Source organism: Streptomyces sp. NA02950, from assembly GCF_013364155.1.
Classification (GTDB): domain Bacteria; phylum Actinomycetota; class Actinomycetes; order Streptomycetales; family Streptomycetaceae; genus Streptomyces.
In genome coordinates this window covers 8,818,435-8,876,105 of record NZ_CP054916.1, presented here as the reverse complement: position 1 = coordinate 8,876,105, position 57,671 = coordinate 8,818,435, and the positions used below count along the sequence as shown (strand labels likewise).

Below are 57,671 nucleotides of genomic sequence, written 5' to 3'. Positions count from 1 at the left end.
CCGCAGGTGGCCGGGGCGGTCCGGACCGGTCGGCGGGCCGTGCTCATGGGCGCCGGCGGGGCGACGGTGAGGGGTGGGGCGTTCATGGTGAGGGGTGGGGCGTTCATGCCGACTGGTCGGGGCAGACCCGGGGGGCGGGGATGACGCGCCCGTCGGGAAGCAGTTCGCCCGTGTCCGCGAAGATCACCACTCCGTTGCAGAGCAGGCTCCAGCCCTGCTCGGGATGGGAGGCCACGAGACGCGCGGAATCATGATCGGTCGCGTCCGCGGAGGGACAGGGGGGCTGATGGAGGCACATGGCTGGACCTTCGCTCTTCCGCCGACGGTCGGCGGAGCTCTTCCGAGGAACCCAGCATCGGTCGGCGCGACCGGACACGGCGAGGGGAGATATCCCCGCATCGGTACCCGATCCCGCCCCCCGGGCCCCGGGGGGATCACACCCGGCCACCACCGCTCACCGCCCGTGCTGCATTCCCCCACCATGCGCGACAGAGGGATCACCCCACGTCATACGTCGGCTGTTCGACGGGCTGCGACGGCCCCCGCACAGGCATAGCCTTGGGGTATCGGCTCGGTCCGCGCGGGCGGAGTCCGCCCGCCCGGGGCTGGTTCGAGGCAGCGATGGGTGCGGTGGCAACGGACACCTCGGCCGGACGGCAGACCGGCAGGCTGCCGTCGGAGGTGACGAGTTTCGTGGGGCGTCGGCACGAGGCGGCCGAGGTCAAGAGAATGCTGTCCGCATCGCGCCTGGTGACTCTCACCGGGGTCGGCGGTGTCGGCAAGACCCGGCTGGCGCTGCGGGTCGCCGAGGACGCGCGCCGGGCCTTCCCCGACGGCGTCTGGCTCGCGGAACTCGCCGAGCTGGACAACCCCGCACTGCTCGCCCAGAGCGTCACCGAGGCCCTGGAGATCCGGGACCACTCCTCCCGGCCGCCGCTGGACGTCCTGATCGACCATCTGCGGGACCGGCAGACCCTGCTCGTCCTGGACAACTGCGAGCATCTGCTGCACGCCTGCGCACTGCTCACCGACCGGCTGCTGCGCGAGGCCCCCCGGCTGCGGGTGCTGGCCACCAGCCGTCAGGTGCTGGGCATCGGCAGCGAACAGACGCTGGCCGTCCCCACCCTGACGCTGCCCGACGCCACCGGGCCACGGCTGTCCACGGGGGCGTTCGCGCAGTGCGACGCGGTACGGCTGTTCACCGAGCGGGCCCGTGCCGTGCTGCCCGATTTCACCGTCACCGAGGCCAACCGGGATGCCGTGGAGGGGATCTGCCGACGGCTGGACGGCATTCCGCTCGGTATCGAGCTGGCCGTCGTACGGCTGCGCGCCCTGTCGGTCCAGCAGTTGCTGGACCGGCTCGACGACCGCTTCCGCCTGCTGACCACCGGCTCCCGGGCGGTGCTCCCCCGCCACCAGACCCTGCGCGCGCTGATCGACTGGAGCTACGACCTGTGCACCGAACGGGAGCAGCTGCTGTGGGCCCGGGTCTCGGTCTTCGCCGGAAGCCTGGACCTGGAGGCGGCCGAGGCGGTCTGCTCGGGCGACGGCCTGGTCCGCGAGGAGATCCTCGACCTGGTGACCGAGCTGGTGGACAAGTCGGTACTGCTCCGGGAGGAGTACGACGGGGTGGTGCGCTACCGGATGCTGGACACGCTGCGCGCATACGGCCGGGAGCGGCTGGAGGCGTCCGGTGAGGAGATCATCCGGATGCGCTGCCACCGCGACTACTACCAGCGGCTGGCGGCGGACGCGCGGGCCGCGCTGTTCGGACCGGCCCAGGTCCAGTGGTTCACGCGGCTCCAGCTCGAGCACGCCAATCTGCGCACCGCGCTGGAGCTCTGCTACGACGACCCGGCAGAGGCCGTCTGCGGTCTGGGGATCGCGGCCGACCTGCTCTACCACTGGATCACCAGCTACTACCTCAGCGAGGGGCGCGGCTGGCTGGACGAGGGGCTCGCCGCCTGCCCCGAGCCGACCGACGTCCGGGCGCGGGCACTGTGGACGAACAGCTGGCTGGCCATCATCCAGTCCGACACCGACGCCGCCTCGGACATGCTCGAGGAGAGCCGGGCCATCGGGGAGCGGCTGGAGCTGGAGCCCGCGCTCGCCTACGCCGCGCTCTACTCCGGCATGGTCGCGATGTACCGGGGCGACGCCGGGGCCGCGATCACGCTCTACGAGGAGGCCGTCCGCCGCCACCGCGCCACCGGCGACCCGGTGGGGCTGGCCCTGGCGCTCATCCGGCTCTCGCTGGCCCACTCGTTCATCGGTGACTCGCCGCGCGCCATCGCGCTGGGCGAGGAGTCGCTGGCGGTGTGCGACGCCTACGGCGAGGGCTGGCACCGGGCCTACACGATGATGGCGCTGGGGATCGAGGTGTGGCGGCAGGGCGACACCGAGCGCGCGGCCGCCCTGGAGCGCGAGAGCCTCGCCTTCAACCGTTCACTGGACGATCCGCTGGGGGTCGGGGTCAACCTCGAGGTGCTGGCCTGGATCGCGGCCACCGAGCGGGACTTCCCGCGGGCGGCCCGGCTGCTCGGCGTGGTCCGGACGGTCTGGGGGGCGGTGGGCGCCCCGCTGTCCGGCTACGGCCATCTGGTCCACTACCACGAGGAGTGCGAGGCCGCGGTGAGCCGGGCGCTGGGCAAATCGGCCTGCAACGCGGCGGTCAAGGAGGGCTCCCGGCTCTCCTACGACGAGGGGCTGGTCTACGCCCTGGAGAACGAACTCCCCACGGCGGAACCGGCGGTGAGCGAACGGCCGTCTCCCCTGACACGCAGGGAGTCCGAGATCGCGCGACTGGTCGCCCAGGGGCTGAGCAACAGGGAGATCGCCACCTCCCTGGTGATCGCCCAGCGCACCGCCGAGGGCCATATTGAGCACATTCTGAGCAAACTTGGTTTCACTTCGCGTGCACAAGTGGCGGTGTGGGTAGCGGAGCAGGGCCGGACCGCCCCGGCCGATGACAGAAACCGGTCCGATACGGCGCCTTGAGGGGCGGACCACCCCCTTCCCGGTGAAACGTCACGGCAACGTTCTCCGAGGAAGGCTCCGGAAGAGACGCGAGGGCCGGAATTGTATTCGATCCAGGATCAGTTGTCCTCAGGTTCTTCACAGGCGACACGAAAACCGTTACCTGCCCCGGGTTCGAGGGATCATGCGTCAGGCTCGAGGGACGAGCCGCAACGGTCGTGTCCGCACGACCGACGCGACCGAGGAGGTCCCGCCGTGACTGTTGCCGCAGTCGGTCCTACCGGTGATGCCGCGGAGCTCTTCCGTGGCACCGCCCACAGCCCGTCGTACTTCGCGCTCAACCGCGCCGGGGTCACGGGCGGCGGACAGGAGCTCGTGGACTTCTGCATCCCCTGCAACCCGTACTTCCCCACCCCCGCGATGTTCGCCGTGATGGCGGTCAGGCTGCGCGACATCCTCACGTACTACCCCAGCTCCGCGGACACCATCACCGCCGAACTGGCCGACGTGCTCGGGCTTCAGCCGCAGACCATGGCGATGGGCAACGGCTCGACCGAGCTCATCACCTGGATCGACCATCTGCTGGTCAAGGAGAGCCTGGCGGTGCCGATCCCCACCTTCGGCCGGTGGACCGACCAGCCGATGGAGACCGGCAAGCGGGTGGACATGTTCCAGCTCCCGGAGATGAGCGGATTCGCGCTCGACCCGACCGCGTTCGTCTCCTTCGTACGCTCCCGGGGCTCGCGGGTGGCCGTCATCTGCAACCCCAACAACCCCGACGGAGGGCTGCTGTCCCGGCAGGCCGTCATCGGCATGATGGACGCCCTCGCCGATCTCGACCTGATCGTGATCGACGAGTCCTTCCTCGAGTTCGCGGACACCGAGGCGTACCCGAGCGTCGTGGACGAGGCCGTACTGCGCCACAACGTCATCGTGCTGCGCAGCCTCGGCAAGAACTTCGGACTGCACGGCGTCCGGTTCGGCTATCTGGTGGCCAACCCGGCGCTGGCGGTGCAGATCCGCTCCCGGCTGCCCAAGTGGAACCTCAACTCCTTCGCCGAGGTCATCGTCTTCATGCTGAAGCGGTACCGGCAGGAGTACATGGAGAGTCTCCGCTTGATCAGCCTGGACCGGCAGCAGATGACCACCCAGCTGGCCGGGCTGCCCGGGATGACGGTCTACCCCTCCCAGGGCAATTTCGTCTTCGTCAAGCTCCCCGCGGGCCTGGACGGCAGCTGGGTCCGGGACCAACTGCTCTCCCAGCACGGGGTGCTGGTCCGCGAATGCGGCAACAAGCTGGGCAGCAGCAGCCAGTTCATGCGGCTCGTGGTGCGCTCGCAGCCGGATGTGCAGCGGCTGCTGACCGGGCTGAGCACCGTGATGTACGGGACGTCCTTCTACGCGCCCCAGGTCAGCTGGGAGCAGCAGACACCGCTGGCCCCCGCGCCCCAGCAGGAGTTCGACTACCTGTACCAGCAGACACCGCAGCTGTCCGCGGCACCGATGGCGCCGGAGCCGCAGCAGCAGATGTACACCGCGGCCGCCCTGCCCATGGGAGGTGGTATGGCACCCGCCTCCACCCAGGCAGTGTCGTACGGAACGGGTACCGCGGGCTTCGCGGCACCGCAGCAGCCCATGGCGGAGCTGGCCCCCGCCTATGTCGCCACTCCCCCGGTGCAGATGGCCCAGTACCCGGCAGCGGCGGCGCAGGCGCAGATGCCGCCGATGCAGTCGGCACGGGTCCAGCTCACCCAGCTCCAGGCGCAGTTGCAGGCCGAGCAGGCGCAGGCCGGGCAAGCGGCGTTGGCCGCGCAGATGCAGACGGCCCCGGCGCCCCAGCCGCAGAGCGCCCAGCTCCAGAGCGGGCAGATGGTGAGCGCCCAGACCCAGACCGCGGAGATCCCCGCGGTCCAGACCGGGGCACCGGTCGCGTCGTACGGGGCGCAGGACTCCCGGGAGGACACCACCATCGACCAGATCCCGGTCTACGGACAGCAGCGGGACACCGCGCCGGAGCCGTCCGTGGAACGGACCCAGGCCATTTCCTACGACCCCGCGGAACTCCGGGCCACCGCCCGGCCCGTGGTGGACGACGACCCCGACGGCCTCACCCCGGCCCTCCAGCGCTATCCGCGCCCCGCCGCCTACCTCCGGAGCGATGACACCCTGACCTGAGCTACGGCCGCCGGTCCTCACGCGGCCAGGCCGGGGCAACCCCGGCCACCGCGCAGACGGCGATGTGCAGCAGCAGCGGATGGGTGTACGGCTCGCGGTCGTCCGGCGAGTGCACCACACGGGGTTCCTCATCCGCACCCGGCCGTCCCTCGGGCGCGCCGGACACCATGGCGCCGACCGCGTACAGCGCGATCGGCGGCCACTCGACCCCGACATCCGACTGCGGGGGCACGATCCACCACCAGCGGCCGCCGTGGGCGAGCACACATCCCGTCCGGGGCAGCAGATCCATCACCCGGCGCCCGTCGCGCTCGACCAGCCCGACGGCGTCGTAGTCGCGTCCCGTCCGCAGCGCGGGCGGCAGGGCCAGTCGGCGGCGGCCGCCCGGCTCGGGGCGGGATCCCCGCTGCCGGAACCGGCCGCGGGCGAGGCCGGGCAGCGCACCGGCGAAGGCGTGAGTCATCTACGGGCACATCGCAAAGGTCGGGCCGCTTGCGCCTGCGCGGAGTGCGGCGGCGTCACGGCCGCGGCCCGGGGCAGGGCCCGGCCACGGCTGCGCTAACGGGATCATGACGCCACTATGCGCACCGCCCCTCACACTTGGCAAGGGGCACTCTGGAATGTGCAGAGTCGCAAGTGCAGTGTGTCCGCGCCGTACTGAGCATGGCACACTGCGAACATCAGCAAGGGGGAGGTCAGGGGAGGTATCTGGTGAGCGAGCCGCGGTCGGCCCCGACCGTGGGCCACGTCGTTCTCGGCAGGCGGTTGCGGGACCTGCGGGAGAAGGCGGGGCTCAAGCGTGAGCAGGCGGCCAAGGTGCTACGGGTCGCGCCCGCCACGGTGCGCCGGATGGAGACCGCCGAGGTCGCGCTGAAGGTTCCCTACGTACAACTGCTGCTGGAGGCGTACGGGATCGGCGGCGCCGAACTCGAGGCGTTCATCACCCTGACCGAGGAGGCCAATCGGCCCGGCTGGTGGCAGCGTTTCCACGACATCCTCCCGGACTGGTTCAGCGTGCATGTGAGCCTGGAGGGGTCGGCCGAGATGATCCGCGCCTATGAGCCCCATTTCGTCCCCGGACTGCTCCAGACCGAGGAGTACGCCCGCGCCGTGATGCAGACCGGCGCCGTCGGCCGAGCCGCGCCCGGGGACGCCGAGCGCCATGTGGCGCTGCGGATGGAGCGTCAGACGCTGCTGGCCGGCCCAAACGCGCCACGGCTGTGGGTGGTGATGGACGAGACGGTGCTGCGCCGGCCGGTCGGCTCCGCGTCGGTCATGCGCCGCCAGGTCGACCGGTTGCTGGAGTGCACCGAACAGTCGCACATCACGCTCCAGATCACCGAGTTCGCCTCCGGACACCACCCGGGCACCTACGGCCCCTTCGTCCTCTTCCGCTTCGCTGTCCCCGAACTGCCGGACATGGTCTACGTCGAGTACCTGACCGGCGCCGTCTACCTCGATGAACGCATCGAGGTGGCCGCCCATCTGGAGGCCATGGACCGCATGGCCGCACAGGCGGCAACCGCACGACGCACAAAGGAAATCCTGCGGGATTTCCGCAAGGAGCTCTGATCTGGATGGATCGCATTTACAGCGGCATGCGCGCGGCCGACCTCGGCAGCGAAGGCTGGACCAAACCGTGGAGCGGTGGCAACGGCGGAAACTGCCTCGAGGCCATGAGGCTGGACGACGGGCGGGTGGCGCTGCGTCAGTCCACCGACCCGGACGGCCCCGCGCTGATCTACACCCGCGGCGAGATCGTCGCCTTCATCGAGGGCGCCAAGGCCGGCGAGGCCGACTTCCTCGTCTCCTGACCCACGCCCCCGTCAACCCACACATCTCCGCAGATCGCGCCGACCCCCATGGAGCGCATATGCCGGAACTGGAGCCAGGGCCCAGCCGGATCGATACCAGCAGACCACATCCCGCCCGCGTCTACGACTACATCCTGGGCGGCAAGAACAACTACCCCGTGGACGAGGAACTGGCGAAGCGGGTGCTCGCCATCGACCCCACGGTCACCACGTCCGCACGGACCAACCGCGCCTTCATGCGGCACGCCACCGAATGGCTCGCCCGCGCGGGCATCCGTCAGTACCTCGACATCGGCACCGGAATACCGACCGAGCCGAATCTTCATCAGATCGCCCAGGCCATCGCCCCCGACGCCCGTATCGTCTACACGGACAACGACCCCATCGTGCTGTGCCACGCCGAGGCGCTGCTGCGCAGCACACCGCAGGGGCTCACGCACTATCTCGAGGCGGATGTGCGCGACCCGGATCGGATCGTGCAACAGGCCGGGGAGGTACTGGACTTCGGTGAACCCATCGCCCTCTCCCTCATCTCGCTGATGCACTTCATCGACGACGGGGACGGGGCGTACGACCTGGTGCGCCGTCTGGTGGAGGCCCTCGCGCCCGGCAGTCACCTGGTGCTCTCGCATGCCACGGCGGATGGCGACGCGCAGGCGGGCGAGGAGGTGGTGGCGCTGTACCGGCGGTCCGGAGTGACCCTGCGGCCACGTTCCCACGCCGAGGTGGCACGGTTCTTCGAGGGGCTCGAGCCGGTGGGCTCCGGGCTGGTCCGGGTCTCGGACTGGCGTCCGGACATCGCCGAGAGCACGCTGCTGACCGATGGTGAGCAGGTCACCGTGTACGCGGGTCTCGCGCGCAAGCCGTAACCGGGGCGCGGGTGTCCGGTCCGCTCCGGCGGGGGCTTCGGCCGACACCGGTCCGGGCCACCACGGCCGCCGTCGTTCGGTACGGCGGCGGCCACGCCCCGGACCGGACCCCCGCCGGACTACGCGGTCTCCGGGTCCGCCACCGCCAGGGCCCGCAGCAGCCCGACGGTGAGCGCGGTGCGGGCCGGGACGGGGGCCAGCACGGTGTGCTCGTGGCGGGCGTGGGCGCCGGAGCCGAGGGCGCCGAGGCCGTCGAGGACCGGCCGTCCGAGCCCGGCGACGAAGTTGCCGTCGCTGGCCCCGCCGACCGCCGTTTCCTCCAGGACCCAGCCGTGCTCCGCGGCAACGGCGCGGGCCTGCTTGTACAGCCGCCGGGACCCGTCGTCGGGGACCATCGGCGGCCGGTTCCACTCGCCGGTGACGGCCAGCCGCACCTGCGGATCGGAGGGGGTGAGGGCGTGCAGCGCGGCGTCGATCCGCTCCATCTCGGCGGGTTCGGCGATCCGGACGTCGATACCACAGCTCGCCCGCGCGGCGACCACATTGCGGCCCGTACCACCGCTGATCAGTCCCACGTTCACAGTGGTCCCCCGCTCCGCCGAGCCCAGTGCGGCGATATGCGGGATGACCTCGGCGAGGGCGTGGATCGCACTGGCTCCGGCGAACGGGTCGAGCCCCGCGTGCGACTCCACACCGTAGGCGGTCACATCGAACAGCCCGACACCCTTGCGCGAGGTCTTGACCGCCCCGTCGAGCGACGCCTCGAAGACCAGGGTGGCCAGTACGTCCTCGCTCAGCCGCTCGATATGGCGCCGGGAGGCGAGGCTGCCGATCTCCTCGTCGCCGGTGAGCAGCAGCCGCACCGAAGGGTGGGGCAGCCCCAGCTCACGCAGCAGCCGCACACTCCACACCGCCTGGACGATCCCGGTCTTCATGTCGAACACACCCGGTCCGCAGGCCCGGCCGTCCACCACCTCGAAGGGCCACTCGGCGAGCGTTCCGGCGGGCCAGACCGTGTCGTAGTGGCACAGCAGCAGCACGGTCCCCGGCGCGGTGCCGCGATAGGTAAGCGCCAGGACATCGCCGTACTCCCCGCAGTCGTGCCGCTCGGTCCCGTCCGGTTCGCCGAGCCGCTCGTCGATCCAGTCGCTGATGGCGGCGAGCCCGGCGTCCAGCAGTCTCTTGTTGTTGCTCGGCGTCTCCAGCTCCACCAGGGTCCGGAGGTCTTCGATCATCTCGGGGAGCGCCCGCTGAGTGGCGGCGGCGAGCTCGGAGGGCGTCATCGCGGAGATCCTTCCCGGAAGGGGCGGCGGCGGTCGTCCATGAGAGGAATCATGACGGAACCGGACCGGCACCGGGGGCGAGGCCCGGTGCGGGAGGCGGGATGTCGGCATGGGGGGAGGTCGGCACGAGGAAGGGGAACGACCGATGAGTTTGGCGCGGTGCCCGGGTCTGACCCGGTGACGACATCCTTCCGCTCACCGAGGAGATCCCATGAGCACCACCGAGATGACCCTCACCCGGATTCTGGAAGCACCGCGCGGGCTGGTGTGGCGGGTGTGGACCGAGCCCGAGTACTTCGCCCGCTGGTTCGGAGCGGCGCCGGAGTCCGTCGCACTCGACGTGCGGCCGGGCGGCGCCTGGCGGGCCACCATCACCACGCCCGGCGGCGATATGCCCATGCGCGGCGTCTACCGGGAGGTGGTCGACCACGAGCGGCTGGTGTGGACCCTGGACATGCCGGAAGCGCCCCTGGTCATGACCGCCACCTTCACCGACCTCGGCGGCCGTACCGAGATCGTCCTGCGGCAGCCGGTCCCCTCGGAGGAGATGTGCGCACAGGCCGAGGAGGGCGCCGCTCAGCTGCTCGACAACTTCGCGAAGGTGGTGGCGACTGCCTGACCGGTCTCACTCCGCCGGGGGTGGACCGTCCCAACTGCCGACGGCCACCTCGTCCCCCACGGCCATGGTGCCGGTGCGGGTCACGGAGAACTTGGCGCCGAAGAGGGTGCCACCCCCCTCGGGGGCCCTGCGGTAGCGGGCCAGGGTGCGCAGTGGCTCCGGGCCCGCCTTGGCGCCCTTGTCCTGGTCGACCATGGTGACCACACACCGGGCGGCCGTCTTGGCGAAGCCCAGCTCGGTGTCACCGATGGTGAGGTGCCGGGCCCGGTCCTCCGTATGCGGCTCGGTCCATCCGTCGACCACCACATTGGGGCGGAAGCGGGCCATCGGCAGCGGCTCGCCACCGTCGCCGGTGATCCGGCGGTTGAGCTCGTCCAGGCTGGCCCGGGAGATGATGTGCACCGCGTTGCTGTCGGCATAGCCCGAGGTACCCGGGGTGAGGCCGTCCGCCACCCGGTCGTGCTCCGGCGGCACCCGCACCAGCCTGCATGCCACGCCCAGCACGTCCGACAGCCATCCGGCCGCCTCGTCGCCCTGGTCGATGCCCTGGTACGGCGAGCCGAACAGCAGGACCTCGCGTCGGGCGGACACCGTGTCGATGCCGATGCTCAGATCGCCGGCGCCGGGCGCCGACAGGGTGAGCCGCTCACCGTCGGGGCCGACACGGGGGCTGATGAGCGCGAGCCCGGGATCCCGCCGCTGGCTGCGGAAGACCCCGTCCTCGTTGATGACCATGAAGCCGCGGTCGTGCGGCAGACCGGCCTCGGTCAGCGGCGCCTCGGTCAGGGACACTCCGGCGCATCCCTTGATGGGATAGGTGATCAGCTCAACGACTCTTGCCACATGGGCACTTTACCCGCCGCCGCGGCCGGGCCGTCATGGTATGGATCACGCCTGCCCACGCCCTGTGTCATGGGTGCCGTCACGGTCGGACGCACGGCCGCCATCGCGGTCGGATGCCCGCGCGCGGTCGCGCTCGCGGCTGCGGAACACGGCGACGGCGCGCTCCGGGCCGGGGCCGTGAACCGGTGCGTCGGGCGCCACCTCCCAGGCCCGGACCCGGCCCATCAGCCCGGCCACCTCCGCGTGACGGTCCCGCTCCGCGGTGCACCGCGGACAGGCCGCCAGATGGTCCTCCACGGCGCGCGCCTCGACCGGCTCCAGGCCACCGAGGACATGGACCGCCAACTCGACCAGCACCTGTCCGCACTCCACCGTCGTTCCCCCTGCCCTCTGCCGTCCGCCGCCCGTCCGGTCCGACCGGTCCGTCCTCCACGACCACGGACCAACGGCCCGGACGGTTCACCGCCCGGGGTTCGACGGGCGTGTCACGGCATGTTCCGGGGGCCCTGTGCGCCCCCGCGATCGCGTCCACGCGGAAGGCGTAGGCCCGGGTACGACAGTTGGCAGACCACAGAAGATCCTCGGTGACCGGCATGCGGCGTACTCGCGCTGCGCATCCCGCAGGGCCGTGATCCCCCGGCGCACGGTTTCCCGGAGCGGTGGACGGAGCCGTACGGAAATCACGGCACCGGTGTCGCTCGGCTCCCGATCGCGCGGGGTGAGGGGGTGAAATTCTCGGAGCCGCTCCAGCGAGCGATCCCCGGGACGACGTGGAGAAGTGGATGTGAGGCAATGATATGACCGGCGGCGGGGTTCCCGCTATACACGGACCATGTGATTCTCCGCCAGTTCCCCGGGGCCTTGGCGACCGGCTGATTTCCGGAGAACCGCCGCACCTACGCGGGTGGTACGGGAGACGATGCGCAACCGGACATGTGGCAAACGGGACGTCAAGTCACTATCCCCACCTGGGGGTCGCCCACGACCAGGCGCCGGAACGCCTTCTCGCCGGGCCTTGGCCCTCACCCGGCCTTGGCCGGCGCACGGCGGCCGCGCGTCGGTGGCCGGTTCCGGGGTCGACCCCGGCAATCTAGCCCGAGCCGCTGCGGATCGCGCCCCGGATCCGCGCAGGGCGGCTGGCCGTTGCCCGGTACGGGACCCCGGGGGCGCTCGTACCGCCGGCCTCGGTCACCTGCTCGGTCCTGAACGTTTCAAGCGGTCCGCGTGCCCGGCGGCCCCACCGGGGCCGGCCCGCCGTTGCCTTCCCGGAGCTCCGGATACGCCTTCCGTCGCGCTCGACCGTCCCCTTTCCCCGCTCTTCCTCTCTTCTCCGCTCGCCCCTTCTCCCGCCTTCTCCGCCTTCTCCGTCCTCTCCCGGCCTCACCCCCTTTCGGTCGTCCCGGTGCGAAGACCGGGACGCCCGGTTCCGGCACGGCCCCCGCGCGGTTACCGGGCGGCCGATCGGCCGGTCCGTCAAGGGACCGATCTTGGCCCGGCCACACCGCAAAAGCGCTCTCCGGAAGATCACGTCGCGCGGGAAGCCCCGATTCGACGCACCGCATAGGACCGCTCGGCACCGCTCCGCGCCCAACCGCTGCCGCACCGGGGGAAATTCGCCCGGCCGCCGACCGGACATCCGCGGCGGATCACCGGGAAACCAATGCGGCGGAATAACGTCCCCCCGCCGGGCTCGGGCCGAAAATCATTTCCACCGGCCCAGGCCCACCGCGGCCGGGAACCCCGGCCCGCCCCGACAGCCGCCCTCACCCTCGACGGTCGCGCCGTGCGCCCCCGCCCCTCCACGCGCCCGCCCATGCGCAACTGAGGGAGCATCAGCCCCACAGGGGGGTGGAACCCGGCGGCGCACGGCGGTGCATGAGGCCCCCTGCGCCTTGTGACCGCCCGAGCCCGGCTGCGGTACTCGTACAGCCCGCCGGGGCCTCCGGAGGGCGAGTCGAGAGCCGTTGTGGAGAGGAACCAGCCCCATGGCCGTACGAGGAACTCACCGTCGCCCCGCAGCGCCCAGCCGGGTCTCCGCGCTGCGCGCCGCCCTGACCGCGGGCAGCGTCGGCATCGTCCTGCCGATCCTCGGCACCGGCGTCGCCACGGCGGCTCCGGTCGACACCTGGGACCGGGTGGCCAAGTGCGAAAGCGGAGGCAACTGGCGCACCAATACGGGCAACGGCTACTACGGCGGGTTGCAGTTCTCGCAGCACACCTGGGCCGCGTACGGCGGCACCGCCTACGCCCCGCGGGCCGATCTGGCCACCAAGGGCCAGCAGATCACCGTGGCCGAGGCGGTCCTCGCCGCGCAGGGGCCGGGCGCCTGGCCGGTCTGCTCGGTCCGCGGCCGGCTGACGCGGTCCGGCCCGCCCGCCGCGGTGGCGAACCGCGGCGGCTCACGCAGCGCCAAACCCCCGACCGGACACGGCACCAAGCGCCCGGCGGCGCCCCATCACCAACCGTCCGCCACGGCCTCCGGAAAGGGCTCCGCGCCATCGTCCGGGAAGCGCTCCGGCAAGAGTTCCGGAAAACCCCGCGCCGGGCATCGCGCCAAGCGGGCCGTGACGTCCGGGTCGTACACGGTGGTACGCGGCGACACGTTATCCGGCATCGCGCGGCGGTCCTCCGTCCACGGCGGCTGGCGGGCCCTCTACCAGGCCAACCGCCAGACCATCGGCGCGAATCCGCATCTGATCCGCCCGGGGCAGCGGCTGGCCATCCCCTCGGTGTCCGGCCGCACGCACCTGGGGGCCCCGCGGCGCGCCACGTCGGCCGCCTCGCGCCACACGGCCGTACGGAAGTCCGCCGTCCGCAGCCATGCGGCCCCGGTCAGCGGCCCGGTGAGCGCGGCGTACGGCACCCGCGGCGGGCGCTGGGCGAGCGGCCACCACACAGGGGTGGACTTCGCGGTCCCGATCGGCACCCCGGTGCACGCGGCCGCCGGGGGCAAGGTGGTGACCGCCGGATGGGGCGGCGCCTTCGGCTACCAGGTGGTCATCCGGCACACCGGGGGCCTGTACACCCACTACGCGCATCTGTCCGCGGTGAGCGTGCGCGCCGGGCAGACCGTCGAGGCGGGCCGGCGGATCGCCCGCTCGGGGAACACCGGCAACACCACCGGACCGCATCTGCACTTCGAGGTGCGCACCCGTCCGGACTACGGATCCGATGTCGACCCGCTCGCCTATCTGCGCGCACACGGCGTCCACATCTGACCGTCCCCGCGACACCGCGGGGACCCGCGGCCCCAGGGACCACATCCGGGGGTGGGAAAGGGAGGCCGCCCGAGGCACGGCTCGGGCGGCCTCCCGCCGCCGTCGCGGAGCAGCGGCGGGTCCGGCCGGGCGTCAGTACCAGATGGCGACGGGCAGTTCCGCGGCCGTCAGCTCGGGCGGATCGGGCAGGCTGCGGGCGGTGCGCCGCGCAATGCGATGGGCGCTCCAGGCCGCCGCGGCGGCGTCCAGGAGGTCGTCGGGCGGCACCCGTCCGGCCGGGCCGAGGTCGTCGGGCAGGGCAATGCCCTCGCCGACCAGCAGCCCGCGGCGCACCGCTTGGCCGTTCCAGCTCTTCTTGCTCCAGGCCACCGGCACGGAGCCGTTCATGGCGGCGAAGGAGACCTCGGGATGGACCTCGTGCAGCCGGTAGTCACCGCCGTCGCGACAGGCGTTGGCCTCGCGCAGTTTGACCGCGAGACCCCAGGTCTGACGGCTCATACCGCGTCCGGTGAGCCGTCGGCAGCACTGGTTGGCCGCGGCGTAGTCCTCCTCCTGCCACACCTCGCTCGGGGGCACCGGGAACACCCGGGACCGGTGCGGTGCCATCATCGCGACGGCCAGGGTGTCCGCCTGCCGCGGTCCGGTGTCCAGCAGCCCCAGCGGCATGTCGACGGCCACGACGGTGGCGTCCGGCACCCGGGAGAGCAGTTCGGCCAGTCCACTGGCGGTCTCGGCACCCGTGAACGCGCCCGCGCGGAGGGTCACCGCGATCCAGCCGGTGGGACAGGCGTCCACCCCTACGACGGTCGGGGCGGCTCCGCCGCGGGCGGGGGCTGTGTGCGGCACTTCACGTCGGGAACCCATGTCCCGTATCCGACCACGCGGAAGGGGCGAGCGGGCGGCAGGAGGGCATATCGGCCGGTGGGCGTCGAAATTCGCTGGCCAGGCGGTGGCGTACCCGGCCACCCTGGGTGCCCATGGAAGAACAGCACCACCACGGGCGGCAAGAACCGCGGAACGACCGGCCCCGCCATGAGATCCGCGCGCTCCACACCGGCACCACGGTCACCGTGTACCAGGCGTACGGCCCGCACATCGGCCGTCCCGCGGCCCGCGACGGCCGGTTCCCGGCCGCCTGGAAGCGCGACCGGATGACCTGGATCAAACCGTCGTTCCTGTGGATGATGTACCGCTGCGGCTGGGGCCAGAAGGAGGGTCAGGAGACCGTCCTCGCCGTCGAGATCCACCGCGAGGGCTTCGAGTGGGCGCTGCGCAACGCCTGCCTGTCGCACTACGCAATCGGTCTGCACCCCGATCAGGCGTCCTGGAAGCGGCAGTTGCGACAGGCGCCCACCCGTGTCCAGTGGGACCCGGAGCGCGATCTGCGGCTGCGTCCTCTGCCGTACCGCTCCCTTCAGCTGGGGCTCTCGGGCGTGGCGGCCCGCCGGTACGCGGACGAGTGGACGGTGGCCATCAGCGATGTCACCCCGCTGGCCCAGGAGATCCACGCGCTGGTGCGCGACAACGAGCTGGACGCGGCGGCCGCACTGCTGCCCGAGGAGCGCCCCTTCCCGGCGGACGACGGCCTCCTGGCCCATCTGCGCGCCTAAGGCCGTACCTGGGGCCGTCGCCCCTCCCCCGTCAACAGGCTGCCCAGCGCCGTGCGTTGGTGCAGCACGGCACGACCGGCGCGGACGGTGGTGATCAGGCCCGCGCCGCGCAGCGCGGCGGCGTGGGCGGAGACGGTGGCGTTGCTGACGCGCAGCCGCCGGGCCAGGCCGCTGGTGGTGTGCTCCTGCGCGAGCAGGAACAGCATCTCGACACGGGTACGGCCGAGCACCGCGGCCAGGGCGTCGTCGTCCGCCCCGGCCACCGGTGGCGAGAGGGGGACACCCGGCCCGGCCGGGTAGGTCACGGCCACCGGACTGCCGGGCAGATCGGAGACGAGCGGGCCCCCGGTCCAGTGGAAGGTGGGCAGCAGCACCAGGCCACGGCCGCCCAGGGAGATGTCCCGCGCCACGGGCGCCTCGATCTCCCAGCCGCTCTCGCACCAGCGGGTGCCGGGGACGAGCGCGGCCAGGGCGGGGCCGATCCCGTGTTCGGCCACGGCCAGGGCGTGACGGCTGAACTCCGCCCGGTGCAGATCCTGGACCTGCGACCACACCGGGCGCACCAGGGTCTCGAACGCCGCGTGCTGGGCGCGGCGCAGCAGGTCCCAGGCACCGGTCTGGCCGCGGTGCAGATCGTGGAGCCACGCGGGTGCGGGGCGCGGACGGGCGGCGTACACCCGCTCGATCTCGGAGCGGACCAGTTCGCGCGGGGTGGCCCGGAGGGACTCGAGACCCTCGGCCAGATCGTCGCTGAACACATCGAGGAAGCTGGGCGCGACCGCCGCCGGGACCAGGTCGCCCAGCGGCTGGACGGCGGGCGGAAGGGCGCGCAGCGCCCGCCGTCGCCAGCGGCCGAAGAGCAGCTCGCCGTCCCCGCGGCACATCATGCTCAGAGCCACGTTCAGTTCCTGCAACGGGGCGGGCCGGGGCGCGAACCGCACGCGGGCGACATCGGCGCCCGTGGCATGGATCCGGATCACTACTCCCCCTGACGGCGCCGCACCATCCTTGAGGCCAGGGCCTCAACGATGGCCGTCGCTCCCCGCCGCGACCAGGATTCAGCTCATCGCCCGACGGGCGCAAGGACCGGCATCACACCGGCTCAGCCGGACCGACCGGACCGGCCGGACCAGCGAGACGGGACACCAGGGGAGCGAGCATGTCGTTCAGGAATGTCATCGACGTTGAGAGCGGCGGAGTGGGCCGACGGGCCGTCACCACCTCGGCCGTGGTGGCCACCGCCGCGCTCCTCACCGGAGCCGGAGGCGGGGGCGCGGCCCAGGCCCGGCCCGTGAACCCCGGCGGCGGGATGGCGCTGCGGCTGCCCGCGCCCACCGGCCAGCACCGGATCGGGGTCACCACCCTGCATCTGGTCGACCGCACCCGGCGTGACCCGTGGGATGCGGGAATCCCGGTCCGGGAGGTGATGGTGACGGTGTGGTACCCGGCCCGTGGCGGCCACGGCCGTCCGGTGGCGCATCAGATGACCGCGCGCGCCGCCCGTTCGTTCGGGGAGACCGCGCCGCTGATGCGTCCGGGGCTGCCGGCGCAGGGCGTGGACTGGGCCGCCACGCCGACCCACGCGCACAGCGGCGCGCCCGCACAGCGCACACCGCGTCCGGTGCTGCTGTACAGCCCCGGTGGCGGTGACCCCCGCACCCTGGGCACGGGGCTCGCGGAGGACCTGGCGAGCCACGGCTTCGTGGTGGTGGCGATCGACCATCCGGGCGACGCGAGCGAGGTCGTCTTCCCGCGTCCGGCCGCGTACCGCAGGAAGCTGCTGCGCCGGAGTGTCTTCCGGGGAGACCCCCGGATGCACCCCGGCCAGTTCCACACCGCGATCGCCTCCCGGATCGCCGACACCCGGTTCGTCCTGGACCGGCTGGAGGCCCTGGCGGCGGGCCACAACCCCGACGCGGAACACCGCCCCCTGCCGGAGGGTCTGCCCGGTCTGCTGGACCTGGAGCGCGTGGGCGTCTACGGGCATTCGGCCGGTGGCACCACGGCGGCCGAGGCGCTGTACGAGGACCGGCGCCTGGCCGCCGCGGTCAACCTCGAAGGGTTTCTGGACGAGGCGCCGTCCGCGCCGGACCGGCCGGGCGTACTACTGCCCGTCGCCCAACACGGCACGGACCGGCCGCTTCTTCTGCTGCACACCGACGGTTTCACCGAGCGGGCGGCGCTGGAGCGCTCCTGGTCGTCGGTGCTCGCCCGTTCGCACGGATGTGCCACGCGCGCTCGGCTGGACGACGCGGCGCACTGGGTGTTCACCGACTACGCGACCCTCGTGCCCCAGCTCCAGGCGGCCGGGCTGATGACCGCCGAGGCCCGGAACCGGCTGATCGGCACGGTGGATCCGGTCTGTTCGGTACCGGCCGTGCGTGGACGGGTGCGCGCGTTCTTCACCCGGCAGCTGCCACCCCGCTGACCAGCCCCGTCCGTCCCGCCGCCCGGCCCCGGGCATCCCGGGTGACACCCCACCCGGGACGGCCCCTCCGGTCCCGCCCGTCACAATGGACCCATGTCCCGACGCAAGCGACCGCCACGGCCGCCTCGCCGCACCGCCCCCACGGTCTGTCCCTGCGGGCTGCCCGCCCCGTACGACGAGTGCTGCGGGCGGCTGCACCGCGGGGAGGCCCGGGCGGCCACCGCGGAGCAGCTGATGCGCTCGCGCTACAGCGCCTTCGCCGTCGGGGACGAGGCGTATCTGCTGCGCAGTTGGCACCCCAGCACCCGGCCGCCGCGGGTGGCCCTGGACGCCGGGACGCGCTGGACGGGGCTGGAGATCCTGGGCACCACGGACGGCACGGCGTTCCACTCCACCGGCACCGTGGAGTTCCTCGCCCGCTACACCGAAGGCGGCCGAGTGGGTGAGTTGCACGAAAACAGCCGATTCGCCCGGCATGAGGGCGACTGGGTGTATCTCGACGCCCTGACCAGCGGCTGACGCCTTCTACACCGCCCCGGCCCGATGCGGCACGGACAGAAGTTCCCCAGGATGTCGCCGACGCCTTCTGGTGTCCGGTCAACTCCGCCGCGATGCTGGGGCGCTGTGCGTGTGAACCACGCGAGTCCCATGGCCTCAGGGAGTTGCCATGCCTCCTGTCGCGTTCGCCAGACCCCTGGCGGTTCTGGCCGCGGTCTCCGCCCTCGTGGCGGGCGCCGCGGGGCCTGCCGCCGCCGATGACACCCGCGCCCCGGCCCCCGAACCCTTCGCCCGCGACGCGGCCGAGATGCTGCGCCCGATCGCACCGCCCCCGCCCGCCGCCGCGGAGGGCGAGAAGGGCGCAGCGGACACCACGTCCGTGGCCGACGGGGACGGGTTGCAGACCGCCCGCACCTCACGTCCCGTCGCCCCCGGGGTCGAGCTGACCTCGTACGACCGGCTGGAGTCCGACAAGTGGCTGCGGGTCGACTCGCTGTCGGTGGATCTCACCGCCGGGTCCAGGGTCGACTATCTGCACCCGGACAAGGTCACCAAGCGTTTACCCGTCTCCGAGCTGGCCGCAGCGCACGATGCCGGACCCGGCCGCCGCACGGTGGCCGCGATCAACGGTGACTTCTTCGACATCAACCAGACCGGGGCCCCCGAGGGCATCGGCATCGACGACGGCCACGTGGTCAACTCCGCGTCCGCCGCGGGCCCGGGCAAGGCCGTCGGCATCGGCCCGCAGGCGGCGGGCCGGCTCCTCCAGCTCTACTTCGACGGCACCCTCACCCTCCCGGACGGCGACCACCCGTTGGCCGCGCTCAACGCGGCCAACGTCCCGTCCAGTGGCATCGGCGCGTACAACGCCCAGTGGGGCGAGGCCGACCGGGCCCAGACCGTGGACGGCGCACGGCGCACCGCGGAGGTGGCCGTCGTGGACGGAAAGGTCAGCCGGGCCGCCTCGGCCCCCGGCAAGGGCGCCATCCCCGCCGGTACGACTCTGCTGGTGGGCCGGGACGCGGGAGCCGACGAGCTGTCCGCACTGGCCGTCGGCGACAGCGTGACGATGGAGTACCGGCCCCGCGCCGCCGACGGCGACCTCCCCCGCACCGCGGTCAGCGGCCGGGAACTGCTGGTCGTGGACGGGAAACCGATCGGCCACGAGGGCGAGGGCAACAACACCGCGGCCCCGCGCACGGCCGTCGGCTTCTCCCGGGACGGCCGCCGTATGCAGATCATCACCGTCGACGGACGGCAGGCCGACAGCGGCGGGGTCACCCTCACCGAACTGGGCCTGATGATGAAGGAGGCGGGCTCCTACGGCGCGCTCAACCTCGACGGCGGCGGTTCGTCCACCCTGGTGGCCCGCGAACCCGGCAGCGACCGGGCCCAGGTGGAGAACAGCCCCTCCGACGGCAGCGAGCGCACCGTGCCCAACGGGCTCGCCTTCACCGCCCCCGACGGCAGCGGACGGCTCACGGGGTTCCGGGTGGGGACGATGGCCGATGCCCTCGACGCGCCTACCGTGGACCCGGTCCGCGGCGGCCACCCCGAGCGTGTCTTCCCCGGGCTGACCCGCCGTCTCACCGCGGCCGGATACGACGAGACCTACGGTCCCGCGAAGGGCGCGCCGCACTGGCGGACGGCCGACCCGGGCGTCGGCCGGGTCTCCGCGGACGGCACCTTCACCGCCCGCCGCGGCGGCGCGACCACGGTCACCGCCCGGCGCGGGTCGGCCCACGGCGCGCTGAAACTCACCGTGCTGGACCGCCTGGACCGGATCCGGCCCACCACCCGGCTGCTGGGGCTGGCGGACGCCGAGGCCACCGGCCGCTTCGGGATCGTCGGCCTGGACGCGCACGGCGCGAGCGCACCCGTCGAACCGTCCGACGTCCACCTCGACTACGACCACGCGCTGTTCACCATCACGCCGGATCCGGCGACCGGCACCTTCACCGTCACGGCACGCGGCGACGAGGTCGCGGGCCGGGTCACGGTCCGGGCCGGGGACACCAGCACGGTGCTCGCCGTCACCGCCGGTCTCCGTGAGCGGCAGGAGGCGGCCTTCGACGACGCCGGCCAGTGGACGTTCAGCCAGGCCCGCGCCTCCGGTTCGGCCGAGGCCACTCCCGAGGGCCACACCGGCACCGGGCTGAAGCTCAGGTACGACTTCACCCAGTCGACCGCCACCCGCGCCGCCTACGTCACCCCGCCGCGGCCGATCGACGTGGAGGGCCAGCCGCAGTCGTTCGGCCTGTGGATCAAGGGGGACGGCACGGGGGCGTGGCCGACGCTGCACCTCAAGGACGCGGCGGGCTCGGACCAGTTGCTGCGCGGCCCGTATGTGACCTGGACCGGATGGCGACATGTCGACTTCACCGTACCGGCCGGGATCGCCTATCCACTGACGGTCAACCGCTTCTATCTCGCCGAGACCGGCCCGGCCCGCCAGTACACCGGCGGCATCGTTATCGACGACCTCACCGCACAGGTGCCACCTCCCGTCGAACTGCCCGCGGAGAAGGCCCATCCGGATCCGCTGATCAGCACGGCGGCCCGGACCGGGGGGCGGGACTGGCGGTTCGCCGTGATGTCGGACGCGCAGTTCGTGGCCCGTGAACCGAACAGCCCGATCGTCGCCCAGGCCCGGCGCACCCTGCGGGAGATCAAGGCGGCCCGGCCCGACTTCCTGGTCATCAACGGGGATCTGGTGGACGAGGGTTCGCCCGAGGATCTCTCCTTCGCCCGTACGGTGCTGACCCAGGAGCTGGGGGACGCCGTGCCCTGGTACTACGTACCGGGCAACCACGAGGTCATGGGTGGCCGGATCGACAACTTCACGGCCGAGTTCGGGCCCGCCCACCGGACCTTCGACCACCAGGGCACCCGCTTCATCACCCTCGACACCTCCAGCCTCGGGCTGCGCGGCGGTGGCTTCGACCAGATCAAGGAGTTGCGTGCCCAGCTGGAGGCCGCATCGCACGACCGAAGCGTCGGCTCGGTCATGGTGATCGAGCACGTTCCGCCGCGCGATCCCACCCCGCAGCAGGGCAGCCGACTGAGCGACCGCAAGGAGGCCGCGCTGCTGGAGAACTGGCTCGCCGACTTCCGCCGGACCACCGGCAAGGGCGCGGCGTTCATCGGCAGCCATGTCGGCACCTTCCACGCCTCACGGGTGGACGGGGTCCCGTATCTGATCAACGGCAACTCGGGCAAGTACCCGTCCTCCTCGGCCGACCGGGGCGGTTTCACCGGCTGGTCGATGGTCGGGGTCGACCATGTCCCGCCGAAGGAGTGGGCGCAGGCCCGCCGGACACCCTGGAAGGGCGGGCCCGACTGGGTGTCGGTCCAGACCCGGCCGCATGTGGACGGGCTGACCGTGACCGCCCCGGCCGAACTGCGCACCGGGCAGGACGCCGCGGTGACGGCGGACGTCATCCAGGGCGAGGGACCCACCGCCCGACGGGTGCCGGTCCGCTTCCCGGTCAGCGCCGACTGGAGCGGATCGCCCAACGTGTTCATCGGCGATCCGTCCCACGCCGGGCGCCGTCATGTGGCGGCCTACGACCCGGTGAGCGGCACACTCACCGCGCTGCGCCCGGGAGCGGCCACGCTCACGGTGAAGGTCAACGGCGCGACGGCACAGGCGCGTTTCACCGTGGCCGCTCGGGCCGTGGCGGTGGCGTCGGGTTCGGCCGCGTAGTCGGCGGGGCCGCGTAGTCGGCGGTGGGGGCGGGGCCGCGTGGGCGGTCCCGCCCCCCAGGTGTCCGGGGCCGGGGCTCAGGTGTCCCAGGCGCGGCGGACCTGTTCGAAGCGGGTGGGCAGCGGGGGCCGCCGGGCCGCGTAGGTGGCGTTGGTGCGATGGGCGAACCGGCGCCAGGAGAGCACCAGCCCCTGCCGGGTGATGGGCAGCCCGGCCGCCACCGTCACCCCGTGGTCATGGGTGTGGTGCACGGTCAGCAGCAGCGCGTCCGGCACCGAGCCCTCGAGTTCTGCGCAGAGTTCCTGACGGACACCCAGCCAGCGGCGCAGGACCAGGACCGTGCCGCGGTCCAGGCCGTGGCGGCGCGGGACACGGTGTTTGCCGTGTTCGAGCGTCACCCACCCGGCGTCCAGATCGAGCGCCCCGACCCGGCAGCGCAACAGGCCCCCGTAACGGGCGCCACTGGCCCGGGCCAGCCCCACCACCACCGCGAGCCGCACCGTCTCCGGTTTGGCGCCCTCCTCCAGCGCCTGGACCGACAGCAGCCGCCACACCCACTCGGCCTCGGCCGCCGAGACCGGCGGCCGAGGATACCGGCCCCCCGTGGTGTCCGCCATCGTCACCTCCCGTGCATCGATTCGCTTGGCACACTATTTCACCCCGGGTGACGGCGGGAGCGCTGATCCGCACGATACGGTCACCCCGTGCGTCTCCTCCTCATGTCCGACACCCATCTGCCCCGGCGCGCCAAGGCGCTTCCCCGGGAGCTGCTGGAGCAACTCCCGGACGCCGATGTCGTCTTCCACGCGGGTGACTGGGTCGACACCGCCACCCTCGATCTGCTGGAGGCGCGGTCGCGGCGGCTGATCGGGGTGTACGGCAACAACGACGGTCCCGAACTGCGGGCGCGGCTGCCGGAGGTGGCCCGGGTGGAGCTGGCGGGGCTGCGGTTCGGCGTGGTGCACGAGACCGGGGCGGCGCGGGGGCGGGAGCGGCGCTGCGCCGAGCGGTTCCCCGGTCTGGATGTGCTGGTGTTCGGCCACAGCCACATCCCGTGGGACTCCACCACCGACGACGGGCGGCTGCGGCTGCTCAATCCCGGCTCCCCCACGGACCGGCGCAGACAGCCGTACTGTACGTTCATGACAGCGGCGATCGAGGCCGGACGGCTCACCGCCGTGGATCTGCACCGGCTGCCGCTCCGCCACTGACCGAGCGCGGTTTCCCTCACGGGCGTAACCGGCCCCGTTTCACACCGCTTTCTCTTCTCTTGTCAGCTCTTCTCCCTTCAGCCCCGCATTGTGTCCTGTCCCTGGGGGTGCCGAGGAGTGAGTGATGGCGGAAGAAGGCGGTCCTGCCGCGCGACGGCGGTCGCTGGTGGCCGTGTCGTCGGGAGTGTTCTGTGTCCAGTTGGACGCGTTCGCGCTGAATCCGGCCCTGCCCGGGATCGCCCGCGATCTCGGGGTCACCGGTGCCGGGCTGTCCTGGGTGGTCAGCGGATATCTGCTGGCGGCGGGTGCGCTGATGCTGGGCGCGGGGCGGCTGGGCGATCTGCTGGGGCGGCGTGCGCTGCTGACGGCGGGTCTGGTGGTGTTCGCAGTGGCGTCCCTGGGGTGCGCGCTCGCCCCGTCACTGCCGGTGCTGGTGATCGCGCGGGTGGTGCAGGGCGCGGGTGGTGCGCTGACCATGCCGGTGGGGCTGGCGCTGCTGACGAACGCCTATCCGCCCGCGTCGCGCGGCCGGGCGCTGGGGTGGGCGCTGGGTGCCGGAGGCACCGCCACCGCATGCGGTCCGTTCCTCGGCGGTGTGCTGACCGAGGCGCTGTCATGGCGGGCGGTGTTCTGGGTCAATGTGCCGGTGGCGCTGGTGGCCGCGGTGTGGGCGGCGCGGGCGGCGGATTCGCGGGACTCCGCGGCGCCGCCGACCGTGGACGGCAAGGGACTGGTCACGGTCACCGCGGCGGTGGCCGGGCTCGCGCTCCTCGTCGACCGCGGGCCGGTGTGGGGATGGCTCTCGGGCCCTACGGCGGTCACGCTGGCGCTGGTCGTCGTGGTGCTCGTGGTGTTCGTGCGATGCGAGCGGGTGGCGGCGAACCCGCTGGTGGGGCTCGGACTCTTCCGCAACGAGCGGTTTGTGGCACTCACGGCGGCCGGGGCGGTGGCCAATGCCGCCACCGTGGTGTTCCTGTTCATGGTGCCGCTGGCGCTCCAGGGGCCGTGGGGGCTGTCGTCGGCGGTGGCGGGGTCGGTGTTCCTCGCCCCCGCGACGGCGATGGCCCTGGCCGGTCCGGTGGCCGGACGGATTCCCCGGGCGGGCACGGTGCGGGCGATGGCGTGGTGTCTGGGGCTGGGCGCGGCGGGGCTGGGTGCGGTGTCCAGGGTGCCGACGCTGCCTGGCCGTATCTCGGCGGCCACGGTGTGCGGAGCGGCCCTCGGGGTGGCCAACGCGCTGACGCTGATCGCCACGCAGACGGCCGTGGCGCCCGAGCGCGCGGGTGAGGCGTCGGGGGTGACCAAGACGGTGATCACCGTCGCGGCGGGGCTGGGCGTGGCGCTGTGCGGTCCGGTCGCCGGACCGTACGGCGCGCCGGTGTCGGCCCGGGCCCTGGGCGGCGCGCTGACAGACGCCGGGCTCTGCTGTCTGGCCGGTGCTCTGCTCCTCGGGCTCCGGTCTCGACGGCGCCTGCCCGGGCTCCCGTCCCGGCGGCGGCGTACGCGGACCGGCGACTGAGGGCGGGGCGGCGCCGCTCAGAGCCGGTTGCTCAGGGCAACCACATCGCTCGGCGGTACGGGTTCCCGGGGGCCTGGGGAGGCCCGGTCGGATGCCATGTCGGCCGCCCTCCGGTGGGGCGGACGCCGGGGACGGATTGAAGCCACTCGCGTGGTGGAATAAAAAGTACTTAAGGTGCATATCGCACATCCGGCTCGGCGAGCCCGCCGGGCCCGACCAGACGAGGGCGCCATGTCTTCTTCTCACCGCGAGAACGCCGCCTCACCGGAACCGGACGCGGGCCATGCCCACGCCCACGCCTCCCGGTCCACCGCGGCCGTGCTCACCGCCCATGACGTCGGTCTGCTGGTGGTGCGTCTCGGCGTCGGTCTGATCGTCGCCGCGCGCGGCGCCCAGCACCTGTTCGGCTGGTGGGACGGTCTGGGGGTCGACCGGACAGCCGTGGCCTTCGCGCATTTCGGCTATCCCGCGCCGAAGGCGATGGCGGTCATCTGCGGACTGACCGAGACCTTCGGCGGTCTCGCCCTGGCGGTGGGGCTGATCACCCCGCTCGCCGGTGCCGCCGTCGCGGGCACGATGGCGAACGCCGTGGCCGCGTCCTGGGAGCTCGGCCTGTTCGGCGGCTTTGAGTTTCCGCTGCTCATCGGCGTCGGCGCGGCCGGACTCGCGCTGAGCGGCGCGGGCCGGATCTCCATCGACGCGCTGCTTCCCGGGCTGCGCTCGCAGCGGCTGGTCTACGGGGTGGCGGCGCTGGTGCTGGCGGCCATCCTGGCGACGATCACGATCCTGCTCAGTAAGACCTGACGCGTCTTCGGCTCGGATGAACGGGACGAGCCGGTTCCTCGTATGCCTGGGTGGGCGCGTCCTGGCAGCGGGGCGCGCGTCGCGCCGCGCAGGACGATCGAGACCGGAGGACCGCATATGAACGACCGGTTCAACCCGCCCATCCAAGCCCTCCCCGACGGAGAGGCAGAAGTCCGGCTGGAACTCCATCTGCCCTGGGAGGTCGTCGCCGCGCTCGGTCAGGAGGCGGGACGGCTGGCTGCCCAGCTGGGGCGTCCGGTGAGCCTGGACGAGTCGGTGAGCCACCGGCTGCGCAACCAGTTCGGCCCGGGTGCCCACGCCAAGCACCCCCAGGAGCGCAGCCAGCCCGCGGCCGGCGCGGGCCACACACCGGCGCCGCTCGCCGCCCGCTCCCCCGGTGAGCAGGCCCGGCAGGCGATAGAGAAGATCAACGGCTCGACCTCGTCGCCCCACGGCAGCGGGACGGGGTCGGGGTCCGCGGAGACCCCGGCCGGGCCCCAGCCGGTCCCGGTCCGTGAGTCGGCGCCGGCCGACGCCCGGGGCATCCTGGAGCGCCCCACCCGGGCCACCGGAACCGTGAACGGCACCGCGTCCGAGATGCCGAGATAGCGGATTCCGTCCGCTCATGGATACGAGGGCACCGTCCGCGGGGGACGGCGGCCCTCGTATCCATGGTCCGGGGCCGTGCTCTTCCGCGTCGTGAGTGGCGGCCGGGCGGGGTACCCGGGACGCTGTGCGCACGGCGCGTATCCGAGACGACGACAGACACAGGCAGGAGTGGCCAACCATGGCGGAGCAGGCTCACATCGGTGTGACCGGACTGGCGGTGATGGGCAGCAATCTGGCCCGCAACTTCGCCCGGCACGGCCACACGGTGGCCGTGCACAACCGGACGCCCGCGCGGACGAGGGCGCTGGTGAAGGAGTTCGGCGACGAGGGCCACTTCGTGCCCGCCGAGACGGCCGAGCAGTTCGTGGCGTCGCTGGAGCGCCCGCGGCGCCTGGTGATGATGGTCAAGGCGGGGGCGCCGACCGACGCGGTGATCGAGGAGTTCGCGCCGCTGCTGGAGCCGGGCGACATGATCGTCGACGGTGGCAACGCGCACTTCGAGGACACCCGGCGCCGTGAGGCCGCGCTGCGCGAGCGCGGGCTGCACTTCGTCGGCTCCGGCATCTCCGGCGGCGAGGAGGGCGCGCTGCACGGCCCGAGCATCATGCCGGGCGGTTCGAAGGAGTCGTACGAGGCGCTGGGCCCGCTACTGGAGGACATCTCCGCCAAGGTGGACGGCACGCCCTGCTGCACCCACATCGGCCCGGACGGGGCCGGACACTTCGTGAAGATGGTGCACAACGGTATCGAGTACGCCGATATGCAGCTGATCGCGGAGTCCTACGACCTGCTGCGGCGCGCTCTGGGCATGGCACCGGGCGAGATCGCGGAGGTGTTCCGCACCTGGAACGGCGGGCGCCTGGAGTCGTATCTGATCGAGATCACCGCGGAGGTGCTGGCGCACACCGACGCCGTGACCGGCAAGCCCTTCGTGGATGTGGTGCTCGACCAGGCCGAGCAGAAGGGCACCGGCCGCTGGACCGTACAGACCGCGCTGGACCTGGGCGTTCCGGTGAGCGGGATCGCGGAGGCGGTGTTCGCGCGTTCGCTGTCCGGCCACGCGGATCTGCGGGACGCGGCGCAGGGGCTGCCGGGTCCGTCGGGGAAGGGGCTCACGGGCGCGGCGGCGGAGCGGTTCGCCGACGATGTCGAGCAGGCGCTGTACGCGTCGAAGATCGTGGCGTACGCGCAGGGCATCCACCAGATCCAGGCGGGCAGCCAGGAGTACGGCTGGGACATCGACCCGGGCGCGGTGGCGCGGATCTGGCGCGGCGGCTGCATCATCCGGGCGCGGTTCCTGAACCGGATCACCGAGGCGTACGCACAGGAGCGGACGCCGGTGACCCTGTTGACCGCCGAGTACTTCGCCGAGGCGCTGGGCGCGGCGCAGGACGCCTGGCGGCGGGTGGTGTCCACCTCGGCCGAGCTGGCCGTACCGGCTCCCGGGTTCTCGGCGGCGCTGGCGTACTACGACGCGCTGCGCTCCGAGCGGCTGCCGGCGGCTCTGGTCCAGGGGCAGCGGGACTTCTTCGGTGCGCACACCTACCGGCGCACCGACCGCGACGGCTCGTTCCACACGCTCTGGGGCGGGGACCGCGGCGAGCGCCCGGCCTGAGCGGTGCCGGTCGTGCACACCTCCGCCAGATGGGGGTGTGCACGGCCGGGACCGGCTCAGGCGGCGTAGCGCCGGAAGGAGGGCACGGCGGCGGCCAGCCCCAGGGTGCCGACGGCGACGAGCAGCCCGCCCGCGGTGACCGCGGCGCGCGCGCCGATCAGGGAGCCGACGGTGCCGTGCAGCAGGTCGGCGACGCGTGGACCGCCCGCCACCACCACGGTGAACACGCCCTGCATCCGGCCGCGCATGTCGTCGGTGGCCGCGGACTGGAGGATCGCCCCGCGGAACACCATGGACACCATGTCGGCCACACCCGCCAGCGCCAGGAACGCCACCGCCCACCACAGATTGGCGCTGAGCCCGAATCCGGTGATGGCCACGCCCCAGGCCACCACGGCGGCCGTCACCATCAGGCCGTGGCGGCGGGCCCGGGAGAAGGTGCCCGACATCAGTCCGCCGGTCACCGCGCCGAGGGGGATCGCGGCGAAGAGCAGTCCGAGCGCGAACCCCTCGCCCCAGGGGGCGTAGGTGTGTGCGGCGAGTTGCGGGAACAGGGCCCGGGGCATCCCGAAGACCATGGCGATGATGTCCGCGAGGAAGGACAGCAGCAGGATCCGGTGGTTGGCGATGTAGCGGAAGCCGTCGGCCACGTCCCGCCATCCGGCCCGCCGCCTCGCCCCGTCGGTCCCCTCCCCCGAGGGCTCGGTGAGCGGCGGGATCGCGGGCAGCCGCCAGACGGCCCACAGCGCGACGCAGAGCGCGATGGCGTCGGTCAGATAGAGCACCGGCAGCCCGAGCACGGGAATCAGGGCGCCCGCGAGCAGCGGGCCGACGATCATGCCTGTCTGGGCCACGGTGGACTGGAGCGCACCGGCCGCGGGCAGTTCGTCGGCCGGGACGAGACGGGCGATGGACGCCTGCCGGGCCGGGGAGTTCATCCCGAAGAAGCCCTGCTGGGCGGCGAGCAGCACCATGAGCAGCGCGACGGAGTCCAGCCCGGCGAAGGACTGGGCCCAGAAGAGCACCGAGGTGACGGCGATGCCCGCGTTGGTGATCAGCATCAGGGTGCGCCGGTCCATGCGGTCGGCGATGACCCCGCCCCACAGCGCGAAGACCACCAGCGGCAGCAGTCCCGCGAAACTGGCGTAGCCGACCCAGGCCGAGGAGCCGGTGATGTCGTAGATCTGCTTGGGCACGGCGACGGCGGTCAGCTGGCTGCCGACCGCGGTGACCGTCGTGGAGCTCCACAGCCGCCGGTAGGGGCGGTGGCGCAGTGGCCGGGTGTCCATCACCCAGCGGCGCCAGCCGGTCTTCGGCGGAACAGTGTAGTCCTCAGGGGTGGCGGTGCCGTCCGCGGGGGTGTCTGTGCTGTCGTCGGTGTTGTGGGCGGTCTCCACGGTGGTGGTGTGTCCTCCTGCGTCCATGTGCCCATCGGTCGGAGACCATTGTGACCACCGCCCGGAACGGCGGTGACACCGTCTCAGCCTCCGGCCGCCGAGGACATCGGACGGTCGCCGTGGATCCGGCCGCTGAGCGAGGTGAGACGGGTGCCGCTGCCGCCCCAGCGGTCGGCGATGATCTCGGCGGCGATGCTGACCGCGGTCTCCTCGGGGGTCCGGGAGCCCAGGTCCAGGCCGATCGGTGAGGCGAGCCGGGCCAGCCGGTCCTCGCCGAGCCCGGTGGCGCGCAGCCGCCGCAGCCGGTCGTCGTGGGTGCGGCGGGAGCCCATGGCGCCGACGTACGCCAGCGGGAGCCGCAGCGCCTCCTCCAGCAGGGGCACATCGAACTTGGGGTCGTGGGTGAGGACACAGACCACGGTGCGCTCGTCCACCCGGCCCGCCTCCGCCTCGGCGCGCAGATAGCGGTGCGGCCAGTCGGTCACCACCTCGTGTGCCTCGGGGAAGCGGCGCTCGGTGGCGAACACCGGCCGGGCGTCGCAGACCGTGACGTGGTAGCCGAGGTAGACGCCCATCCGGGCCATCGCGGCCGCGAAGTCCACGGCGCCGAAGACCAGCATCCGGGGCGGCGCGGCGTGGACCGCCACGAACAGGCTCAGCTCCTCGTCGGTGCGGGTGCCGTCGTAGCCGTAGGCCAGGGTGCCGGTGCGGCCGCCCGCCAGCAGTCCGCGCGTGTCCTCGGTGACGGCCGCGTCCAGCCGTGCCGAGCCCAGTGAGCCGGAGGTGCCGTCGGGCCGGACCACCAGCCGCCGTCCCAGCCGCCCGTCCGGATCGGGGCCGGTGACGGCCACACAGGTCACCTCTGCCACCGGCTCCCCGGCGGCCACCGCCTCGGCCACTTCCCCGAACTCCGGGAAAGCATCGGGGTCGACACGTTCCACGAAGACATCCATGATGCCGCCGCAGGTCAGCCCGACCGCGAAGGCGTCGTCATCGCTGACCCCGTAGCGCTGGAGCACCGGGGTGCCTCCGGCGGTCACCTCCTGGGCCAGTTCGTAGACGGCCGCCTCGACACAGCCGCCGGAGACACTGCCCACCGCGGAGCCATCGGGTCCGACCAGCATGCTCGTACCGGGCGGCAGCGGCGAGGAGCGCCAGGTCGCGACCACCGTGGCACGGGCGAAGGGCTCGCCCTCACGCCACCACCGGTGCATCTGAGCTACGACATCTCGCATGGAACCCCATTCTCCTCGCACCCGATGTAAGACGTTGATACATTCAATGTATGAGCCTCTCACATCACTCACCGAGCAGTGACATCACTTTGCGGATCAATGGCACGGCCCACCCTCTGACCATCGACAACCGGACGACGCTGCTCGATGTACTGCGCGAGCGGCTCGGTCTGACGGGCACGAAGAAGGGCTGTGACCACGGCCAGTGCGGTGCCTGCACCGTGCTGATCGACGGCGAACGGGTGAACAGCTGCCTGATGTTCGCGGTGGCCGCCGAGGGGCGGGAGATCGTGTCGATCGAAGGCGTGGCGGAGCTGGACGGCGGCACCGGACTCCACCCCGTGCAGAGGGCCTTCCTCGACCACGACGGGCTCCAGTGCGGCTACTGCACCCCGGGTCAGATCTGCTCGGCCATCGGCGCCCTCGACGAGGCCCGGCGCGGCTGGCCGAGCCATGTCACCGAGGACACCGCGGCGGGCGTGGCCGACGTGACGGAGCTGGACGCGCAGGAGGTGCGCGAGCGGATGAGCGGCAATCTGTGCCGCTGCGGCGCGTACAACGGAATCGTGGAAGCCGTCCTGGAGGCCGCGGGCGCACCCGGCACCGACACCGCCACCACGAGCACGGCCGGGGGCGCGCGATGAAGGAGTTCGCGTACGCCCGCGCGGGCGACGCCCAGGAGGCGGCCGCGCTGATCGCGCAGCGGCCCGACGCCACCTATCTCGGCGGCGGCACCAATCTGGTGGACCTGATGAAGCTGGGGGTCACCGACCCGGGACTGCTGGTGGACGTGTCCCGGCTGCCGTACGACCGGATCGAGCACCGCGACGACGGCTCGGTGCTGATCGGCGCCACGGTGCGCAACGGCGATCTGGCGGGCGACCCGGGGATCCGGACTCGCTTCCCGCTGCTGTCCCAGTCCCTGCTGTCGGGCGCCTCCGGGCAGCTGCGCACCGTCGCCACGGTGGGCGGCAATCTGCTCCAGCGCACCCGCTGCGTCTACTTCCAGGACGTGACCAAGCCGTGCAACAAGCGTGAGCCGGGGACGGGGTGTCCGGCGGTTCAGGGCGCCCACCGCGATCTGGCCGTGCTGGGCACCTCCGACCACTGTGTGGCCTCCCATCCGTCCGACATGGCGGTGGCGCTGGTGGCGCTGGACGCGGTGGCCCATCTGCGGTCGGTGGACGGTGCCACCCGCACCGTGCCGGTGGCCGAGCTGTACCTGCTGCCCGGTGACACCCCGGAGCGGGAGACCGTCCTGGAGCACGGCGATCTGATCACCGCCGTCGAACTGCCCGCGCCGCCGCCCGGCGCTGCGATGCGCTACCGCAAGGTCCGGGACCGCTGGTCGTACGCCTTCGCCCTGGTCAGCGTGGCCACGTCGGTGTCGGTCGCCGACGACGGCTCACTCACGGATGTCCGGATCGCGCTCGGCGGAGTGGCGCCGCGGCCATGGCGCGCGAGCGTCGCCGAGGAGCGGCTGCGGGGACGGCGGCCGGACGAGGAGACGCTGCGCGAGGCGGCGCGGGCCGAACTGGCCGCCGCGCGCCCGCTCCCCGACAACGCCTTCAAGGTCGATCTGACCGTGGATCTCATCGTCGCGGGCATCCGCGACCTCATCGCGAGGAAGGACCGCGCATGACCACCATCGAGCGGACGGTCGGCGCCCCGATGACCCGGGTCGACGGCCTGGACAAGGTGACCGGGGCCGCGCGCTACGCCTATGAGTTCCCCACCCGGGACGTCGGCTATGTGTGGCCGGTGCAGGCCACCGTCGCCCGCGGCCGGGTGACCGGGGTGGACGCCGCTCCGGCGCTGTCCCGGCCGGGTGTGCTGGCGGTGCTGGACTCCGCGAACGCCCCGCGGCTGAACGCGGAGGCCGAGGTGGGCGCGGACCTGTTCGTGCTCCAGTCCCCCGAGGTGGCGTACCACGGCCAGATCGTGGCCGCGGTGGTGGCCACCTCGCTGGAGGCGGCGCGCGAGGGCGCCGCGGCGGTGCGGGTGAGCTATGAGCAGCAGCCGCACGATGTGGTGCTGCGCGCCGACGACGAGGCCGCCGAGATCCCCGAGACGGTGACCGACGGCACCCCGGGCTTCGTGGAGCGCGGCGACACCGACGCCGCGTGGGCCGCCTCCCCGGTCCGCGTCGACCACGTCTACACCACACCGGTGGAGCATGTGAGCCCGATGGAGCCGCACTCCACGATCGCGTTGTGGGACGAGGACCGGCTGACCCTGTACAACTCCGACCAGGGCCCGTTCATGAGCGCCCAGTTGCTGACCGGGCTCTTCGGGCTCGAGGACGGCGCGGTGGAGGTCGTGGCCGAGTACATCGGCGGCGGTTTCGGGTCGAAGGGAATTCCGCGCTCCCCCGCGGTCCTGGCCGCGCTGGCGGCGCGGGCCGTGGACCGGCCGGTGAAGATCGCGCTGACCAGGCAGCAGATGTTCGCGCTCATCCCCTACCGGGCGCCCACGATCCAGCGGGTGCGGCTCGGCGCCGAGCGGGACGGCCGGCTGACGGTGATCGAGCACGAGTCGGTGCAGCAGCGGGCGCGGCTGGTGCCGTTCGCCGACCAGACGGTGACCTCGTCGCGGATGATGTACGCCGCGCCCAGCGCCCGGACGACGGTGAAGGTGGCGCCGCTGGATGTGATGACACCGGCCTGGTTCCGCGCCCCCGGCCACACCCCGGGCATGTTCGCGCTGGAGTCGGCCATGGACGAACTGGCCGAAGAGCTGGGCATGGACCCGATCGAGCTGCGGATCCGCAATGAGCCGGAGCTCGACCCGGACACCGGCAAGCCGTTCAGCAGCCGCAACCTGGTGGAGTGTCTGCGCCAGGGAGCCGCCCGGTTCGGCTGGGAGCGGCGCGATCCGGCGCCGGGGGTCCGGTGTGAGGGGCGCTGGCTGGTGGGCACCGGGGTGGCCGCCTCGCACCACCCCGACTACACCTTCCCCTCCTCCGCGCTCGCGCGTGCCGAGCCGGACGGGACATTCCTGGTCCGGATCGGCGCGGCCGACCTCGGCACCGGCGCCCGTACGGCGATGACGCAGGTCGCGGCGGACGCGCTGGGCATTGCGCCGTCGCGGCTGCGGCTGGAGATCGGCCGTGCGTCCCTGGGCATGGCCCCGTTCGCCGGTGGCTCACTGGGCACCGCGTCCTGGGGCTGGGCGGTGGACAAGGCGTGCCGGGCGCTGCTGAAGGAGCTGGACGCCTACGGTGGTGTGGTCCCGGACGGGGGTCTGGAGGTGCGGGAGGACACCACCGAGGACCTGGGCAACCGGCCGGAGATGTCCCGGCACACCTTCGGCGCCCAGTTCGCCCAGGTGCGGGTGGACCGTGACACCGGTGAGATCCGGGTGGACCGGATGCTGGGGATGTTCGCGGCCGGACGCATCATCAATCCGCAGACGGCGCGCTCGCAGTTCCTGGGCGCCATGACGATGGGTCTGTCGATGGCCCTGCTGGAGATCGGGGAGGTCGATCCGGTCTTCGGCGACTTCGCCAACCACGACTTCGCGGGCTATCACATCGCCGCTCACGCCGATGTGCCCGAGCTGGAGGTGGCGTGGCTGGAGGAGCGGGACAACAGCCCCAATCCGGTCGGTGGCAAGGGCATCGGCGAGCTGGGCATCGTGGGCTCGGCGGCGGCGATCGCCAACGCCTTCCACCATGCGACGGGGCAGCGGGTGCGCGATCTGCCGATCCGTCTGGAGCGCTCGCGCGAGGCCCTGCGGACGGCCCGGGCCGAGGACGGAAAGCGCAGGCCGGAGGGGGGCGGACCGGAGAGCCGGGTCGGATAGGGTCGGTCGGATGGCAGCCACCGGGAAGGGACGCGACACCTACCACCACGGCGATCTGGCCGCCGCGCTGGTGCAGGCGACCCTGGAGATCGTCGACGAGGTCGGGGTGCGTGGCTTCTCCGTCGCGGAGGCCGCGCGCCGCACCCGGGTGAGCCCGGCGGCGCCGTACCGTCACTTCACCGACCGTGACGCCCTGCTCGCGGCCGCCGCCCTGGAGGTCTCGCGGCGGCTGCGGGCGATCCACGAGGAGGCCGTCGCCACCGTCGGCACCCCGCAGGAGCGACTGGCCACGGTGGCGGGCAGCTATGTGCGCGCGGCTGCCCGCTACCGCAGCGCGTTCGACATCCTCAACGTTCCCGGACTGCGCGCCACCCGCCCCGAACTGCGAGACGCCACCCGGGAGTTCGTCGATCTGCTGCTGCCGAGCGCCTTCGAGGTGCTGCCGCCCGGCCGGGGGCCGGAGACCGCGGTGGCGCTGCTGGACGCGCTGCACGCACTGGGCCGGGGTTATGTGACCCTGCTGCTCGACGGCAAGTTCGGCGATCCCGGCGAAGTGGCGGAGGCCATCGCCACCCGTGCCACCCGGGCGGCGCGGGCCCTGGTGGCGGGGTACAGCGGAACGGACGGACCGCCGGTCGACGATGCCCCGGCGTGCTGAGAAATTCGACCACTGCCACGGATGGCGGAACATGGCACGAAATTCTCTGACCAGAACGTGAATTCACGGTTTCCCCCTGTATAGCGGGCCATGCTTCCCCTGGGTCACTGTGATGCGCTACGGAAACCTCTCATTCGGCTTCCCTTTCGCGGATCTACGCGCCTACCTTCGAATGCGGAACGAAGACACCGTTTTCCGGCCGGCCGGTCCGGTCCGTCGGATCGGCGGTGTCTTCGCAGCTGCTCTCCCCCACGGAGCACCCATTCCGGAGGAATACATGTCCTTAAAATCCGGTAAGGGCGCGCATCGGGCCCCTTCCCCGCTGCGTTCGCCCTACGCCCTCGGCGGACTGGGAATCGCGGTCACCGCCGCCGTCCTCGCCACCCTGATGCCCGCCATGGCCTCGACGGAGTCCCCCGGCGGCGGACCCGGTTCCGGAAGCTCATCGCCCCCGCCACTCGCGCATCCCGAGGGGGACTGGATGGGCTCGACCATCGCCGACCACGAGGCCACCGACCCCGACGCCACCCCCAAGGCCACGCTCGCGGCCGGTGTGGAGGGTGTGGACGTCAGCAACCACCAGGGAAGGGTCGACTGGGCCGCCCTCTGGAACTCGGATGTCCGGTTCGCCTACGTCAAGGCCACCGAAAGCACCGGCTACAAGAACCCCTCGTTCTCCGCGCAGTACAACGGTGCCGCCGAACAAGGCATGATCCGCGGCGCGTATCACTTCGCACTGCCCAACCGGTCCGGTGGCGCGGCCCAGGCGGACTACTTCGTGGACAACGGAGGCGGCTGGACGGACGACGGCATCACCCTGCCCCCCGTCCTGGACATGGAGTACAACCCGTACGGAACGGCCTGTTACGGCCTGACCCAGGCCCAGATGGTCGACTGGATCAAGGACTTCAGCCGGAAGGTCGCAACGCGGACCGGCCGCGCTCCGGTGATCTACACCACCACCAGCTGGTGGACGAGCTGCACCGGCAACAGCCCGGATCTGGCGGACAATCCGCTGTGGCTGGCACGTTACGCCGGCACTCCCGGACCGCTGCCGGCCGGCTGGCCGTCCCACACCCTCTGGCAGTACACCGCGACCGGGCCGGTGGTGGGCGACCACGACCGGTTCAACGGCGATCTGGCCGCCCTCAAGGCCCTCGCCACGGGGTAGCCGTCAGCCGCCGAGCGCACCGCCGATACCGCCGACCACACCGTCGAGGGTGTCGCCGACGCCGTCCACCACTTCGCCCACGACACCCTTGCCGTGCTCGCCCGTGGGCTGCGGCGACTGCGGCTGCTCACTCGGTCCGTCCGAGGGGCCGGTCGGGTCGTCGCTGGGGGCCTGGCTCGGTTCGGTGGACTCGGTGGGCACCTGGTCGCCCCGCTGGGCCGCCCGCAGGGGGGTCTGCGAAGGACTGACCTCCGGGGAGTCCGCGGACGGGGTGCCGGGCTTGGCGTGGCGTCCGCCACCCTCGTTCCGCGTACCGCTACCGGACGCGGTGTCCGAGGTGTCCGGCGTGTTCGGGGTGTCCGGGGTGTCCGCCACCGGCTTGGGCTCCGTGGAGGCGGACGGGGTGACGTGGCTTCCGGTGGGTGTGTTGTCCTCGGTCGGATCGACGTCCGGGGACTGCTTCTGCTGCGAGTTCACATCGGAGCGCGCCTCGACGGACCGGTCACCGCCGGTCGAGGAGTGGAGGCCGAAGGCTATGGTGCCCGCCACACCGAGGGCGGCGGCCGCCTTGAGCGTGGTGGCGCGCGCCTGCTGCGCAGGAGTCGGTCGGCTGTGTCGGCCCATCGTGTCGCTGTCTCCCCGTTGTGCGTGGCTTTGTGCGTGTGGCGCGGACGGCTGATTGCGGCGCACCAGTAAAGCCTGATCACAGGGGTGAAAGACAGCCCGATGCGCAGCTGTTACACACTGAACAACACGGCGGATGGTATCCCGCGGCCGCGCCACGCGCAGCGGGCGGGGGGTACATGGTGTGCGGTTCCCGGTGTGCGGTGGCCACACACCGGGAACCGGGCATTCACGACCGGGCGGCCACTTCCGGATAGAACTCCCGTGGACGGCCGCGGGAATCCTTCAGCCGCGCCAGCAGACTCGCCGGATACTCGATGGCCCAGTAGCTCACCAGCGCCACGGGGACGGCCACCGCGAGCACCACCACCACGGCGAGGGGGAAGCCCGTCCGGCCCGACGGAGGCAGCAGTCCGCCCCGGTAGAGTGCCAGCATGATCGGCTCATGCCAGACGAAGAGGCTGTAACTGGCCATTCCCACCGTGGTGAGCCAGCGGGTGGTCAGCCACGCGCTCCACCGCGCGTGGCGCCGTACGTGAACGGTGCTGAACAGCAGCACGGTCCACAGCAGGGCGGACAGCGGGTGATAGAAGGTGGTGGCGGGATCCTCCGCCTTCTCACCGGTCAGCGACAGGGTGTACAGACCCGCCACCGCGGCCAGCCGCAGTGTGATCGCCACCCGCGGGCCGCGCTTTCCGCGGTCGCCGAGCGCGACGGCCGCCACCGCGAGCCCCATGCCCGCCGCGAACCCGCCGAAGCGGGCCTGCGGCCCGAAGTACACCGGCCACTCGGTGTGCGGCACATGGAACCCGTAGCGGGCCACCGCGATCCAGGCGAACGGACCGATGTACAGCAGCGCGCACCCCGCGGCGCACACCGCCACCCGCGCCGACCTCCGGTTCAGCGGCCGGGTGGCACGGGCGGCCAGGGGGCCGAGCGCCACCAGCGCGAAGTAGAACATGATCTCCAGCGACAACGACCAGGTGGGGCCGATGGTGTAGAAGATCTGTTCCTTGTCGAACACCTGGGTGAAGGTGAGGTGGCGGACCAGGTCCGTCCACTCGCCGGGCAGCGTCGGATTGCGCATCGCCCAGATGAACGCGACCGCCAGGAAGTACAGCGGCACGATCCGCACCGCCCGCCGGAAGAGGAAGCTACGGGCGGGACGTGTCGACGCCCCGTCGATCGCCGCCTTCGCGTACGACAGCGTCAGCAGGTACGCGGACAACACGAAGAAGAAGTCGATCACCTCCAGCGAGACCAGCGCGTTCGCGTACCGGTTGGCCACCGGCGGGTGCGAACCGTCCCGGTCGTAGGTGAAGTACTGCTGCCAGACGTGGAAGACGACCGTGGAGAGTGCGGCCAGCCCGCGGAACCCCTGGATCTCTCCGTTGCGGTCACGGGCGGGCTTGTCCGGCCGCTTCGACGTGGCGGACGGGGCGGGGCGGACCGACGCCGTGGACACCGTGCTCACGAGCGGGCCACCGCCTTGCCCTCAGCGGGTCGCGGGGTGACCCGCCACTGACGGTCCCGCAGCACCTCCTTCAGCAGCGCCTGCCGGGCCACGATGTTCTTGAAGTGGCTGTAGAAGAGGGTGGACACCAGCAGGTACCGCCAGAACCACGCCTTGCGGCGGCGGAGTTCGGGGACGGCCAGCCGCCATGCGAACAGCGCCTGCACCACTCCGGCGGACAGCGTGAGCAACGTGGCCAGCAGGCAGATCGGCACTGTCCAGTCGAGCTGGTCCACACCGCCCGCGCGCCACGCCGAGTACAGCAGCACGGGCAGGATCTGGAGGGTCAGCCAGGGCTGGATCTCACGCCACCCCAGCAGCACCACCAGCCCGGCCTTCTGACGGACGGTGAACGCCTTGGAGCGCAGCGCCCGGCGCAGATACTTCAGCGACACCTGGAGCCAGCCCTGGGCCCAGCGGGAGCGCTGGTTCCACAGCGCCTTGAGGGTGGTGGGCGCCAGCTCACGGGAGACGAGGGTGCGATCGGTGGCGATCCGGGCGCCCTCGTGCAGCGCGCGCATGGTGGAGTCGATGTCCTCGGTGAGCATCGTGCCGTGCATCCGGGTACGGGCGAGCAGATCGGTGCGCCAGAACCCGTTCGAACCGCCGAACACACCGAAGGTGTAGAGCCGGGTGCGGCCGGGGTGGCTGACGGCGTAGATCCCCTCGAACTCCACGCCCACCAGCTTCGACACCCATGAGCTGTCACCGTTGCGGACCACACAGTGGCCCTGGACGACGTCATAGCCGCCTGAGAGCCAGTGCCACGCGTGCTGGAAGGCGTCGGGGGCCGGGTGGTGGTCGGCGTCGAAGATGCCGACCACCTCACCGCGCACCCGGGTGACCGCGGCGTTGATGTTCTGGGCCTTGGAGGTGCTGCCCGCCACCGGCAGCAGCACCAGCCGGGGGTCGCGGCGGGCCATCTCCCGCAGGGTGTCCTCGATGGGCATCGGGTGCGGGGTGTTGTACGCGAGCACGATCTCCAGCTCGCTGGGGTACTCCAGGCGCAGGAACGACTCGACGGTGTCCACGATGGTGGCCGCCTCGTTCGGCAGATAGGCCGCGATGACCGCGCTGGCCGGTGGATACGGCTGTGCGGGGTGCTCGGGGCGGGGAGTGGCGTCGAGTGAGAAGAGGCACTCCAGCACGATCATCCCGGCGGAGAGCACCAGGCCGGACACCACCACCCAGTACGCCGCCGAGCCGACGTCCCAGCCCAGCTGGTACATCTGCTGGTAGAACACGAACGGAATGCCGACACCGAGCACCAGCACCAGTAACGGCGACAGCGCGGAGAGCAGTCCTCGGACGGCCTGGGCGAGGGCGCGGCGGTCACGGGGGGCGCCGCGCATCCACGCCGCGTATTTGACCGGCCGCAGATCGCGGTGGCGCATCGCCTCGTTGACCGCGTCCCGGGCCCACTGCACGGCCAGCCCGTGGTCGGAAGCGCCGGCCAGCGGGATCCAGCCGATCGCGGGGGTCAGCCGGACGTTCTCGTCGGCCACGACAAACCGGGTACCGGCCACCGCGTTGGCGAACTTCTGGAGCCTGTCGCGTGCGGTGTCCTCGTCGACACCGGGCATGAGGATCAGCAGACGGCCGTCGTCGTCCCAGCCGAGCCGGTCGCAGAACTCGTCCAGCTTCTCGGCCACTCCAGCCAGCCGCTCGGCCACCTCCCGGCGTACCCGCGAGCCCAGCCGGGCTTCGAGGGCCGTCATCTCGGCCACGGCCACCATGGCCACCACACCACCGGTGCGGCTGGTCTCCACCCGCCGCAGCTCCCGGTCGAGTTCGCCGAGGAAGTGGCGCTGGGAGTACAGCCCGGTGCGCGGGTCCAGCAGCAGGTTCTCGACCGGCACCGGAACACGGCGCAGCTTGGCCTCGATCCGGGCGGACAGTTCCACGGGGTCGGAGCTGTCGGATACGCAGTCGTCGGCGCCCCCGCGCAGCAGGTCCGCCACATCGTCCGGACCGGGGGTGGTGGTGACCATCACCAGGGGAAGGGCCCGGCCGGCGGGGGCGGCGCGGACCTCGCGTATCAGATCCAGACCGTGCCGGGTGTCATCGAGGGCGACGATGGCGTCCGGTGGCGATTGCCGCACCTGGCGGTCGACGTCGCCGGGCACCGCGTGGCTCACCTCGTGCCCGGTCGACCGCAGGGTGTGGGTCAGCTGGTCGAGCCGCGGTCCGGGGGTACCGACCGCCAGCACGTGACCGCTCTGGCCCGGTGTGCCGTTACGGGGGGCAGGCACGGCCCGTGGAAATGTTTCGCGTGATCGTGGCTGGTGCGAAATGAGCACCTGATCCGTTCCTTTCTCACAGATGTGCGTCACCGAACGGCCATGGGCAAGCCGGCTCACCGGCCGGGCGGGAACAGACCGCTGGGCCCGTCGTGGCCGCGGACGGGCAGGGCCGGAGGAGGGCATCGCCGAGGAGGCCGACACGCCGGGGTGGGGGCGGCGGACACGTGGAGGTGCCGCCGCGGGCCCGGACGGGGCCGGTCTCGCGGTGGACTGCCGTTCGGCGGGGACTTCGGGGCGGCTACGCCGTGGCCATGACCGGTCCGCGCGGGGAGAGGTGAGGTCTCCGGCGGGGTCTGGGACAGGCGCGCGCTGCGGCGTCAGGCCCTCGGGACACGCGAACGTGCTCCAGTGAAATCATCATGTGGTCCCATCCTGTTCGGATCGTGGGGGGCGGACCGAACATCACCAGTGCGACCGTACCGCCGTTTTTGGTCTCGCCGGTCGGAAACACCAGTTTCATCGATCACAGTGGAACCACACAACACATCGACGTAACACTCTCATTAATGGCTCACTTCCCCATGATGTCCCCACTCGACACGGTGTGCGGTGTCCAACTCCATTGTGCGGTGGCGTGTCGAGCGTGGGGAAGACGTGTCGGTGAAGTGCCGATGCGACGTCGGTGTCCGTCGGTGCGCCGTCGGCACGTCGTCGGTCCGGTGTCGGTGGCCTGTCGGTGTGTTCCAGCAGCCTTCACATGTCAGTGAGAACCGTGGCTGAAACGGAGAACACCATGCGCAGGACGAGGATTCTGATTTCCGGTGCCAGTATCGGCGGACCCGCGCTGGCCTACTGGCTGGACCGGTACGGCTTCGAGGTCACGGTGGTCGAACGGGCCGCGGGGCTGCGCCCGGGCGGGCAGGCGATCGATGTGCGGGGGCCGGCGCTCGAGGTGTGCGACCGCATGGGTGTGCTGGCCGGGATTCGCCGCCGGAGCACGGGGCTGCGGGGGATGTCGGTGGTCGACGACGAGGGCAAGGAGCTGTTCAGCACCACTGACTGGACGGCCAGCGGCGGGGATATCGACAGCCCCGATGTGGAGATCCTGCGGGACGATCTGGCCGCGATCCTCTTCAGTGCCGGTGGCAACGGGATCGAGTACCTCTTCGACGACTCGATCGCCTCGATCGTCCAGGGCGGTGACGAGGTGGCCGTCACCTTCCACCGTGGCGCCAAGCGCTCCTTCGACATCGTGGTGGCCGCGGACGGTGTGCACTCCAGCACCCGGGCGATGGTCTTCGGACCGGAGGAGGACTTCCTGCGCCACCTCGGTGTCTATCTGGGCGTGTGGACGGTGCCGAACTACCTTGAGCTGGACCGCTGGCAGGTGATCTACCGGACCCGTGGCAATGCCTGGGGCGGGATGGTGATGAGTGTCCGGGACAACACCGAGGCCCGTGTGTTCATCGGCTACAACTCGGACGAGCCGCCCACCCGGGTCCTCCGCGACTCGACGGTGTCGGACCGGAAGCGGCTGGTGGCGGAGGCATATGCGGACGCGGGCTGGGAGATGCCACGGATGCTGGAGTACATGTGGGGCGCCCCCGACTTCCACTTCGACTCGGTGTCCCAGATCCGGATGGACTCCTGGTCACGCGGGCGGGTGACGCTGCTGGGCGACGCGGGCTACTGCGGTTCACCGCTGTCGGGTCAGGGCACCAGCATGGCGCTGATGGGTGCGTATGTCCTGGCGGGTGAGCTGAAGGCCGCGGACGGGGATCACACCACGGCCTTCGCCGCCTACGAGCGGGAGCTGCGTGACTACATGACGGACCATCAGGACTTCGCGCTGTCCAACAAGGAGCGGATGGATGCCCGGATGGCAGACGACCCGGCCATGCTGAGCCCGGAGGCGATGGCTGACGGGAGGGCCGAGGCCAAGGGGTTGGTCAACTCGTACACCCTGAAGGACTACTGATGCGGGCCTCCCGTCCCGGCCGGAGCACCCGGCCGGGACGGGAGGCCCGCGCTCACCGCACCGGGTGTCTCACGACACCACGTCCTTGCGGCCGAAGCCACGGAAGGCAAGGGCGAGGAGCACCAGTGCGTAGGCGACGGACACCGCGGTCCCCTTCACCATGCCACCCCACTCCAGATGCGGCTGGAGGGCATCCACCCAGGCGAACTGCCAGTGCGCCGGGAGGAATTCGCGCCAGGACCCGAGGGCGGTGACGGCGTCCAGCACACTGCCCACGATGGTCAGCCCGACCGCCCCGCCCACGGCGCCCAACGGTGCGTCGGTGACCGTGGAGAGCCAGAACGCGAGGGCGGCGGTGACGAGTTGGGACAGGAAGAGGTACGCCACCACCAGCCCCAGCCGGGCCAGGGTGACCCCCGTGGCCAGTTCGCCACCGGTGGGGATCCGCAGCGGCCCCCATCCGTACGCCACCGTGCCGACCACCAGCGCGACCAGCGGGAGCAGCACCATGGCGGCCGCGCTGAACAGGAGTCCCACGGTCAGCTTGCTCGCCAGCAGCCTCGCCCGGGGCACCGGTGCCGCCAGCAGATAGCGCAGGGACGACCATCCGGCCTCGGAGGCGACCGTGTCTCCGCAGAACAGCGCCACCGGGAGCACCAGCAGAAAGGCGGCGGAGACGAACAGCGCGGTGGCGGCGAGATTGGCGCCGGAGGCGGTCGCGGTGGTCATCAGGTTGATCCGGTCGTCCCGCCCCTCGGGCGCGCCACCGACGGCGAACGCGGCCACGAGGACGAACGGCAGCGCGGCCAGCACCACGGCCATCACCAGGGTCCGGCGCCGCCGCAGCTGCCGCACCGCCTCGACCCGCAGGGGCAGGGTGTGGCGGGCCCGGTAGCCGGGAGCCGCATCCGTCACGGAACTCATGCGGATCCTCCTTCGATCAGCGTCAGGAACGCGTCCTCCAGGCGCCGGTGGGGCCCGAAGCCGGACACCGGGATCTCCAGCCGCACCAGTTCGGCCAGCAGCCGTGCCGGGGCGGCCCCGTCGAGCAGCACCAGCAGTCCTCCGTCGGTCCGGCTGGCGGACGCGACGCCCGGCAACGCGGCCACCTTGTCCACGAGGGCATCGCTCAGCTCCCCCTCGTGGCCCACCAGCACACCGCCACCAGTGCCGGTGATCTCGCCAACGGGCCCGGCCTGTACCAATCGCCCGCGGTCCATGACCACCAGATGGGTGCAGGACTGCTCGACCTCCGCCAGGAGATGGCTGGAGACGATCACCGTACGGCCGGCGGCCGCGTAGCGGATCATCACCTCGCGCATCTCCCGGATCTGCGGCGGGTCCAGGCCGTTGGTGGGCTCGTCGAGGATCAGCAGATCCGGCAGGCCGAGCATGGCCTGCGCGATGGCGAGCCGCTGGCGCATGCCCTGGGAGTAGGTCCGTACGGCACGTTCCAGGGCGCTGCCGAGGCCCGCGATCTCCAGCGCCTCCTCGAGGTGTGCGTCGTCCGCCGGGCGTCCGGTGGCCCGCCAGTACAGCTCGAGATTGGCCCTGCCGGTCAGATGGGGCAGGAAGCCCGCTCCCTCGACGAACGCGCCGACGCGGGAGAGGACGGGGGCGCCGGGCCGGACGGCCTGGCCGAAGACCCGGATCTCACCATCGTCGGGGGTGATCAGCCCCATCAGCATGCGCAGGGTGGTCGTCTTGCCCGCGCCGTTCGGCCCGAGCAGTCCGAGCACCTGTCCCTTCTCGACCCGGAAGGACAGGTCCCGCACCGCGTACCGGTCGGCGGACCCGGCGTAGCGCTTGCTCAGACCGGTGATCTCCAGGGGCACATCGGCCCGCTCGGGATCGGGGGCGGGCGCGGTCGTCCGGCGCCTGCCGGTGAGCAGCAGGACCAGTGCCACCACGGCTCCGCCGAGCGGCAGCCCCCACGCCCACCAGGGCAGCGGTGCGGGCTGGGTGTGCACACCGGGCGCGGTGGGGACCGTGAGCCCGCGGTCGGCGAGCGCCACGGTGTACGTGGCGGGCTCGGCCGGGGAGGCGTAGCCGAGGTCGGTGGAGGAGAGCACCAGCCGCAGCCGGTGGCCCGCGATGACCTCGTGGTCGATCGCGGGCAACCGGAGGGTGACGGTACGGCCGTCCGTGGCATGGGACACCCGGACCGGGGTCACGAGCTGCGCGGGCAGCACCTGCTTTCCGTCCGGACCGACGTCGTACACCTTGGCGAACAGCACCGCGTCGGCCGCGTCCGCCCTCACCCGCACGGTGGCCTCCGGCGATCCGGTGATCCGCAGGGGCCGGTCCAGCGGTGCGGAGTCGAAGCGGGCGAACTGGCCGGGGACATCGCTGGAGAGGCCGACACCGAGCGAGGCCGCCTGCGACAGCCCGGCGACACCGGGCACCGTGGACACCGACGGCGGTCCCGCTCCGGGCGGGTTGGCGAACGACTGCTCACGTCCGCGCAGCCGTACGGTCCGTGGGCCGTCCGCCAGGCCCGGATAGCGGTCGCCGGTGGCGCCGCGCAGCTGGACGGCGCCGTTGGTGGAGTCCACGCCGCCGGTCCGGGTCACCCGGAAGGCGGGCCCGGTGTCCACGCTCCGGTCGTTCTTGAGGTGGCGGTCGAACCAGGAGCGAACCCTCCCCTGGATGCGCGCGGTCTCGGTGTCACCGCCGTCGTGTCCCCCGGCGATCCAGTCGACCGCGACCGGTGTGCCATGGGACGTGATGGCCTTCGCCATGGAGTCCGCCTGACCGAGGGGGAAGAGCGAGTCGGACTGCCCCTGGAGGATCAGCGTCGGGACCTTGATCCGGTCGGCCACGGCGGACGGGCTGCGCTCCTCGAGCAGCCGCCGGGCCGCGGCGTCCGGCTTTCCGGCGACCGCGACCCGCTCGTACATGGCACACAGCCGCTTCTCGAACCGTCCGCAGCCTCCTTCCCCGCCGCGCGCCGGGCCCGGTGTGCCCTGGCCGCCGGGTTGCGCCGCGCCGTCCCCGGGCTCCTGTCCGCCCCGCTCCTGCTGCTCTCCGTCCCGCTCCTCCCCGTCCCGCTCCTCCTGGAGCCGGGAGGGGTCGGCGGAACCGGTGGTGAAGAAGAGCCCGGCCCACAGCTTCTTCAACACCCCGTTGGGGAAGAGCGCGTCGGCCAGGTTCCAGTAGGTGATGGCGGGCGCGATGGCGTCGATCCTGGGGTCGTGCCCGGCGGCGAGCAGCGAGATCGCCCCGCCGTAGGAGGCACCGGCGACACCCACCCGGGGATCACCCCGCCGGTCGAGCCGCACCTCCGGCCGCCCGGCGAGCCAGTCGACCAGCCGCCGGACATCGGCCACTTCACCGTCCGGGTCATTGAGCCCGATCCGTCCCGTGGAGCGGCCGAAGCCACGTGCCGACCAGGTGAGTACGGCATAGCCGTCGCGGGCCAGCTGCTCGGCCTGGCCACGGACATCGTCCTTGGACCCGCCGAAGCCGTGGGCGAGCAGCACCGCGGGTCTGCGGCCGCCCCCCGCGGTGAAGTACGAGGTGTCCAGGCGTGTGCCCGGCATGTCCAGCACACGGTCCGCGCGGTGCACGGACGGCTGGGTGCCGGAGGCGGCGACCGCGAAGGTGCCCGCGCCCGCGAGGACGACGACGGCCGCCACCGAGGCGAGCAGCCGTCGGCCCTGTGGCCGGGTCGGCCGACTCCACAGTCGCCGCAGCCGGCTCTTTCGGAGATCCATGTCTGCAGCCTAGGCATGCGAGACGGCGGCGGAGCTGTCGGCAGGCGGATTCTCCTCCCCTCCCGGAGGAGTATCCGGACACGCTCCGTACACCGCACGTGGTACGGGCAGCGGCCCCGCCGCGGTGCACCACAGCTTTTGGAGCAGTCATATGATGCTCCATAGGATGCCGCGGTGATCATAAAGAAACGTCTGGTGACAGGCGCTGCCGGGCTGCTCGCGGCCCTCGCCTGCGGCCTGATACTCCCACCCACCGCCACCGCCGACGAACCGTCGCGCCCCTCCCCCAAGGTCGAACTGGTCCTGGACGTCAGCGGCTCGATGCGCGCCCGCGACGTCGACGGCGCCTCCCGCATGGCGGCGGCGAAGCAGGCGTTCAACGAGGTGCTGGACGCCACGCCAGACGAGGTCCGGCTCGGGATCCGCACCCTCGGCGCCACCTACGCCGGCAAGGACCGCGAGGTCGGCTGCCGGGACAGCAAGCAGCTGTATCCGGTGGGCCAGGTGGACCGCACCGAGGCCAAGGCCGCCGTGGCCACCCTGCGCCCCACCGGCTGGACCCCGATCGGCCTTGCGCTGCGCGGGGCGTCCAAGGACCTCGCGGGCGACGACGCCACCCGCCGGATCGTGCTGATCACCGATGGCGAGGACTCCTGCGGCCGGCCCGACCCGTGTGACGTGGCACGTGAACTGGCCGCCGACGGCACCCATCTGGTCGTGGACACCCTCGGGCTCACCCTGGACCGCAAGGTCCGTGAGCAGCTGAGCTGTATCGCCGAGGCCACCGGTGGCACTTACACGGCGATCCAGCACACCGACCAGCTCTCGTCGCGGATCAAGCAGCTGGTGCGGCGCTCCGCGCAGACCCCCGCGCAGACACCCACGGGCGTCGAGGGCGCGGCACAGTGCGCCAACGCCCCTGAGCTGCGGTCCGGTCTGTACAACGATCGCGAGCGCTTCGGTGAACACCGCTGGTACCGGATGAAGGTGGCGCCCGGCAAGGAGCTGCGGGCCTCGGTGAGCGTGGCCGCGGACCGTGCCGTCGACCCCGACTACGGCATCCTGCTGCGCGCGGTGACACCGGGCGGCCAGGAGCTGGTGCGCGGCCGCGAGGCGGGCAGCGGCCGTACGGACGTCATCTCCACCGGGCTGCGTTTTCCGGTGCCCGACGTGGACGACGACGAGGCGGACACCACGGCACGGACGGTGTGTCTGGAGCTGAGCCAGTCGTTCTCGGCCCCCGCGAACGTCAAGCGCGCCCCCGGTCTGCCGGTCGAACTGGCCGTCGACGTGGTCGACAACGGCGAGACCCCGGCGGACGCGGCCGCCTTCGGTCTGGGACGCGGCTGGGTGCTGCTGGGTGCGCTCGCCCTGACCGGCCTGGTCGTGGGATTGGTGTGGGGCTGGCTGGCCCGCTGGCGTATCACCGTCTGGAGGTCCAACTGATGCGAGCCCTTCGTAGGACGGGTGCCGTGCTCGCCCTGTGCGCCGCGGCGCTCTTCACCGCCGTCGCCCCGGCCGTCGCGGACGGCAACGACGGCAACGGCGGCAAGGACGCCCGGAACGGGAAGGACGGCCTGACCGAGGCGGGCACGAACTTCCGTACCGCCACCGCGCTCGAGCAGGGCGAGAAGGCCACGGCCACGGCGTCCACCGGCGACTATCTGTACTGGGTCGTCCCGGTGTCCGCCGGACAGATCCCCACGGTCGAGGCGGACGTCGAACTGCCCGACGCCTCCGCCCGCCACGGCGGTGCCACGTGGCAGCTCGATGTGTACGACGGGCTGCGCCGCCACCAGCCGTGCGCGTCGGGCAGCCCGAAGCGCCACGCGGACCAGCAGGACACCTCCGTCAGCCTGAGCTGCACGGTGCGTCAGGTGCGGTCGTGGTCCGAGCGCTGGGCCGACGATCCGCTGCCGGGCGCCTATTACCTGCGGCTGACGGTGGTGGATCTGCCCGAGCAGGACCTCGGTCTGCCGATCGACGCCGAGGTCACGGCGACCGCGCGGGACGCGGGCGGAAAGCACGCGGACGGCGGGGAGCTGGCCGCGCTCAACCCGTCCTTGCGGTCGGGGACGCTCGCCGAACCGGATTCCGGTGCCGCTGACGACTCCGCCGATTCCGGGGATTCCGGGGATTCCGGCGATTCCGGCGAGGACTCGCCGCGGGCGGTCGCCGAGCCGGAGGACGGCTGGGGCTCCGGCTGGTGGTCGGACCGCTGGGTGTGGACCGCGGGTGGCGGGGCCCTGGGGGCGCTCGCCGCGGTGGGCGGATACACCCTGACCCGGGGGCCGCGCTCGTCGGGCACGGGCTCGGCCCGCCCGCCTGCCGATGGCTGACGGCTGACTCGTAGGCGCCGCTGTTCGGCCCCCGGCGGGCGGAACAGCGGCGCCGTCCCGTTTTTCCGGACCGGCGTTCTCACTTTTCCCTCGCGGCGATGGACACTTCGGGCAGAATCGCCCCCCGGGGGGACGAGATGAACGAACAGACGCGTCAGCTGATCCGCACGGCCATGGCCGCACCCGACCGGAACATCCTGTTCCTGGGCGATGGTCCGGAGTCGGTGCTGTCCCTGGAGACACTGGGCCATATGGCGGCCATCGTGGAAGGGGCGCGTGACCGCCTCACCCTCGCACAGGTCGGCGCGGCCGAGGTGGATCTCGAGGCGCTCTATCTGGCGGCCTGCTATCACGCGGTGCGGGTGAGCCATCTGCCCGGGAACGGGGGCCACTGGGACCACCGCGCCTCGGTGCTCCTCTTCTCGGCGCTCCACGCGGTACGTCCCGAGGCGGTACCCGAGCCGATGCGCGGCGCCTTCGCGGCCCGTCCACCCACACCGGCCACGCCGGGGGAGATTCTGCACTCGGTCGCGCTCGTCCTGGTCGGCGCGTGCGCACCCGCCCGCCATCAGGACGGGTTGTGGCAGGCCGCGGCCATGATCGAGCATGCGCGGAAGACCACACCTCCCGAGGAGCTCGACCCCGTCATGACCTTCAACCTCGGCTCGGTGCTGGCCACGTTGTCCGATCTCACCGGGACGGAGCGGCTCATCGTCGCGGCCAGCGGTCTGATGCGCGAGGCGGTGGCCGCCATGCCCGACCACCGGCCACCTCCGGCCGCGATGCTGACGGCGCTCGCCTCGGCTCAGGCCAAGGCGGCGGCGCCCGGCCCTTCGGACCGCGCCGAGACCCTCGACGCACGTCTGGGGCGGTACACCCGTACGGGAGGCCAGGAGCAGCTGGACACGATCGTCGCCGAGGTGCGCGGGGCGCTGGCGGCCACCGCCGACGACGATCCGGAGCGCCATGCCCATCGGACCAGCCTGGGCAATCTGCTGCGGATGCGCTTCGAGAACACCGGCGACCTCAGCGATCTGGAGGAGTCGGTCCAGCTGCTGCGCGATGTCGTGGAGACGGCGGACGACGCCACGATGCGACATCTGGCCGGCTCCTGGCTGGGGTTGTCCTTTCTGGATCGGTTCATCACCCTGAAGGACCGTGTTGATCTGGAGCGGGCCACCGCCGCCGTCCGCCAGTCGATGGCGGGCAGCGCTCCCCTGTCACCGCACCACAGTCGGCTCCTCACCAATCTGGCCGCCGTACTGATCCATCGCTTCACCGCCTACGGTGAGCTGTCCGAGATCACCGAGGCGATCCGGCATCTGGAACACGCCGTCGCCGCCACCCCACCGGATCAGCACGACCGTCCCGTCATGCGGATCAAGCTGGCCGTGGCCCGGGGCGCCCGCGCACGCGAGAGCGGCTGGATGGCGGAACTCGACCGCGCTGTGGCCGAGTTGCGAGCGGTGGCCGAGGAGACGGAGGGCACCGGGCCGCATCCCCAGCTGGCCCGCCTTGAGCTGGGACGCCTGCTGACCGAGCGTTCCGCCATGAGCGGTGCCCCGAGTGATCTGGAATCCGCGGTGGCCGCGTTCCGCACCACCGCGATGGCGCCGACCGAGGACATACGGACCCGGCTGGCCGCGGCCTTCCACTGGGCCGTGCGCAGCGCCGCGTCCGGCGATCCGCAGCAGGCTCGCACGGCCTTCACCGTCGCGCTGGACGATCTGCTGCCCAAGCTGACCGGCCGCACACTGCCCCGGCGCTCACGGGAGATGCGGCTGCGTGAGCTGCCGTCGCTGGCGTGCAACGCGGCCGCCGTCGAGATCGAGGACAGCGAAGGCCTCAGCGACGAGCGCCTCGAGGTCCAGCGGCTCGAGGACGCGCTGCTCCGGCTCGAACAGGGCCGTGGTGTTCTGATGGCGCAGGCGCTGCGGCTGCGCGAACGGCACACGGAGCTCACCGAGGCGGCTCCGGAGCTGGCCGCCCGGTTCGACCGGGTCTGCGCCGAGGTGGCCGAGGAGCGCGGTAGCCGGGAGCGACGCGGGGCGCTGACGGTGGAGTTCGACCGGATCGTGGCCGAGATCCGAGGGATCGACGGCTTCGAGCGCTTCCAGATGCCGCCGGACCGGGCACGGTTGCGCACGACGGCGGCTCACGGGCCGGTGGTGGTGCTCAACGTCGCCGAATTGCGGTGCGACGCCCTGCTTCTGCGTCCCGACACGGGCGGCGTCGAGCTGGTGGCGCTGAAGGGGCTCACCCGGAAGGAGATCGCCGAACGGGCCGATGACTTCCTGGCCGCGGTCCGGGCGCTCTCCTCCCCCAGTTCCGAGCCGGCCGGCCGGGGAGGTCACAGGCTGATGGTCGAGACCACCCTGACCTGGCTGTGGGAGCACATCGCCGGGCCGGTGCTCACCGCGCTCGGCATCTACGACGAGAAGGGGTCACCGAAGGAAGTGACCCCGGAGGAGATGCCGCGGCTGTGGTGGTGTCCCACCGGACCGCTCTCACTGCTGCCGCTGCATGCCGCGCTGTGCCCCGCGGACGGCCTCCGCGTACACGACCACGTGGTGTCGTCCTACACCCCGACCCTGATGGCCTTGCTGCACGCCCGGGAGCGTACCGAGCCGCCCCTGGCGGACACCCGGCTGATCGGGGTGGGTGTCGGCGAGCCGCCGTCGCCCACTCGCGACGGCCGGACCTATCCGCGGCTGCCCGCGGTGGAAGCCGAGTTGGCCGCGGTGTCCGCGCTCCCCGTTCCCCAGTCGCGACTGCTGGACGCGGAGGCCACCCCCGAGGACGTACTCGCCGCGCTGCGTGGACACCATCACGCCCATCTGGCCTGCCACGGCGAGTACGACCCCGACGATCCGTCGAACAGCAGACTGCTGCTCCACGGCGGGGAGCTCACGGTGCGCGAGCTGGCAACCCGACGGCTGCCGGACGCCGAGTTCGCCTGTCTGTCCGCCTGCCACACCGCCGCCCCCGGCACCGCGCTGGTCGACGAGGTGATCACCGTGGCCTCCGCGTTCCAGCTGTGCGGCTACCGGCATGTGCTGGGCAGCCTGTGGACCGTGGCGGACGCGATGATGCCCCGGCTGGCCGAGCAGGTGTACCGGGAGTTGGGCGCGGCGGGATCGACGGCACGGTCCGCGTACGCCCTGCACCGGGCCACCCACTCGCTGCGCGCCCAACCGGAATACGCCGCACCGTGGTTCTGGGCATCAATGATTCATATCGGACCGTGAGAGCGGCCGGGCGACCACTCGCTCAGGAATAATCCTTGCCCATCAGTCGCGTGAATTCCGCCGGATCGACATCGAAACCGCGAATGGCGCTCTGAATTCCCCATTCCCCCGAGTCATCACGGATGAATACGGCAACAGTGGCGGCGGTGGCCCCTGAGACACCGGAGAGGTCGCTCTTTATCAGCTCGGTGTACCCCTCGGCAATACGGACGCCGGTGTTCGCGACGTCACCGAAGGTCTTCCGCCCGGAGACCTGCTGGATGGCCACGCCGACGACGACCCGGGAGTACTCGGCCGACAGCCGGTCGAGCTCCAGGGTCATGGCCTCGTCGACACCGAAGCCCTGACCGGTACGGCTGTCCCTGTTGAGGGTGATGGTGCCATCGGGAGAGCGGCTGTCGAAGTGCACAAGATACGCGGGCTCGCCGAACGGATCGGCGGCGGGGTAGGTCGCGGCGACGATGTCGAGATCATGGGGTGGCTCACCGGTGGGGCTCGGATCCCACTTGAGTGACACCTCAATTTTCCGGAGACCCTTGTTGAAACCAGTCACCCAGACTTCCCTCCTCGGTTCGTTCTCCGATGTCGCGTACGGATGCGGTCAATCCTATCGCGCGACAAGGGAGTTGAGAATTTCCGGGAGGCGCCCGCGAGGCCCGGATGAGAGGTCTCTACTATGGAGCTGCGTACAAACGGAGGAAGGAAGCGGCCATGCGACGGTTGGGGGAGCTCGAGGCGGAGATCATGGACCGCCTCTGGGCATGGCGGCGCCCCACGACGGTGCGGGAGATCGTGGACGACATCAATGAGCACCGTCCCGTCGCCTATACCACAGTGATGACGGTGGCCGGCATCCTCTACAACAAGGGCTGGCTGCTGCGCGCCAAGGAGGGCCGGGCCTGGGTGTACTCGCCGGTGCGCAGCCGCGAGGAGTACACCGCCGCGCTGATGGAGGACGCGCTCGGTACCAGCGAGGACCGGACGGCCGCCCTCGCCCACTTCGTGCGGCAGATGGGCCCGGAGGAGGTCAACGCCCTGCGCAAGGCGCTGCGGGTGGCCGGACGGCGGCCCCAGGCGTGACCGACGCGCTCGCCCTGCTCTGCTACGCGGCCGCGGTCGGCGTCCTGGCTCCGAAGGCGCTGACCCGCGGCACCTGGTCGTATCGCTCTCCTGCCCTGGCTGTTGTTTTGTGGCAGGGTCTGGCCGTCTCCTTCACACTCGCGGCGGCATTGGCCAGTTACCACCTCATCACCCCAACCAGGCATCTTCATAATGGAATGTCCGGCTTGCTCCACTTCTGTGGACTGGCTCTCGACACATATGTCCCCGGTCTCACGGGTGTTCCGGCCTTCGCCGTACCGGTCGGCGTGATACTTCTCCCACTGATGTGCTTCGGTCATCACCTCATCAGGGCCCGGCGGGCCCGTGCCCGCCACCGGAGCGTGCTGGACCTGGTGGGCCGGCGCTCGGCGCGGCTGCGCGCCACGGTGCTCGACCACGAGACACCGGTGGCGTACGCGCTGCCGGGGCGCCGCCCGCGGATCGTCGTGAGCTCCGGCGCACTGCGGGTGCTGTCGCCCGCCGAGCTCGACACCGTGCTGGAGCACGAGCGTGCGCATGTCGCGGGCCGCCACCATCTGGCGCTGGCCGCGGCCGAGGCGTTCGCCACGGCGTTCCGGTGGCTGCCGTTGGCGCGGGCCGCCAGGGAGCAGACGGCACTGCTGCTGGAGATGGCCGCGGACGACCGGGCGCTGCGCCGCCATCCGCGCGAGGTGCTCGCCTCGGCCCTGTACGCCATGGCGGGGGGCCGGACGCCGCAGGGCGCGTTCCCGGCGGGCGGGCCGGACGCCGCGGTCCGGCTGCGGCGGATGCTCGCGCCGCGCGGGCCGGTGCATCCGGTGCCGCGCGGTGTGGTGGCGGCCGGGGCCGCGGCCGTACCGCTGCTTCCGCTCGTGGTCGGCTGTATGCCATGCCTCGTCTAGCGGGCGCGGTTCCCGCCGCCACCCCGGTCGCTCCGGACCCGGCAGGGCCCGGAGCGACCGGGGTGGCACGGTTCAGAGCCGGTCGAGGAGGGTGCGCAGGGTGGTCACCTCGGCGGACTGGCCGGTGACGATGTCACCGGCGAGCTTCTTGGCCGCGGCGTTCCGCCCGTTCTTCCGCTCGTCCTTCGCCATCGCGATCGCACCCTTGTGGTGCGCCACCATCAGACGGGCGAAGGCGCGGTCGAAGGCGACACCCTTGGCCGCCTTGAGACGGTCCATCTCCTTCCGCGACATCATGCCGTCCATGCCGTCCATGCCGTCCATGCCGTCCTTGCCGTGGGCGGCGTCCGAGCCGTGGTCCATGCCCGGCATACCGTGCGAAGGGGTCGCCTCCGGCTTGCCCCAGGACTTCAGCCAGGACCGCATGGTCCTGATCTCCGGGTCCTGGGCCTTCTCGATCCGCCCGGCCAGACGCTCGATCCGCGCGTCCGACGCCCGGCCGTCCGCCAGCCGGGCCATCTCCAGCGCCTGCTGATGATGCGGAATCATCCTCCGCGCGAAGCGGACATCCGCGTCATTGAAGGCGCCCTTCGCGGAGCGCGCGGCCTCCGGCGAGGACGCCGTGGCGTGTGCGCCCCCGCGCTCCGCGTCCTCCTTGCCGCTCTGGCCGCCGCAGGCGGCGAGCAGCAGCCCCACCGTCGCGGCGGCGCCCGCCACTGCGAGACGGCGGCGGAGCGGCCGCCGCGGGACATGGGTGATTGCGGTCATGTCGATGTACCTCGTTTGCCTGTGATGTCGGTTCTGTAGTCGTTCCAGCGCAGTGACGCGGGTTCGGTCTATATCCGCAGAACTGACAGGGCGACGAGATCGGGCCCGGGCGAGGGCGGGCAGGGGCGCACGGTGGCGGAGCGCGGGGCGGAAGCATCCGGGGGCGGTCCTCGCCGGCGGGTGAGGGCCGCGTACAGCAGACCGGCGAGCACCCAGACACCGAGGACGGCCACACACAGCGAGGCCATGTCCATCGCGGCCATGGGCTCGCGCGGCTCGGCCATGGGTGCGGAAGCCTGCTCTCCGGCTAGCGGCCCCGCCTGGTGGCTTCCGTCCTCAATGGACGCGGAGCGGGCATGACCGCCGTGGTCGCCGTGGTCGCCGTGGTCGCCGTGATGAGGCCCATGGCCGCCGTGGTGGGGCGCGGAGTGCGGGGCAACGGCGGCATGGTGCGCCGAGCCGCCCGTACCCGAGCCGGAGTCGCCATCGGGATGACCCACGGTGTGCATCACCACCACACCCATGGCCAGCACGACCATCAGCAGAAGCCGGGGGACCACGCCCCCGCGCGCCCTTCCACTGATGTTCACCACTGCCCCTCCGGCGTCGGCACGAGCCGCCTCGGAGCCACACCTTACTCCTAAGATGGCTAGTACGCGCGAGCGGGTGGCGCACGCAGGAAGGCCGGGCCGGTCAGTCCTCCCGCCAGCCGAGTTTGATCAGCATGTTCTTCGCCTCTTCGGCGACCTCGGCATCCGCGACCACGTCGTACCGGGCCGCCACGATCTGGCTGCGCGAGGCGAAATCGCGGTGTCCCCCGCTCAGGGCGTGACCCACGAAGCCGAAGATCGCTCCGAACACCGCGCCGTAGACGATACCGCTGATGATCAGCACGATCACGTTGTGACCACCGGCCGCGAACACCGACAGAAGCAGCCCGATCAGCAGACCGAACCAGGCACCGGCACCGACACCTGCCAGTGCCGCACGGCCACGGGTGAGCCGCCCGAGCACCGTTTCGACCATGCGCAGATCCGAGCCGATGATCGCCGTGCGCTCCACCGGGAATTTGCTGTCCGCCAGGAAGTCGACCGCACGCTGGGCTCCGGCGTAGGTCGCGTACGAGCCGACGACCGGACGGTCGACCACCGCCGACGGTGGTTGCTGGGTCATCGCAGGACTCCCTCCGTCAAGGAGAGCGTGCGTCCGCACCGCTTCCCTCGCAACGGGAAGCGACATATAGGTACATAGCGGTTAAAATGCGCACCTTCTGGTGTCAGTGGAATTCCAAGGGCATGCGCCGAGCCACCGTCCCTCCCTTTCCCGCCGAGCGGAAAAGGGAGAGAGGGACCGGTCCATCGACGGACACGCACCCCGGTAGATTGCTCTCATGATCGAGAAGACAGGGGCTGGGACGGATTCACGGTCACGGGGGAAACGGAAACGCGGACGGCACGCCTCCGGGGCGCGGAGCGATACCCAGGGCGGGCTCATGCGGTCGTCCCTGCTGATGGCACTCGGCACGATGGTGTCCCGGGCCACGGGGCTGATCCGGCAGGTGCTCCAGGCCGCCGCGCTCGGCACCGGCCTGCTGGCCAGTACGTACAACACCGCCAACACCGTGCCGATGAGCCTGTACACCCTGCTGATCGGCGGCGCCCTCAACTCCGTACTGGTGCCCCAGCTGGTGCGTGCCCGCGCCGAACAGCCCGACGGCGGCCGGGCGTATGAGCAGCGCCTGGTCACGCTGGTGCTCTGTGTGCTCGGTGCCGGCACCCTGCTCTCCGTATGGGCCGCCCCGGAGATCGTCAGCCTCTACCGGGACGACTCACCGCACACCCATGCCGCCTTCGAGCTGACCGTGGTCTTCGCCCGCTTCCTGCTGCCCCAGATCTTCTTCTACGGCGTGTACTTCATGATGGGCCAAATCCTCAACGCCCGGGGCAAGTTCGGGGCGATGATGTGGACCCCGGTGCTCAACAACGTCATTCTGATCGCCATGTTCGGGTGGTACGTCGGACTGCTGACCGTGCCCGGGCGGGTGGAGGACATCACCGGGGCACAGGTGCGGCTGCTGGGGATCGGCACCACCATCGGCATCGCGCTCCAGGCCCTCGCGCTCGTGCCGTACGTCCGTGCCGCGGGCTTCCGCTTCCGGCCGCGCTTCGACTGGCGCGGCACGGGGCTGCGCAAGAGCCTCGTGGCGGCCCGCTGGACCCTGATGCTCGTGGTGGCCAACCTGGTGGCGCTGACGGTGGTGACCAACTTCGCCAACGCGGCCGACCAGCGGCTGCCCACCTCCGGGGTGGGCTACTCCGCGTACTCCTACGCCCAGACCATATGGCTGCTGCCGCAGTCGATCGTCACGGTCTCGCTGGTCACGGCACTGCTGCCACGGATGAGCCTGGCGGTGGCCGAACACCGGCTGGACGATGTGCGCCACGACCTCTCCCGTGCGCTGCGGACCAGTGGTGTGGTGATCGTGCCCGCCGCGTTCTTCTTCCTGGCCTTCGGTCCGCAGATCGCCCAACTGCTGTTCGCGCAGGGGTCCGCGGACGCCGCCACCGCCCTGCCGCTGGGCCAGATGCTCCAGGCGTTCGGCCTCGGTCTGATTCCGTATTCCGCCCAGTATCTGCTGCTCCGCGGCTTCTACGCCTTCGAGGACACCCGCACTCCGTTCTGGATGGCGGTGTGGATCAGCGGGGTGAACATCGCCCTGGCCGTCGCATGCCATCTGCTGCTCCCGGCGCGCTGGTCGGTCACCGGTATGGCCGCGGGCTACGCCGTGTCGTACGCGGTGGGGCTGCTGTTCACCGCGCTGCGGCTGCGGCGCCGGCTGGAAGGGCGGCTGGACGGCAAACGGCTGTGCCGCACTTACGGCAAGCTGACCGCCGCCGCGGTGGCGGCCGCCGGGCTCGGCTGGCTGGTGGCCCGCGGCTGCTCCACCGCCGTGGGTTCCCCGGCCTGGGCTCCGGTACTGGGTCTGGCCGGAGGGTGCGTCACCATGGCGCTGCTCTTCGTCGTGCTCGCCCGGGTGCTGCGGATCGGCGAACTGCGGAGCCTGCCGGGGCTCGGCTGATCCGGCGCGCTGCTGGGCCGACCCGCCGCGCCCGGGAGGGGCACGGCGGGCAGCCGGGGCGGTCAGCGGCTGTCGTGGCGGATGAGGGAGCGCACCATACGGCAGGTGGTGTCGGAGGG

Annotated in this window: 49 protein-coding genes (2 of these 49 only partly in view); 28 read left to right on the top strand and 21 right to left on the bottom strand. The window is 71.9% G+C overall.

What is annotated here, in order from left to right; translation table 11 throughout:
- Positions 1-86: the 5' portion of an ATP-binding protein gene (locus tag HUT19_RS38180; protein ID WP_176187798.1), read on the bottom strand. It extends 388 nt beyond the left edge of the window; only the first 86 of its 474 coding nucleotides appear in the window; its start codon is at positions 84-86; the stop codon falls past the left edge of the window.
- Positions 87-103: 17 nt separating this feature from the next.
- A complete protein-coding gene (locus tag HUT19_RS38175) occupies positions 104-298 on the bottom strand; it encodes a DUF5999 family protein (protein WP_176185462.1) in 195 nt (64 codons plus the stop codon).
- Between the two features lie 323 nt (positions 299-621).
- Between HUT19_RS38175 and HUT19_RS38170 the strand changes: the two genes are divergently transcribed.
- Positions 622-2,997 (top strand): LuxR C-terminal-related transcriptional regulator, encoded by a 2,376-nt coding sequence (locus HUT19_RS38170; RefSeq protein WP_176185460.1) that lies wholly within the window; start codon positions 622-624, stop codon positions 2,995-2,997.
- Positions 2,998-3,231: 234 nt separating this feature from the next.
- The gene (locus HUT19_RS38165) at positions 3,232-5,151 is read left to right on the top strand and encodes a histidinol-phosphate transaminase (protein ID WP_176185458.1); all 1,920 of its coding nucleotides are present in this window, start codon (positions 3,232-3,234) and stop codon (positions 5,149-5,151) included.
- Between the two features lies 1 nt (position 5,152).
- Here the strand turns inward: HUT19_RS38165 and HUT19_RS38160 are convergent, their stop codons facing one another.
- Positions 5,153-5,614, bottom strand: coding sequence for a hypothetical protein (locus HUT19_RS38160; protein WP_176185456.1), 462 nt, complete (start codon positions 5,612-5,614; stop codon positions 5,153-5,155).
- A gap of 248 nt (positions 5,615-5,862) precedes the next feature.
- On the opposite strand from HUT19_RS38160, the gene HUT19_RS38155 reads away from it, so the two are divergent.
- From HUT19_RS38155 to HUT19_RS38145, 3 genes are read left to right on the top strand one after another with little or no spacing between them, the layout of a single operon-like run.
- A complete protein-coding gene (locus tag HUT19_RS38155) occupies positions 5,863-6,723 on the top strand; it encodes a helix-turn-helix transcriptional regulator (RefSeq protein WP_176185454.1) in 861 nt (286 codons plus the stop codon).
- A gap of 5 nt (positions 6,724-6,728) precedes the next feature.
- Positions 6,729-6,965 (top strand): DUF397 domain-containing protein, encoded by a 237-nt coding sequence (locus HUT19_RS38150; RefSeq protein WP_176185452.1) that lies wholly within the window; start codon positions 6,729-6,731, stop codon positions 6,963-6,965.
- Between the two features lie 59 nt (positions 6,966-7,024).
- Entirely contained in the window at positions 7,025-7,834 is an 810-nt protein-coding gene (locus HUT19_RS38145; RefSeq protein ID WP_176185450.1) for an SAM-dependent methyltransferase, read from the top strand.
- A gap of 119 nt (positions 7,835-7,953) precedes the next feature.
- Here HUT19_RS38145 and HUT19_RS38140 read toward each other — a convergent pair whose 3' ends face one another.
- Positions 7,954-9,117 (bottom strand): M20 family metallopeptidase, encoded by a 1,164-nt coding sequence (locus HUT19_RS38140; protein ID WP_176185448.1) that lies wholly within the window; start codon positions 9,115-9,117, stop codon positions 7,954-7,956.
- 211 nt (positions 9,118-9,328) lie between these two features.
- On the opposite strand from HUT19_RS38140, the gene HUT19_RS38135 reads away from it, so the two are divergent.
- Positions 9,329-9,736 carry an SRPBCC domain-containing protein gene (locus tag HUT19_RS38135; protein WP_176185446.1) on the top strand — a complete coding sequence of 136 codons (408 nt, stop codon included), beginning with the start codon at positions 9,329-9,331 and terminating at the stop codon, positions 9,734-9,736.
- A 6-nt stretch (positions 9,737-9,742) separates the two neighbouring features.
- Here the strand turns inward: HUT19_RS38135 and HUT19_RS38130 are convergent, their stop codons facing one another.
- Together HUT19_RS38130 and HUT19_RS38125 are read right to left on the bottom strand one after the other, a co-directional pair.
- Positions 9,743-10,579 carry an MOSC domain-containing protein gene (locus HUT19_RS38130; RefSeq protein ID WP_176185444.1) on the bottom strand — a complete coding sequence of 279 codons (837 nt, stop codon included), beginning with the start codon at positions 10,577-10,579 and terminating at the stop codon, positions 9,743-9,745.
- A gap of 45 nt (positions 10,580-10,624) precedes the next feature.
- Entirely contained in the window at positions 10,625-10,951 is a 327-nt protein-coding gene (locus tag HUT19_RS38125) for a zf-HC2 domain-containing protein (RefSeq protein WP_176185442.1), read from the bottom strand.
- A 1,613-nt stretch (positions 10,952-12,564) separates the two neighbouring features.
- On the opposite strand from HUT19_RS38125, the gene HUT19_RS38120 reads away from it, so the two are divergent.
- Positions 12,565-13,797, top strand: a complete 1,233-nt coding sequence (locus HUT19_RS38120) for a transglycosylase family protein (RefSeq protein WP_176185440.1) — start codon at positions 12,565-12,567, stop codon at positions 13,795-13,797.
- 132 nt (positions 13,798-13,929) lie between these two features.
- Here the strand turns inward: HUT19_RS38120 and HUT19_RS38115 are convergent, their stop codons facing one another.
- Positions 13,930-14,661: a DUF429 domain-containing protein gene (locus tag HUT19_RS38115; protein ID WP_176185438.1), complete on the bottom strand. Its 732-nt coding sequence runs from the start codon at positions 14,659-14,661 to the stop codon at positions 13,930-13,932.
- A gap of 113 nt (positions 14,662-14,774) precedes the next feature.
- On the opposite strand from HUT19_RS38115, the gene HUT19_RS38110 reads away from it, so the two are divergent.
- A complete protein-coding gene (locus HUT19_RS38110) occupies positions 14,775-15,407 on the top strand; it encodes a DUF4291 domain-containing protein (protein WP_176185436.1) in 633 nt (210 codons plus the stop codon).
- Here the strand turns inward: HUT19_RS38110 and HUT19_RS38105 are convergent.
- On the bottom strand, positions 15,404-16,387 hold the full coding sequence (locus HUT19_RS38105) for a helix-turn-helix transcriptional regulator (RefSeq protein ID WP_176185434.1): 984 nt from the start codon (positions 16,385-16,387) through the stop codon (positions 15,404-15,406). The two genes, HUT19_RS38110 and HUT19_RS38105, sit on opposite strands and share 4 nt — an antisense overlap.
- 179 nt (positions 16,388-16,566) lie before the next feature.
- Here HUT19_RS38105 and HUT19_RS38100 point away from each other — a divergent pair, with 179 nt between their 5' ends.
- From HUT19_RS38100 to HUT19_RS38090, 3 genes are all read left to right on the top strand, one after another.
- Positions 16,567-17,835: an alpha/beta hydrolase gene (locus tag HUT19_RS38100; protein WP_254886012.1), complete on the top strand. Its 1,269-nt coding sequence runs from the start codon at positions 16,567-16,569 to the stop codon at positions 17,833-17,835.
- Positions 17,836-17,928: 93 nt separating this feature from the next.
- Positions 17,929-18,354 carry a YchJ family protein gene (locus tag HUT19_RS38095; protein WP_176185410.1) on the top strand — a complete coding sequence of 142 codons (426 nt, stop codon included), beginning with the start codon at positions 17,929-17,931 and terminating at the stop codon, positions 18,352-18,354.
- A gap of 148 nt (positions 18,355-18,502) precedes the next feature.
- On the top strand, positions 18,503-22,039 hold the full coding sequence (locus tag HUT19_RS38090; RefSeq protein ID WP_176185407.1) for a phosphodiester glycosidase family protein: 3,537 nt from the start codon (positions 18,503-18,505) through the stop codon (positions 22,037-22,039).
- Between the two features lie 77 nt (positions 22,040-22,116).
- Here the strand turns inward: HUT19_RS38090 and HUT19_RS38085 are convergent, their stop codons facing one another.
- A complete protein-coding gene (locus HUT19_RS38085) occupies positions 22,117-22,656 on the bottom strand; it encodes a tyrosine-type recombinase/integrase (protein WP_176185405.1) in 540 nt (179 codons plus the stop codon).
- A gap of 87 nt (positions 22,657-22,743) precedes the next feature.
- Between HUT19_RS38085 and HUT19_RS38080 the strand changes: the two genes are divergently transcribed.
- The 5 genes from HUT19_RS38080 (at position 22,744) to gndA (ending at position 27,797) form a co-directional block, all read left to right on the top strand.
- A complete protein-coding gene (locus HUT19_RS38080) occupies positions 22,744-23,250 on the top strand; it encodes a metallophosphoesterase (RefSeq protein WP_176185403.1) in 507 nt (168 codons plus the stop codon).
- 124 nt (positions 23,251-23,374) lie between these two features.
- Positions 23,375-24,769, top strand: coding sequence for an MFS transporter (locus tag HUT19_RS38075; RefSeq protein ID WP_176185401.1), 1,395 nt, complete (start codon positions 23,375-23,377; stop codon positions 24,767-24,769).
- 231 nt (positions 24,770-25,000) lie between these two features.
- Positions 25,001-25,573 carry a DoxX family protein gene (locus HUT19_RS38070; RefSeq protein WP_176185399.1) on the top strand — a complete coding sequence of 191 codons (573 nt, stop codon included), beginning with the start codon at positions 25,001-25,003 and terminating at the stop codon, positions 25,571-25,573.
- Between the two features lie 117 nt (positions 25,574-25,690).
- A complete protein-coding gene (locus tag HUT19_RS38065; protein ID WP_176185397.1) occupies positions 25,691-26,182 on the top strand; it encodes a hypothetical protein in 492 nt (163 codons plus the stop codon).
- 178 nt (positions 26,183-26,360) lie between these two features.
- Positions 26,361-27,797 (top strand): NADP-dependent phosphogluconate dehydrogenase, encoded by a 1,437-nt coding sequence (gndA, locus tag HUT19_RS38060; protein ID WP_176185395.1) that lies wholly within the window; start codon positions 26,361-26,363, stop codon positions 27,795-27,797.
- A gap of 56 nt (positions 27,798-27,853) precedes the next feature.
- Here the strand turns inward: gndA and HUT19_RS38055 are convergent, their stop codons facing one another.
- Both HUT19_RS38055 and HUT19_RS38050 read right to left on the bottom strand, forming a co-directional pair.
- A complete protein-coding gene (locus HUT19_RS38055; protein WP_254886011.1) occupies positions 27,854-29,221 on the bottom strand; it encodes an MFS transporter in 1,368 nt (455 codons plus the stop codon).
- 56 nt (positions 29,222-29,277) lie between these two features.
- Positions 29,278-30,429, bottom strand: coding sequence for an XdhC/CoxI family protein (locus HUT19_RS38050; protein ID WP_176185393.1), 1,152 nt, complete (start codon positions 30,427-30,429; stop codon positions 29,278-29,280).
- A 50-nt stretch (positions 30,430-30,479) separates the two neighbouring features.
- Between HUT19_RS38050 and HUT19_RS38045 the strand changes: the two genes are divergently transcribed.
- From HUT19_RS38045 to HUT19_RS38025, 5 genes are all read left to right on the top strand, one after another.
- Complete coding sequence (locus HUT19_RS38045) at positions 30,480-31,073, top strand: 2Fe-2S iron-sulfur cluster-binding protein (protein WP_176185391.1); 594 nt, start codon at positions 30,480-30,482, stop codon at positions 31,071-31,073.
- Entirely contained in the window at positions 31,070-32,071 is a 1,002-nt protein-coding gene (locus tag HUT19_RS38040; protein ID WP_176185389.1) for a xanthine dehydrogenase family protein subunit M, read from the top strand. Before HUT19_RS38045 ends, HUT19_RS38040 begins: the two co-directional genes overlap by 4 nt.
- Positions 32,068-34,233: a xanthine dehydrogenase family protein molybdopterin-binding subunit gene (locus HUT19_RS38035; protein ID WP_176185387.1), complete on the top strand. Its 2,166-nt coding sequence runs from the start codon at positions 32,068-32,070 to the stop codon at positions 34,231-34,233. The genes HUT19_RS38040 and HUT19_RS38035 overlap by 4 nt, the downstream gene beginning before the upstream one ends.
- 10 nt (positions 34,234-34,243) lie before the next feature.
- Positions 34,244-34,891 carry a TetR/AcrR family transcriptional regulator gene (locus tag HUT19_RS38030; RefSeq protein ID WP_176185385.1) on the top strand — a complete coding sequence of 216 codons (648 nt, stop codon included), beginning with the start codon at positions 34,244-34,246 and terminating at the stop codon, positions 34,889-34,891.
- Positions 34,892-35,168: 277 nt separating this feature from the next.
- Positions 35,169-36,062: a lysozyme gene (locus HUT19_RS38025; RefSeq protein ID WP_176185383.1), complete on the top strand. Its 894-nt coding sequence runs from the start codon at positions 35,169-35,171 to the stop codon at positions 36,060-36,062.
- A 3-nt stretch (positions 36,063-36,065) separates the two neighbouring features.
- Here the strand turns inward: HUT19_RS38025 and HUT19_RS38020 are convergent, their stop codons facing one another.
- The 3 genes from HUT19_RS38020 to HUT19_RS38010 all read right to left on the bottom strand — a co-directional run bounded on the left by HUT19_RS38020 (position 36,066) and on the right by HUT19_RS38010 (position 40,451).
- Positions 36,066-36,686 carry an extensin gene (locus HUT19_RS38020; protein WP_176185380.1) on the bottom strand — a complete coding sequence of 207 codons (621 nt, stop codon included), beginning with the start codon at positions 36,684-36,686 and terminating at the stop codon, positions 36,066-36,068.
- Between the two features lie 229 nt (positions 36,687-36,915).
- A complete protein-coding gene (locus HUT19_RS38015) occupies positions 36,916-38,160 on the bottom strand; it encodes an acyltransferase (protein WP_176185378.1) in 1,245 nt (414 codons plus the stop codon).
- Positions 38,157-40,451, bottom strand: coding sequence for a glycosyltransferase (locus HUT19_RS38010; RefSeq protein ID WP_254886010.1), 2,295 nt, complete (start codon positions 40,449-40,451; stop codon positions 38,157-38,159). The genes HUT19_RS38015 and HUT19_RS38010 overlap by 4 nt, the downstream gene beginning before the upstream one ends.
- Before the next feature lie 784 nt (positions 40,452-41,235).
- Between HUT19_RS38010 and HUT19_RS38005 the strand changes: the two genes are divergently transcribed.
- Entirely contained in the window at positions 41,236-42,420 is a 1,185-nt protein-coding gene (locus HUT19_RS38005) for an FAD-dependent monooxygenase (RefSeq protein WP_176185374.1), read from the top strand.
- Between the two features lie 69 nt (positions 42,421-42,489).
- Here the strand turns inward: HUT19_RS38005 and HUT19_RS38000 are convergent, their stop codons facing one another.
- Both HUT19_RS38000 and HUT19_RS37995 read right to left on the bottom strand, forming a co-directional pair.
- A complete protein-coding gene (locus HUT19_RS38000; RefSeq protein WP_176185372.1) occupies positions 42,490-43,344 on the bottom strand; it encodes an ABC transporter permease in 855 nt (284 codons plus the stop codon).
- Positions 43,341-46,136 carry an alpha/beta fold hydrolase gene (locus HUT19_RS37995; protein WP_176185370.1) on the bottom strand — a complete coding sequence of 932 codons (2,796 nt, stop codon included), beginning with the start codon at positions 46,134-46,136 and terminating at the stop codon, positions 43,341-43,343. The genes HUT19_RS38000 and HUT19_RS37995 overlap by 4 nt, the downstream gene beginning before the upstream one ends.
- 174 nt (positions 46,137-46,310) lie before the next feature.
- Between HUT19_RS37995 and HUT19_RS37990 the strand changes: the two genes are divergently transcribed.
- The 3 genes from HUT19_RS37990 (at position 46,311) to HUT19_RS37980 (ending at position 51,723) form a co-directional block, all read left to right on the top strand.
- Entirely contained in the window at positions 46,311-47,582 is a 1,272-nt protein-coding gene (locus HUT19_RS37990) for a VWA domain-containing protein (RefSeq protein WP_176185368.1), read from the top strand.
- Positions 47,582-48,475, top strand: coding sequence for a hypothetical protein (locus HUT19_RS37985; RefSeq protein WP_176185366.1), 894 nt, complete (start codon positions 47,582-47,584; stop codon positions 48,473-48,475). Before HUT19_RS37990 ends, HUT19_RS37985 begins: the two co-directional genes overlap by 1 nt.
- A gap of 137 nt (positions 48,476-48,612) precedes the next feature.
- Positions 48,613-51,723, top strand: a complete 3,111-nt coding sequence (locus tag HUT19_RS37980) for a CHAT domain-containing protein (protein ID WP_176185364.1) — start codon at positions 48,613-48,615, stop codon at positions 51,721-51,723.
- A 22-nt stretch (positions 51,724-51,745) separates the two neighbouring features.
- Here the strand turns inward: HUT19_RS37980 and HUT19_RS37975 are convergent, their stop codons facing one another.
- Complete coding sequence (locus HUT19_RS37975; RefSeq protein WP_176185362.1) at positions 51,746-52,276, bottom strand: TerD family protein; 531 nt, start codon at positions 52,274-52,276, stop codon at positions 51,746-51,748.
- Between the two features lie 158 nt (positions 52,277-52,434).
- Between HUT19_RS37975 and HUT19_RS37970 the strand changes: the two genes are divergently transcribed.
- Both HUT19_RS37970 and HUT19_RS37965 read left to right on the top strand, forming a co-directional pair.
- On the top strand, positions 52,435-52,803 hold the full coding sequence (locus HUT19_RS37970) for a BlaI/MecI/CopY family transcriptional regulator (protein ID WP_176185360.1): 369 nt from the start codon (positions 52,435-52,437) through the stop codon (positions 52,801-52,803).
- Positions 52,800-53,705, top strand: a complete 906-nt coding sequence (locus tag HUT19_RS37965) for a M56 family metallopeptidase (protein ID WP_176185358.1) — start codon at positions 52,800-52,802, stop codon at positions 53,703-53,705. Before HUT19_RS37970 ends, HUT19_RS37965 begins: the two co-directional genes overlap by 4 nt.
- Positions 53,706-53,777: 72 nt before the next feature.
- Here HUT19_RS37965 and HUT19_RS37960 read toward each other — a convergent pair whose 3' ends face one another.
- From HUT19_RS37960 to HUT19_RS37950, 3 genes are all read right to left on the bottom strand, one after another.
- Positions 53,778-54,473 (bottom strand): DUF305 domain-containing protein, encoded by a 696-nt coding sequence (locus HUT19_RS37960; RefSeq protein WP_176185356.1) that lies wholly within the window; start codon positions 54,471-54,473, stop codon positions 53,778-53,780.
- A 68-nt stretch (positions 54,474-54,541) separates the two neighbouring features.
- Positions 54,542-55,063 (bottom strand): hypothetical protein, encoded by a 522-nt coding sequence (locus HUT19_RS37955; protein WP_176185354.1) that lies wholly within the window; start codon positions 55,061-55,063, stop codon positions 54,542-54,544.
- Positions 55,064-55,166: 103 nt separating this feature from the next.
- Positions 55,167-55,646, bottom strand: coding sequence for a general stress protein (locus HUT19_RS37950; RefSeq protein WP_176185352.1), 480 nt, complete (start codon positions 55,644-55,646; stop codon positions 55,167-55,169).
- Positions 55,647-55,965: 319 nt separating this feature from the next.
- Here HUT19_RS37950 and murJ point away from each other — a divergent pair, with 319 nt between their 5' ends.
- Entirely contained in the window at positions 55,966-57,552 is a 1,587-nt protein-coding gene (murJ, locus tag HUT19_RS37945) for a murein biosynthesis integral membrane protein MurJ (protein WP_254886009.1), read from the top strand.
- Positions 57,553-57,614: 62 nt separating this feature from the next.
- Here the strand turns inward: murJ and HUT19_RS37940 are convergent, their stop codons facing one another.
- Positions 57,615-57,671, bottom strand: the final stretch of a protein-coding gene (locus HUT19_RS37940) for a hypothetical protein (protein WP_176185348.1). The gene runs 222 nt beyond the window's last position; only the last 57 of its 279 coding nucleotides appear in the window; its start codon lies off the right edge, out of view; its stop codon occupies positions 57,615-57,617.

Coding starts and splice junctions, on each gene's coding strand:
- HUT19_RS38175 (WP_176185462.1), bottom strand. CDS start 298: ATGTGCCTCCATCAGCCCCCCTGTCCCTCCGCGGACGCGACCGATCAT.
- HUT19_RS38170 (WP_176185460.1), top strand. CDS start 622: ATGGGTGCGGTGGCAACGGACACCTCGGCCGGACGGCAGACCGGCAGG.
- HUT19_RS38160 (WP_176185456.1), bottom strand. CDS start 5,614: ATGACTCACGCCTTCGCCGGTGCGCTGCCCGGCCTCGCCCGCGGCCGG.
- HUT19_RS38150 (WP_176185452.1), top strand. CDS start 6,729: ATGGATCGCATTTACAGCGGCATGCGCGCGGCCGACCTCGGCAGCGAA.
- HUT19_RS38145 (WP_176185450.1), top strand. CDS start 7,025: ATGCCGGAACTGGAGCCAGGGCCCAGCCGGATCGATACCAGCAGACCA.
- HUT19_RS38140 (WP_176185448.1), bottom strand. CDS start 9,117: ATGACGCCCTCCGAGCTCGCCGCCGCCACTCAGCGGGCGCTCCCCGAG.
- HUT19_RS38135 (WP_176185446.1), top strand. CDS start 9,329: ATGAGCACCACCGAGATGACCCTCACCCGGATTCTGGAAGCACCGCGC.
- HUT19_RS38120 (WP_176185440.1), top strand. CDS start 12,565: ATGGCCGTACGAGGAACTCACCGTCGCCCCGCAGCGCCCAGCCGGGTC.
- HUT19_RS38115 (WP_176185438.1), bottom strand. CDS start 14,661: ATGGGTTCCCGACGTGAAGTGCCGCACACAGCCCCCGCCCGCGGCGGA.
- HUT19_RS38110 (WP_176185436.1), top strand. CDS start 14,775: ATGGAAGAACAGCACCACCACGGGCGGCAAGAACCGCGGAACGACCGG.
- HUT19_RS38100 (WP_254886012.1), top strand. CDS start 16,567: ATGTCGTTCAGGAATGTCATCGACGTTGAGAGCGGCGGAGTGGGCCGA.
- HUT19_RS38095 (WP_176185410.1), top strand. CDS start 17,929: ATGTCCCGACGCAAGCGACCGCCACGGCCGCCTCGCCGCACCGCCCCC.
- HUT19_RS38090 (WP_176185407.1), top strand. CDS start 18,503: ATGCCTCCTGTCGCGTTCGCCAGACCCCTGGCGGTTCTGGCCGCGGTC.
- HUT19_RS38085 (WP_176185405.1), bottom strand. CDS start 22,656: ATGGCGGACACCACGGGGGGCCGGTATCCTCGGCCGCCGGTCTCGGCG.
- HUT19_RS38075 (WP_176185401.1), top strand. CDS start 23,375: ATGGCGGAAGAAGGCGGTCCTGCCGCGCGACGGCGGTCGCTGGTGGCC.
- HUT19_RS38070 (WP_176185399.1), top strand. CDS start 25,001: ATGTCTTCTTCTCACCGCGAGAACGCCGCCTCACCGGAACCGGACGCG.
- HUT19_RS38065 (WP_176185397.1), top strand. CDS start 25,691: ATGAACGACCGGTTCAACCCGCCCATCCAAGCCCTCCCCGACGGAGAG.
- gndA (WP_176185395.1), top strand. CDS start 26,361: ATGGCGGAGCAGGCTCACATCGGTGTGACCGGACTGGCGGTGATGGGC.
- HUT19_RS38055 (WP_254886011.1), bottom strand. CDS start 29,221: ATGGACGCAGGAGGACACACCACCACCGTGGAGACCGCCCACAACACC.
- HUT19_RS38050 (WP_176185393.1), bottom strand. CDS start 30,429: ATGCGAGATGTCGTAGCTCAGATGCACCGGTGGTGGCGTGAGGGCGAG.
- HUT19_RS38045 (WP_176185391.1), top strand. CDS start 30,480: ATGAGCCTCTCACATCACTCACCGAGCAGTGACATCACTTTGCGGATC.
- HUT19_RS38040 (WP_176185389.1), top strand. CDS start 31,070: ATGAAGGAGTTCGCGTACGCCCGCGCGGGCGACGCCCAGGAGGCGGCC.
- HUT19_RS38035 (WP_176185387.1), top strand. CDS start 32,068: ATGACCACCATCGAGCGGACGGTCGGCGCCCCGATGACCCGGGTCGAC.
- HUT19_RS38030 (WP_176185385.1), top strand. CDS start 34,244: ATGGCAGCCACCGGGAAGGGACGCGACACCTACCACCACGGCGATCTG.
- HUT19_RS38025 (WP_176185383.1), top strand. CDS start 35,169: ATGTCCTTAAAATCCGGTAAGGGCGCGCATCGGGCCCCTTCCCCGCTG.
- HUT19_RS38020 (WP_176185380.1), bottom strand. CDS start 36,686: ATGGGCCGACACAGCCGACCGACTCCTGCGCAGCAGGCGCGCGCCACC.
- HUT19_RS38005 (WP_176185374.1), top strand. CDS start 41,236: ATGCGCAGGACGAGGATTCTGATTTCCGGTGCCAGTATCGGCGGACCC.
- HUT19_RS38000 (WP_176185372.1), bottom strand. CDS start 43,344: ATGAGTTCCGTGACGGATGCGGCTCCCGGCTACCGGGCCCGCCACACC.
- HUT19_RS37995 (WP_176185370.1), bottom strand. CDS start 46,136: ATGGATCTCCGAAAGAGCCGGCTGCGGCGACTGTGGAGTCGGCCGACC.
- HUT19_RS37985 (WP_176185366.1), top strand. CDS start 47,582: ATGCGAGCCCTTCGTAGGACGGGTGCCGTGCTCGCCCTGTGCGCCGCG.
- HUT19_RS37980 (WP_176185364.1), top strand. CDS start 48,613: ATGAACGAACAGACGCGTCAGCTGATCCGCACGGCCATGGCCGCACCC.
- HUT19_RS37970 (WP_176185360.1), top strand. CDS start 52,435: ATGCGACGGTTGGGGGAGCTCGAGGCGGAGATCATGGACCGCCTCTGG.
- HUT19_RS37960 (WP_176185356.1), bottom strand. CDS start 54,473: ATGACCGCAATCACCCATGTCCCGCGGCGGCCGCTCCGCCGCCGTCTC.
- HUT19_RS37950 (WP_176185352.1), bottom strand. CDS start 55,646: ATGACCCAGCAACCACCGTCGGCGGTGGTCGACCGTCCGGTCGTCGGC.
- murJ (WP_254886009.1), top strand. CDS start 55,966: ATGCGGTCGTCCCTGCTGATGGCACTCGGCACGATGGTGTCCCGGGCC.